This is a genomic window from Streptomyces sp. NPDC003023 (assembly GCF_042888225.1).
Lineage (GTDB): Bacteria > Actinomycetota > Actinomycetes > Streptomycetales > Streptomycetaceae > Streptomyces.
In genome coordinates this window covers 471,609-527,665 of record NZ_JBIAPL010000001.1, presented here as the reverse complement: position 1 = coordinate 527,665, position 56,057 = coordinate 471,609, and the positions used below count along the sequence as shown (strand labels likewise).

General features: G+C 71.4%; 50 protein-coding genes and 1 pseudogene (1 of these 51 only partly in view). 23 read left to right on the top strand and 28 right to left on the bottom strand.

The features are described from left to right. Positions 1 to 200 precede the first annotated feature (200 nt). Entirely contained in the window at positions 201 to 1,097 is an 897-nt protein-coding gene (locus ACFYV1_RS01990; RefSeq protein ID WP_389393389.1) for a GNAT family N-acetyltransferase, read from the top strand. A 60-nt stretch (positions 1,098 to 1,157) separates the two neighbouring features. On the opposite strand, the gene ACFYV1_RS01985 is transcribed toward ACFYV1_RS01990, so the two are convergent. Next, entirely contained in the window at positions 1,158 to 2,537 is a 1,380-nt protein-coding gene (locus ACFYV1_RS01985; protein WP_389393388.1) for a GH1 family beta-glucosidase, read from the bottom strand. Between the two features lie 154 nt (positions 2,538 to 2,691). Between ACFYV1_RS01985 and treZ the strand changes: the two genes are divergently transcribed. Further along, positions 2,692 to 4,437 (top strand): malto-oligosyltrehalose trehalohydrolase, encoded by a 1,746-nt coding sequence (gene treZ, locus ACFYV1_RS01980; protein WP_389394544.1) that lies wholly within the window; start codon positions 2,692 to 2,694, stop codon positions 4,435 to 4,437. Positions 4,438 to 4,842: 405 nt separating this feature from the next. Here treZ and ACFYV1_RS01975 read toward each other — a convergent pair whose 3' ends face one another. The 3 genes from ACFYV1_RS01975 to ACFYV1_RS01965 form a co-directional block, all read right to left on the bottom strand. Further along, on the bottom strand, positions 4,843 to 5,301 hold the full coding sequence (locus tag ACFYV1_RS01975) for a hypothetical protein (RefSeq protein WP_389393387.1): 459 nt from the start codon (positions 5,299 to 5,301) through the stop codon (positions 4,843 to 4,845). A gap of 95 nt (positions 5,302 to 5,396) precedes the next feature. After that, complete coding sequence (locus ACFYV1_RS01970) at positions 5,397 to 6,371, bottom strand: hypothetical protein (protein ID WP_389393386.1); 975 nt, start codon at positions 6,369 to 6,371, stop codon at positions 5,397 to 5,399. 76 nt (positions 6,372 to 6,447) lie between these two features. After that, the gene (locus ACFYV1_RS01965; RefSeq protein WP_389393385.1) at positions 6,448 to 7,128 is read right to left on the bottom strand and encodes a nucleoside/nucleotide kinase family protein; all 681 of its coding nucleotides are present in this window, start codon (positions 7,126 to 7,128) and stop codon (positions 6,448 to 6,450) included. 44 nt (positions 7,129 to 7,172) lie between these two features. Here ACFYV1_RS01965 and ACFYV1_RS01960 point away from each other — a divergent pair, with 44 nt between their 5' ends. Then, on the top strand, positions 7,173 to 7,562 hold the full coding sequence (locus tag ACFYV1_RS01960) for a VOC family protein (protein ID WP_389393384.1): 390 nt from the start codon (positions 7,173 to 7,175) through the stop codon (positions 7,560 to 7,562). 136 nt (positions 7,563 to 7,698) lie between these two features. Here the strand turns inward: ACFYV1_RS01960 and ACFYV1_RS01955 are convergent, their stop codons facing one another. Then, positions 7,699 to 8,913 carry a lactonase family protein gene (locus ACFYV1_RS01955; RefSeq protein ID WP_389393383.1) on the bottom strand — a complete coding sequence of 405 codons (1,215 nt, stop codon included), beginning with the start codon at positions 8,911 to 8,913 and terminating at the stop codon, positions 7,699 to 7,701. 192 nt (positions 8,914 to 9,105) lie between these two features. On the opposite strand from ACFYV1_RS01955, the gene ACFYV1_RS01950 reads away from it, so the two are divergent. Continuing rightward, on the top strand, positions 9,106 to 10,242 hold the full coding sequence (locus tag ACFYV1_RS01950) for a GDSL-type esterase/lipase family protein (RefSeq protein WP_389393382.1): 1,137 nt from the start codon (positions 9,106 to 9,108) through the stop codon (positions 10,240 to 10,242). A 45-nt stretch (positions 10,243 to 10,287) separates the two neighbouring features. Here ACFYV1_RS01950 and ACFYV1_RS01945 read toward each other — a convergent pair whose 3' ends face one another. Then, entirely contained in the window at positions 10,288 to 10,647 is a 360-nt protein-coding gene (locus tag ACFYV1_RS01945; RefSeq protein ID WP_389393381.1) for a hypothetical protein, read from the bottom strand. Positions 10,648 to 10,893: 246 nt separating this feature from the next. Next, positions 10,894 to 11,151, bottom strand: coding sequence for a hypothetical protein (locus tag ACFYV1_RS01940; RefSeq protein WP_389393380.1), 258 nt, complete (start codon positions 11,149 to 11,151; stop codon positions 10,894 to 10,896). 212 nt (positions 11,152 to 11,363) lie between these two features. Between ACFYV1_RS01940 and ACFYV1_RS01935 the strand changes: the two genes are divergently transcribed. Beyond that, complete coding sequence (locus tag ACFYV1_RS01935) at positions 11,364 to 12,746, top strand: transcriptional regulator (RefSeq protein ID WP_389393379.1); 1,383 nt, start codon at positions 11,364 to 11,366, stop codon at positions 12,744 to 12,746. A 105-nt stretch (positions 12,747 to 12,851) separates the two neighbouring features. Here ACFYV1_RS01935 and ACFYV1_RS01930 read toward each other — a convergent pair whose 3' ends face one another. The 3 genes from ACFYV1_RS01930 to ACFYV1_RS01920 form a co-directional block, all read right to left on the bottom strand. Next, positions 12,852 to 14,666: a hypothetical protein gene (locus ACFYV1_RS01930; protein ID WP_389393378.1), complete on the bottom strand. Its 1,815-nt coding sequence runs from the start codon at positions 14,664 to 14,666 to the stop codon at positions 12,852 to 12,854. Continuing rightward, positions 14,663 to 15,724: an ATP-binding protein gene (locus ACFYV1_RS01925; protein WP_389393377.1), complete on the bottom strand. Its 1,062-nt coding sequence runs from the start codon at positions 15,722 to 15,724 to the stop codon at positions 14,663 to 14,665. The genes ACFYV1_RS01930 and ACFYV1_RS01925 overlap by 4 nt, the downstream gene beginning before the upstream one ends. Positions 15,725 to 15,867: 143 nt before the next feature. Beyond that, the gene (locus ACFYV1_RS01920) at positions 15,868 to 16,320 is read right to left on the bottom strand and encodes an ATP-binding protein (protein ID WP_389393376.1); all 453 of its coding nucleotides are present in this window, start codon (positions 16,318 to 16,320) and stop codon (positions 15,868 to 15,870) included. 163 nt (positions 16,321 to 16,483) lie between these two features. Between ACFYV1_RS01920 and ACFYV1_RS01915 the strand changes: the two genes are divergently transcribed. The 3 genes from ACFYV1_RS01915 (at position 16,484) to ACFYV1_RS01905 (ending at position 19,362) form a co-directional block, all read left to right on the top strand. Further along, positions 16,484 to 17,329, top strand: a complete 846-nt coding sequence (locus ACFYV1_RS01915) for a Scr1 family TA system antitoxin-like transcriptional regulator (protein WP_389393375.1) — start codon at positions 16,484 to 16,486, stop codon at positions 17,327 to 17,329. Beyond that, complete coding sequence (locus ACFYV1_RS01910; RefSeq protein ID WP_389393374.1) at positions 17,326 to 17,580, top strand: DUF397 domain-containing protein; 255 nt, start codon at positions 17,326 to 17,328, stop codon at positions 17,578 to 17,580. The genes ACFYV1_RS01915 and ACFYV1_RS01910 overlap by 4 nt, the downstream gene beginning before the upstream one ends. Positions 17,581 to 17,868: 288 nt before the next feature. After that, complete coding sequence (locus ACFYV1_RS01905) at positions 17,869 to 19,362, top strand: IMP dehydrogenase (RefSeq protein WP_389393373.1); 1,494 nt, start codon at positions 17,869 to 17,871, stop codon at positions 19,360 to 19,362. Between the two features lie 100 nt (positions 19,363 to 19,462). On the opposite strand, the gene ACFYV1_RS01900 is transcribed toward ACFYV1_RS01905, so the two are convergent. Together ACFYV1_RS01900 and ACFYV1_RS01895 are read right to left on the bottom strand one after the other, a co-directional pair. After that, entirely contained in the window at positions 19,463 to 19,783 is a 321-nt protein-coding gene (locus ACFYV1_RS01900; protein ID WP_389393372.1) for a Yae1 family protein, read from the bottom strand. A gap of 219 nt (positions 19,784 to 20,002) precedes the next feature. Next, complete coding sequence (locus ACFYV1_RS01895) at positions 20,003 to 21,358, bottom strand: lipase family protein (RefSeq protein WP_389393371.1); 1,356 nt, start codon at positions 21,356 to 21,358, stop codon at positions 20,003 to 20,005. A gap of 175 nt (positions 21,359 to 21,533) precedes the next feature. Between ACFYV1_RS01895 and ACFYV1_RS01890 the strand changes: the two genes are divergently transcribed. Continuing rightward, entirely contained in the window at positions 21,534 to 22,706 is a 1,173-nt protein-coding gene (locus tag ACFYV1_RS01890; RefSeq protein WP_389393370.1) for an NADAR family protein, read from the top strand. 160 nt (positions 22,707 to 22,866) lie between these two features. Here the strand turns inward: ACFYV1_RS01890 and ACFYV1_RS01885 are convergent, their stop codons facing one another. Beyond that, positions 22,867 to 25,107 (bottom strand): FG-GAP repeat domain-containing protein, encoded by a 2,241-nt coding sequence (locus tag ACFYV1_RS01885; RefSeq protein ID WP_389393369.1) that lies wholly within the window; start codon positions 25,105 to 25,107, stop codon positions 22,867 to 22,869. Between the two features lie 280 nt (positions 25,108 to 25,387). Then, positions 25,388 to 25,795 carry a MerR family transcriptional regulator gene (locus tag ACFYV1_RS01880; RefSeq protein ID WP_389393368.1) on the bottom strand — a complete coding sequence of 136 codons (408 nt, stop codon included), beginning with the start codon at positions 25,793 to 25,795 and terminating at the stop codon, positions 25,388 to 25,390. Between the two features lie 49 nt (positions 25,796 to 25,844). On the opposite strand from ACFYV1_RS01880, the gene ACFYV1_RS01875 reads away from it, so the two are divergent. The 3 genes and pseudogenes from ACFYV1_RS01875 to ACFYV1_RS01865 all read left to right on the top strand — a co-directional run bounded on the left by ACFYV1_RS01875 (position 25,845) and on the right by ACFYV1_RS01865 (position 27,507). Next, positions 25,845 to 26,729 carry an NAD(P)-dependent oxidoreductase gene (locus ACFYV1_RS01875; RefSeq protein WP_389393367.1) on the top strand — a complete coding sequence of 295 codons (885 nt, stop codon included), beginning with the start codon at positions 25,845 to 25,847 and terminating at the stop codon, positions 26,727 to 26,729. Between the two features lie 117 nt (positions 26,730 to 26,846). Then, a pseudogene (locus tag ACFYV1_RS01870) lies at positions 26,847 to 26,945 on the top strand (DNA-binding response regulator); the annotation flags it as partial. 64 nt (positions 26,946 to 27,009) lie between these two features. Continuing rightward, entirely contained in the window at positions 27,010 to 27,507 is a 498-nt protein-coding gene (locus tag ACFYV1_RS01865; RefSeq protein ID WP_389393366.1) for a peptidylprolyl isomerase, read from the top strand. A gap of 64 nt (positions 27,508 to 27,571) precedes the next feature. Here ACFYV1_RS01865 and msrB read toward each other — a convergent pair whose 3' ends face one another. The 4 genes from msrB to ACFYV1_RS01845 form a co-directional block, all read right to left on the bottom strand. Then, positions 27,572 to 27,979 (bottom strand): peptide-methionine (R)-S-oxide reductase MsrB, encoded by a 408-nt coding sequence (gene msrB, locus ACFYV1_RS01860; RefSeq protein WP_389393365.1) that lies wholly within the window; start codon positions 27,977 to 27,979, stop codon positions 27,572 to 27,574. Between the two features lie 13 nt (positions 27,980 to 27,992). After that, entirely contained in the window at positions 27,993 to 29,399 is a 1,407-nt protein-coding gene (gene murC, locus ACFYV1_RS01855) for a UDP-N-acetylmuramate--L-alanine ligase (RefSeq protein ID WP_389393364.1), read from the bottom strand. 83 nt (positions 29,400 to 29,482) lie between these two features. Then, positions 29,483 to 29,953 carry an indole-3-glycerol phosphate synthase gene (locus ACFYV1_RS01850; protein ID WP_389393363.1) on the bottom strand — a complete coding sequence of 157 codons (471 nt, stop codon included), beginning with the start codon at positions 29,951 to 29,953 and terminating at the stop codon, positions 29,483 to 29,485. A gap of 127 nt (positions 29,954 to 30,080) precedes the next feature. After that, positions 30,081 to 30,890, bottom strand: coding sequence for a pyrimidine reductase family protein (locus ACFYV1_RS01845; protein ID WP_389393362.1), 810 nt, complete (start codon positions 30,888 to 30,890; stop codon positions 30,081 to 30,083). 27 nt (positions 30,891 to 30,917) lie between these two features. Between ACFYV1_RS01845 and zapE the strand changes: the two genes are divergently transcribed. Further along, on the top strand, positions 30,918 to 31,997 hold the full coding sequence (gene zapE, locus ACFYV1_RS01840) for a cell division protein ZapE (protein ID WP_389393361.1): 1,080 nt from the start codon (positions 30,918 to 30,920) through the stop codon (positions 31,995 to 31,997). Positions 31,998 to 32,008: 11 nt separating this feature from the next. Here the strand turns inward: zapE and ACFYV1_RS01835 are convergent, their stop codons facing one another. Further along, complete coding sequence (locus ACFYV1_RS01835; protein WP_389393360.1) at positions 32,009 to 33,319, bottom strand: helix-turn-helix domain-containing protein; 1,311 nt, start codon at positions 33,317 to 33,319, stop codon at positions 32,009 to 32,011. A 126-nt stretch (positions 33,320 to 33,445) separates the two neighbouring features. Between ACFYV1_RS01835 and ureA the strand changes: the two genes are divergently transcribed. From ureA to ACFYV1_RS01805, 6 genes are all read left to right on the top strand, one after another. Next, complete coding sequence (gene ureA / locus ACFYV1_RS01830; RefSeq protein ID WP_389393359.1) at positions 33,446 to 34,024, top strand: urease subunit gamma; 579 nt, start codon at positions 33,446 to 33,448, stop codon at positions 34,022 to 34,024. Beyond that, the gene (locus ACFYV1_RS01825; RefSeq protein WP_389393358.1) at positions 34,021 to 35,709 is read left to right on the top strand and encodes an urease subunit alpha; all 1,689 of its coding nucleotides are present in this window, start codon (positions 34,021 to 34,023) and stop codon (positions 35,707 to 35,709) included. The genes ureA and ACFYV1_RS01825 overlap by 4 nt, the downstream gene beginning before the upstream one ends. Before the next feature lie 128 nt (positions 35,710 to 35,837). Further along, a complete protein-coding gene (locus ACFYV1_RS01820; protein WP_389393357.1) occupies positions 35,838 to 37,538 on the top strand; it encodes an amidohydrolase in 1,701 nt (566 codons plus the stop codon). Further along, on the top strand, positions 37,535 to 38,866 hold the full coding sequence (locus ACFYV1_RS01815) for an MFS transporter (protein WP_389393356.1): 1,332 nt from the start codon (positions 37,535 to 37,537) through the stop codon (positions 38,864 to 38,866). Before ACFYV1_RS01820 ends, ACFYV1_RS01815 begins: the two co-directional genes overlap by 4 nt. Positions 38,867 to 39,169: 303 nt before the next feature. After that, positions 39,170 to 39,598: an OsmC family protein gene (locus tag ACFYV1_RS01810; protein ID WP_389393355.1), complete on the top strand. Its 429-nt coding sequence runs from the start codon at positions 39,170 to 39,172 to the stop codon at positions 39,596 to 39,598. Between the two features lie 117 nt (positions 39,599 to 39,715). Then, a complete protein-coding gene (locus ACFYV1_RS01805) occupies positions 39,716 to 41,098 on the top strand; it encodes an alkaline phosphatase PhoX (RefSeq protein ID WP_389393354.1) in 1,383 nt (460 codons plus the stop codon). Between the two features lie 132 nt (positions 41,099 to 41,230). Here the strand turns inward: ACFYV1_RS01805 and ACFYV1_RS01800 are convergent, their stop codons facing one another. Beyond that, positions 41,231 to 41,644, bottom strand: a complete 414-nt coding sequence (locus ACFYV1_RS01800) for an organic hydroperoxide resistance protein (RefSeq protein ID WP_389393353.1) — start codon at positions 41,642 to 41,644, stop codon at positions 41,231 to 41,233. 103 nt (positions 41,645 to 41,747) lie between these two features. Between ACFYV1_RS01800 and ACFYV1_RS01795 the strand changes: the two genes are divergently transcribed. Continuing rightward, a complete protein-coding gene (locus ACFYV1_RS01795) occupies positions 41,748 to 42,212 on the top strand; it encodes a MarR family winged helix-turn-helix transcriptional regulator (protein WP_389393352.1) in 465 nt (154 codons plus the stop codon). Between the two features lie 163 nt (positions 42,213 to 42,375). On the opposite strand, the gene ACFYV1_RS01790 is transcribed toward ACFYV1_RS01795, so the two are convergent. From ACFYV1_RS01790 to ACFYV1_RS01765, 6 genes are all read right to left on the bottom strand, one after another. Further along, positions 42,376 to 43,491 carry a chemotaxis protein gene (locus ACFYV1_RS01790; protein ID WP_389393351.1) on the bottom strand — a complete coding sequence of 372 codons (1,116 nt, stop codon included), beginning with the start codon at positions 43,489 to 43,491 and terminating at the stop codon, positions 42,376 to 42,378. Positions 43,492 to 43,657: 166 nt separating this feature from the next. Beyond that, a complete protein-coding gene (locus tag ACFYV1_RS01785) occupies positions 43,658 to 44,587 on the bottom strand; it encodes a carbohydrate ABC transporter permease (RefSeq protein WP_389393350.1) in 930 nt (309 codons plus the stop codon). Beyond that, the gene (locus ACFYV1_RS01780) at positions 44,584 to 45,945 is read right to left on the bottom strand and encodes an ABC transporter permease subunit (protein WP_389393349.1); all 1,362 of its coding nucleotides are present in this window, start codon (positions 45,943 to 45,945) and stop codon (positions 44,584 to 44,586) included. Before ACFYV1_RS01780 ends, ACFYV1_RS01785 begins: the two co-directional genes overlap by 4 nt. Positions 45,946 to 45,956: 11 nt before the next feature. Beyond that, positions 45,957 to 47,291 carry an ABC transporter substrate-binding protein gene (locus ACFYV1_RS01775; RefSeq protein WP_389393348.1) on the bottom strand — a complete coding sequence of 445 codons (1,335 nt, stop codon included), beginning with the start codon at positions 47,289 to 47,291 and terminating at the stop codon, positions 45,957 to 45,959. Positions 47,292 to 47,316: 25 nt separating this feature from the next. Then, complete coding sequence (locus ACFYV1_RS01770; RefSeq protein WP_389393347.1) at positions 47,317 to 48,999, bottom strand: glycoside hydrolase family 13 protein; 1,683 nt, start codon at positions 48,997 to 48,999, stop codon at positions 47,317 to 47,319. Positions 49,000 to 49,224: 225 nt separating this feature from the next. Then, positions 49,225 to 50,496, bottom strand: coding sequence for an ABC transporter substrate-binding protein (locus ACFYV1_RS01765; RefSeq protein WP_389393346.1), 1,272 nt, complete (start codon positions 50,494 to 50,496; stop codon positions 49,225 to 49,227). Between the two features lie 169 nt (positions 50,497 to 50,665). Here ACFYV1_RS01765 and ACFYV1_RS01760 point away from each other — a divergent pair, with 169 nt between their 5' ends. The 3 genes from ACFYV1_RS01760 to ACFYV1_RS01750 are packed head-to-tail and all read left to right on the top strand — an operon-like array spanning position 50,666 to position 54,323. Further along, positions 50,666 to 51,172: a PadR family transcriptional regulator gene (locus ACFYV1_RS01760; protein WP_389393345.1), complete on the top strand. Its 507-nt coding sequence runs from the start codon at positions 50,666 to 50,668 to the stop codon at positions 51,170 to 51,172. Next, the gene (locus tag ACFYV1_RS01755; protein WP_389393344.1) at positions 51,169 to 51,996 is read left to right on the top strand and encodes an ABC transporter ATP-binding protein; all 828 of its coding nucleotides are present in this window, start codon (positions 51,169 to 51,171) and stop codon (positions 51,994 to 51,996) included. Before ACFYV1_RS01760 ends, ACFYV1_RS01755 begins: the two co-directional genes overlap by 4 nt. A 2-nt stretch (positions 51,997 to 51,998) precedes the next feature. After that, positions 51,999 to 54,323 carry an FtsX-like permease family protein gene (locus ACFYV1_RS01750; protein WP_389393343.1) on the top strand — a complete coding sequence of 775 codons (2,325 nt, stop codon included), beginning with the start codon at positions 51,999 to 52,001 and terminating at the stop codon, positions 54,321 to 54,323. Positions 54,324 to 54,389: 66 nt separating this feature from the next. On the opposite strand, the gene ACFYV1_RS01745 is transcribed toward ACFYV1_RS01750, so the two are convergent. Together ACFYV1_RS01745 and ACFYV1_RS01740 are read right to left on the bottom strand one after the other, a co-directional pair. Continuing rightward, entirely contained in the window at positions 54,390 to 55,634 is a 1,245-nt protein-coding gene (locus ACFYV1_RS01745; protein WP_389393342.1) for a S1 family peptidase, read from the bottom strand. Between the two features lie 160 nt (positions 55,635 to 55,794). After that, a protein-coding gene (locus tag ACFYV1_RS01740; RefSeq protein WP_389393341.1) for a cupin domain-containing protein crosses the window boundary here: on the bottom strand, positions 55,795 to 56,057 show its 3' portion. It continues 232 nt past the right edge of the window; only the last 263 of its 495 coding nucleotides appear in the window; its start codon lies beyond the right edge, outside the window — the gene reads right to left on this strand; it ends in the stop codon at positions 55,795 to 55,797.

Here is a 56,057-nt window from a genome sequence, read left to right as displayed (position 1 = left end):
GGACGTTGCCGGCCCGGCCCGGCGGGAAAAGACGCTGGACGCGGCGGGGTCCGGCGGTCTAGCGTGCTCGCGACGCCCGTGACGACGGAAGGAGGCGAGTGCCGTGTACACCACACGTTCTTCGCGCTCCCGACCCGTCCGCCCGGCGTTCGCAGTCTGACCGGGAGCGCTTCACACATCTCTTCCCGGAGGACATCCTCATGACCGATACGGTCATCCGCGCGCTCGGCGAGAGCGACGCGCATCTCTTCGACGCCCTGCCCGATCCCCTCGGGGTGGGTCGCGCGCTGGCACGTACGACCCACCGGCCCGACTGGAAGCGGGTCGCACTGCGCGACGGCAGGGTCGTCGCCAGGGCCGCCTGGTGGGGCGGCCCCGGCGACGGGAGTCCCGTCAACATCAACTGGTTCGACGTGGCCGAGGGCGAGGAGGAGGCGGGCGCCGAACTGCTGCGCACCTCCCCGTTCCAGGTCGAGTACGAACTGATCCTGCCGGCCGGCTGGCGCGAGGACCCGGTCGCCTCGGCAGCCGGACAGGCACGTATCAGGGCCGCAGAGGCGGCCGGCATGAAGGTGCTGGTCGAGCGGTATCAGTACCGGTGGACGCCCGTGTGCGGGCTGCCCGAGCGGCCGGGACGGCTCGCGTTCCGGCCGGAGCCTGACGACGCGGTGTTCTTCGACGCGCTGCGGCGGATCCACTCCTCGACACTGGACGCGCACGCGCTGCGCGCCGTCGCCAAGGACGGTCTCGACCGGGCGGCCCAGGAGGAGCTGGACTTCTTCAACTGGTGCCCCTCACCCCGTGAATGGTGGCAGCTCGCCCACACGCCGGACGGCGAGCTGGTGGGCATCCACATCCCGGCGCACAACCCTTCGGGGCCGTGCATCGGGTTCATCGGGGTCGTACCGGAGCAGCGCGGGCGGGGTTACGGGTACGACCTGCTGGCGGAGTGCACGCACTATCTGGCGGAGCGGGGTGCGGAGTTCATCGCGGGCGCCACCGACCAGGGCAACCATCCGATGGCCGCCAACTTCACGCGGGCCGGGCACCCGGTCGTCCAGGAGCGGGTCAACTTCCTGCCCGCTGCTCCGGACTGACGACGCGCGGGGACGCAGGGCGCGGCGGGGTGCTCGTGGTAGCGGGCACCCTGCCGCCGTTCATGCCTCCCTCTCCGTTCCCGCAGCGCGTTTCTGCGCGGCGATGGTGTCGCGGTACCAGGCGTACGACGCCTTGGGGGTGCGCCGGAGCGTCTCGAAGTCGATGTGGACGAGGCCGAAGCGCTGCGACGCGCCCTCGACCCATTCGATGTTGTCGGTGAGCGACCAGGTGAAATAGCCGCGGACGTCGACGCCTTCGCTGATCGCCCGGTGCAGGGCGCGCAGATGGGCATCGAGGAAGGCGATACGGCTCCGGTCGTCGATGCCGTCGTAGGCGCAGCCGTTCTCGGTGATGACGACGGGCGGCAGCCGGTCGCCGTACCGTGCGTCGAGTGCGACGAGCAGTTCACGCAGTCCGTCGGGGACGACGGGCCAGCCGAAGGCGGTGTGTTCGTCCGAGTCGATGTCCCTGAGCCCGAACGGAAGCCCGTCGGGCACGGCGACTCCCGCGAAGCCGTCGAGCGCGTCGCCGGAGGGGGCGCGGACGAGCATCGGGTGGTAGTAGTTCACGCCGTAGAAGTCGAGCGGTTGCGCGATGACGGCCAGGTCCTCTGCGACAGGGCCGGGCATCAGGGCGGCGAAGTTCTCGTCCGGGTAGGCGCCGGTGAGGAGCGGGGCGGAGAACAGCCGGTTGGTGACGAGGTCGTACAGCTCGGCGGCGGCCCGGTCCTCCTCCCCCTCCCCGGCGGTCCACACCGGCGAGTGGGAGACGGCGACGCCCACGCTGCGGGCGCCGGCCGCGCGCAGGGCCTGGACGGCGAGGCCGTGCGCGAGCAGCTGGTGGTGGGCGGCGGGCAGTGCGTCGAAGAGGAGCTGTCTGCCCGGCGCGTGCTCGCCGAGCGCGTATCCGAGGAGGGTGACCTCGGCCGGTTCGTTGACGGTCATCCACATGGGGACGCGGTCGGACAGCCGCTCGGCGACGACGGCGGTGTACTCGGCGAACCTGAGGGCCGTGTCGCGCCGCAGCCAGCCGCCCGCCTCGTCGAGCGGCAGCGGGGTGTCCCAGTGGTAGAGAGTGGGCGCGGGGACGATGCCGTGGGCGCACAGTTCGTCGACGAGCCGGTCGTAGAAGTCGAGACCACGGGCGTTGACCGGGCCGCTGCCGCCGGGCACGACCCTCGGCCAGCTCACCGAGAAGCGGAACGCGTCCGCGCCGAGACCGGCGAGCAGGGCGACGTCCTCGCGGTAGCGCTCGTGGAAGCCGGTGCCCCGGGAGGCGTCGGCCCCGTCCTTGATCCGCCCCTGGGCGGCGAAGGCGTCCCAGCCGGACGGTCCTTTGCCCTCCGTGTCGGCCGCTCCCTCTGTCTGGAAGGCGGAGGCGGAGGCTCCCCAGAGGAAGCCGGGCGGAAAGGCGGGCAGCGGATCCGGCGGCGTCGACATGGACGGTGACCTTAATGGCCCAAGCTCACCGCCTGAAGACCCCGGACTTGCCAGGATGTGTGGGCACGACATGTGTGGACACGACGTGGGTGGACACGACATGGGTGGGCACGACATGGGTGGATAGGGCATCGACGACGAGGGGACGCCAGTGCTGCTGTTCGAGGTGTGGGCGCCGAAGGCCGAGGACCGGGTCACGCTGTGGCTGGAGGGTGCCGAGCACCCGATGGAGCGTGCGCAGGGCCGGGACGGGTGGTGGGCCGCGGAGGCGGCCGCCGCGGACGGCGCACGGTACGGGTTCTCCCTGGACGGCGGCCCGGTGCTCCCCGATCCGCGTTCGCGCCGGCAGCCGGACGGCCCCGACGGCCTCAGCGCCGTCGTCGACCAGGACGCCTACGCATGGCGGCGGGACTGGCCGGGGCGGGGCCTCGACGGTGCGGTCCTGTACGAGCTGCACATCGGCACGTACACGTCTCAGGGCACGCTCGACGCGGCGGCGGAGAGGATCGGCGAGCTGGCGGAGCTCGGCATCACGCATGTGGAGCTGATGCCGCTGTGCTCCTTCCCGGGGGTGCACGGATGGGGTTACGACGGGGTGTCCCCCTGGTCGGTGCACGAGCCGTACGGGGGCCCAGAGGCGCTGAAGCGCTTTGTCGACTCCGCGCACGGTCACGGCCTCGGTGTGGTGCTCGACGTGGTCCACAACCACCTCGGCCCCTCCGGGAATCATCTGCCCTCCTACGGCCCGTACTTCACGGACACGCACCACACGCCGTGGGGTTCGGCGGTCAATCTCGACGCTCCGGGCTCGGACGAGGTGCGCGCCTATCTGCTCGGCAGCGCGCTGGCCTGGCTGCGCGACTTCCGGCTCGACGGCCTGCGGCTGGACGCGGTGCACGCGCTGGTGGACGACCGGGCGCTGACGTTCCTCGAGGAGCTGACCGCCGCCGTGGACCTGCTCGCCGGTGACCTGGGGCGTCCGCTGTTCCTGATCGCCGAGTCGGACCAGTGCGATCCGCGGACGACGACGCCCCGCGCACAGGGCGGTCTCGGGCTGCACGCCCAGTGGAACGACGACTTCCACCACGCCCTGCACACCGCTCTGACCGGTGAGTCGCAGGGGTACTACGCGGACTTCGCCCGTGCCCCGATGGCCGCGCTGGCCAAGACGCTGACCCGTGTCTTCTTCCACGACGGCACCTATTCGTCCTTCCGCGGCCGGACCCACGGCCGGCCCCTGGACGTGACGGGCACCCCCGCCCACCGCTTCCTCGGCTACGCGCAGACGCACGACCAGATCGGCAACAGGGCGACTGGCGACCGGCTCTCCGCCACCCTCTCCCCCGGTCTGCTGGCCTGCGCGGCGCTGCTCGTGCTCACCGGCCCTTGCACGCCCATGCTCTTCATGGGCGAGGAGTGGGGTGCCGCCACACCGTGGCAGTACTTCACCGACCACACCGATCCCGAGCTCGCCGAGGCCGTACGGTCGGGCCGGCGGCGGGAGTTCGCGGCGCACGGCTGGTCCGAGGACCAGGTTCCCGACCCGCAGGACCCGGCCACGCGGGAGCGCTCGTGCCTGGACAGGTCGGAACGGGAGCGGGAACCGCACGCCGCGATCCTGTCCTGGCACCGTGAACTGATCGCACTGCGCCGGGCACTGCCCGATCTCTCGGACCCGGATCTGGCGTCGGTGAAAGTGGCCTTCGACGAGCAGGCGCGCTGGCTGGCGTTCCGGCGCGGTGACCTGCGGGTCGCGGTCAACCTCGCAGAGGAACCGGCGTCGATCCCGCTGGGCGGCGGCGGACGGGTCGCGGCGGCATGGGGCAAGGTGTCGGCGCCGGGCGAGGACGGACTGCTGCGGCTGCCGCCGCAGAGCTGCGTGGTGCTCGCCGACTCCTGACTCCGGCCTGCGAAACCGAACGCCGAATTCCGAGCTCCGAGCTCCGAGCTCCGAGCTCCGAATGGCGCCCCGGCGCGGGGCCGACCCTCTCCTCCGGGCGGGCTCTCTCCTCCGGGTCCGCGCCGTGCCGGGACGGCGCAAACGAGGCCGGCCCACTCATCCGGATCCGTGCCGCCCCAGGTCCGTGCCGGCCCGGGGCCCGTGCCGCGCGGGCTCGGCACCACGCACGACCGGCCCACTGCCCCGGGTGCGTGCCACGCCGGACGGCGCCACGCCCGGTCGAGCCCTCACATCCGGCTCTGCGCCGCGGCGGGTCGGTGCCGGGTCGGTGCCGTGCCGGGTCGGTGCCGCCCCGACCCACCGTCCGTCCCGACCCGCCGTCCGTCCCGGACCGGCGACGGACCGTCAGCGCCGTCCGGGGCCGTAGGTGTCGCGGCACATGGCGGTGATCTCCGGGTTCGTCAGACCGTCGGACTGCTCGCACAGCTCGCGCATGTTGTGACCGGTGCGCGGCTGCGGCGCACGGGGATGGGGATGAGCCCGGTGTCCGGGTTCCGGGGCGACCCGGCGGGCCGGCGGGGCGACCGCCGGGCGTTGCTTCTCGTCGCCCCTTTGCCCGGCGGCGTTCTCCTTCGCCTTCGGACGCGCCTTCGCGCCCTGGGGCTCATCGACCGGGTCGGTGGACGCCAGCGCCTCGCGGGCCGACGGCTGGGCGGCGCTCGGTTCGAGCGGCGACGGCGACCGGTCCCCCGCAGGGGCCAGACTCGGGGCGGGAGCAGGCTCCGGCGCCGGGGGAACGGAGACGCAGCCGGTCACGCCGAGCAGGAGCAGGGCAGCGGCAGCCAGGGTCCGGGAAGTGCGCATCCCCCCAGCCTGCCGCAGACAGGGCCTTTGATCCGCGCCGACGCTCCCGGCACCACCGACACGGGTGACCCGGTCAACCACACGCTCCCGGCCGGTCAGTCCGACTGGTCGCCGGGGTGCCGGTCGTCCTCGGCGACGAGCCGTTCCAGCAGTTCCTGGAACTCCTCACCGATCATGATCTGCAGACCCTCGCCGTCCTCCGTGCGGTCGCTCAGCTGGGTGAGCCTGCCGTCGTGCCACCAGTAGACGTACGGGCTGATGGCCCCGGGCGTGTCCTCGTAGCCGGTGGCCGCGAAGGCCGCCATCGCGTTGAGGGCGGAGAGCATGCCGGTGTCGTGGATGGCGTGGAAGGCGAGCTGGTGGCGGAAGGGCATCGCCACCAGGGCTCCGTCGGCGGTCAGTTCCTCGCCGGTGACCTGCCGTACGAGCGCCTCCAGCGCCAGGACCCGGCTCGCGGTGTAGAACGAGTCGCCGAGCACGACCTCGAAGCGCATGCCCTCGGAGTCCTCGACGGTCTCGTGTGCCTCGACCGGCAGGCCCCGGAGGTTGTAGAGCGCCTGGTCACGCAGGTACGGGAGGTCGCCGAGCGGTTCGAGGGCCTCGTCCGTGAGCATCATGACGCTCTCCGGGAGGTCGAGCGCGAGGATCTCGTACAGACCGGGGGCCACGGCACGGGCGTAGGCGAAGTTCCTCGGGTCGAGTCCCTCGGCGCCGACGACGCGGGGGTAGAGCTGGGCACGGATCTGTTCGGCGGGGAGGGTGTCCAGGGCGGAGGGCGCGTCCATGGTGCGCAGCACCATTCCGACGTGCTGGTGGACCAGTTCGGACCACATACGGGGCCCTCGGTCGTCGTTGTGACACACGGCGGCCAGGTTGCCGAGCCCGAACTGCCGTCCGGCGCTGTCGGAGACCATGTCGGCGTAGACGCTCACCTCGAGGCCCTGTTCGGCGAACGCCTCACGGACCATGGCGCGGAAGCGTGCGCCCTCGTCGACGGAGAAGAAGGAGAACTCGGGGTCCCGGGGCGCATCGCGTCCGTCGCGCTTCGGCCCTCGCCGGAACAACCCCACGTCAACCGCCCTCCGCTCGAACGTGTCAGTGATTCGAGCGTACCGATCCTTGTTGAACGGCGGGCAGGTCTTTTGATCAGGTCATGGGGACGACGATGTCGGCCCGGTCCCTGCCGCGTTCGATCAGCCGGGCGTTCGGCTCGTCGGAGTCGCGGACCCAGCCCTCCGCGAAGGGCCGTTCCTTCCCGTATCGCACATGCCGGTCGACGAGTCGGCGCACCCGCACCTCGTGGTCGAGTTCCACGAACCAGGCTTCGTCGAGGAGGGGGCGGATCCGGGCCCAGTGCCCCTCGTCGTGGAGCAGGTAGTTCCCCTCGGTGACGACGAGTGGGACGCCGGGCGCGACGGGGATGCTCCCGGCGACCGCCTCCTCGAGTGTCCGGTCGAAGGCGGGCGCGTAGACGGTGACGTCCGGCTCGGCGTCGCGCAGCCGGGCGAGCAGGGTGGCGTATCCGGCGGCGTCGAAGGTGTCGGGCGCGCCTTTGCGGTGGGCCAGGCCGAGGCGGGCCAATTCCTGCTGGGCGAGGTGGAAGCCGTCCATGGGGACGAGGACGGCGAGGCCGTCCAGCTCTTCCACGAGGCGCTCCGCGAGGGTGGACTTCCCGGCGCCGGGCGCTCCGGCGATGCCGAGGATCCGACGGCGGCCGGGCGCGGCGGGACGGCGGCCGGGCGCGGCGAGGCCGCCGGTCACGGCGAGGCCGCCTTCGGGCGCGGCGAGGCGGCGGGCACGGGCGAGAAGATCGTCGGGGACCGGCATGCCGAGCATTGTCGCACCCAAGTACTACGTATAACGTGCCTCTCATGCCCTTCATCGCCCTGGTCACACTCGTCGTCCGCGACTACGACGAGGCCATCGCCTTCTACACCGACGCCCTCGGGTTCGACCTGGTCGAGGACACGGACAGAGGTGACGGCAGCCGCTGGGTCGTGGTCCGTCCGCCGGGCTCCGGGCAGGGCACGGGCCTGCTCCTCGCCCGCGCGCGGGACGAACAGCAGCGTGCGAGCGTGGGCGGGCAGACCGGCGGCCGGGTCGGCTTCTTCCTCCACACCGACGACTTCGCCCGCGACCACGCCCGTATGACGTCGGCGGGCGTGCGCTTCCTGGAGACCCCGAGGCACGAGCCGTACGGCTCGGTCGCGGTCTTCGAGGACCTGTACGGCAACCGGTGGGACCTGCTGGAGCCAAAGTAGCGTCCGGCGCACGGTCGCGTCCGGCGGGTGGGGGGCGGGCAGATCCCGCCCGGTCAGCGGCTCCCGAGCGAGTCCGGCCGGGAAACGGCCTGCCGCCCAGGGAGCCGTACCGGCCGCCGTGAATCCGGTCCGGGCGTTACAACGGCAGGGCGCACACGGCGACGGGCGATATGAACGCCGGGCCTGCGGAACGGAGTTCGCCGGACGGGCGGTCGACGTGGAAGACGGTGACCGTGCCGGAGCGCTGGTTCGCCGCGAAGAGGAGCCCGCCGGAGGGCGAGAGCGCGATGTGACGGGGGAAGTCGCCGCCGACCGGGACCGTGTCCAGCAGCCGCAGCCGCGAGCCGCCGGCCTCTACGGCGTACCGGGTGAGGCTGTTGTGGCCCCGGTTGGCGAGGTACGCGTACCTGCCGTCGACCGTCACGACGAGCTGCGCGGGGTAGCTGGTGCCCGAACCGGTGCCGGTGGGCTGTGATTCGGCAGGGCGCAGCCTGCCGGTCGCGGGGTCGTACGCGCAGACCTGCACGGTGTTGTCGAGTTCGTTGGCGAGGTACGCGAAGCGGCCCGCCGGGTGGAAGGTGATGTGACGCGGCCCCGCACCGGCCCGCACGGTCGCGCGTGACACCTCTTCGAGTGTCCCGGCGTCGGTGTCGAGGCGGTAGGTGTAGACCGTGTCCGTGCCCAGGTCGACGGCGAGCACATGGCGTCCGTCCAGGCTCGTGATGATCTGGTGCGCGTGCGGGCCCTGCTGTCCCGGTCCCGGCGGCGGGCTGCCGTGGGTGACCTTGTCCGTGCGTTCACCGAGCGCGCCGGAGCTCTCCACGGGGTGCACGGCCACCGTTCCCGATCCGTAGTCGGCGCTGAGCAGCCAGCGCCCCGAGGGATGCACGGAGAGGTGGCAGGGCCCGGCCCCGCCCGTGGGACGGCTGCCGAGGACCTGGGGCGCACCGCCTCCCGCGATCCGTACGGCGGTCACCGTGCCGGTCTCGCGTTCGTTGACGGCGTACAGGGTGTCCCCGGACGGGTGCACGGCGAGGTACGAGGGGTCGGCCACGCCCTCGACGGTGCCGCCGCCGGTGATACGGCCGGTCCCCTCGTCGTACGTGGCCAGCCCGATTCCGGGCCCGCCGCCGTCGACGGAGGTGTACGTCCCCAGGAACAGGGGCCGAATCCGCCGGCGGGGGGCGGAGGATGTGGGGGCGGCGGCCATCTTGGACTGCGACCGGGAGGCGGCTTCCTCCGGCGTACCGCACCCGGGGAGCGCGGCGGCGGCTGCCACGGCCGAGAGCCCTCCGATGAAACGACGCCGGTTCAACCGGTTCAGGTGTGCTGCGCTGCGCTGCATGCCCATGCTGATGCAGCGTAGGGCAGGACGCCGCGGCTGGGGATGCCGCTGCGAACGGCCGGGTACGAGGTCCCGGTACGAGGTATCGCCAACTCGGACGACCCAGACGACTCAGGCGACTCAGGCGGCTCGGACGACCCAGACGACCCAGACGACCCGGACTACTCAGACGACTCGGACAGCGAAAGGCCGGCCCGCATGACCCCGCTCCCCCACGAGTGCGCCTTCCCCAGCGCCCACGTCCTCATCGAGGGCGCGCCCGGCCTGCGGAGCAACAAGCGCGGCCTGCGGCCCTCGCGGCTGTCCGAGGAGGCCCTGCGTCAGGTGCCCGACCCCCTCTTCGAACTGGAAGCGCAGCTCGCCGCGGGTGTGCGACTCGCTCTGCGCACCGAGGCGACCCATCTGGAACTGACTCTGCACGCGGTGCGGATGCCCGGCCCCGGCGGCCGACCGGTGCCCGCCGCGGTCGATCTGGTCGTCGACGGCGATCTGCTGCGCCGGGAGTCGCTCACCGGCGGAGACCTGGTGCTGCCCGCCACGACCGGCGGCGACGCCCGACTCGTGGACGCAGACGCGGAGACGGTGCGCTTCCCGGGTCTCCCACCGGGCGAGAAGGAGATCCGGATCTGGCTGCCGCACACGGCCGTCTGCGATCTCGTCTCGCTCCGCGCGGACCGCCCCGTCCGGCCGCCGCGGCACGCGGGACAGCCGCGCTGGATCCACTACGGCTCGTCCATCAGCCACTGCACCGAGGCCGCGGGCCCCACCGGGACATGGCCCGCCACGGCGGCCGCGGCCCGTGGTCTCCACCTCACGAACCTGGGCTTCTCCGGCAACGCGATGCTCGACCCGTGCGTGGCGCGCACGATCCGGGACCTGCCCGCCGATCTCGTCAGTCTCGAGATCGGCGTCAACGTCGTCGGCGCCGCGGCGATGCGGCTGCGGACGTTCGTGCCCGCCGTCCACGGCTTCCTCGACACGGTGCGCGACGGGCACCCCGATGTGCCGGTGGTGGTCGTCTCGCCGATCCCTTGCCCGACCCTGGAGGACTGTCCGGGTCCCCTGGCCGTGGACCCGGGCTCCGGCAGGGTCCGCGCCGTGGGTGATCCCGGGGACGTCCCGCTCGGCGCGCTCACCCTCGCCGCCGCGAGGGAACACCTCGCCCGTCTCGTCCGGGAGCGGCAGGCATCCGATCCCGCCCTCACCCTCATCGACGGACGGACACTGCTCGGACCGGACGAGACGGCGGACCTGCGCGACGGCCTGCACCCGAACGCCGCCGCGTATCTGCGGATGGGGGCCCGCTTCGCCGAATTCACCGTTCCACTCCATTGAACGGTCGCGAATTCTTCACACACCCGGACGGTGAATGAATTCTTGTCAGAGGCGGCGCAGTCGTGCGGCGATTCCGTGGCCGATCAGCAGGTAGATCACGGCGGGCAGACCGTAATTGAGGAGAACCCGGAGCCCGTCTGTGTCCATTGTGAAAATGTCCTGCGACCACCAGGCGAGGGCGTCAGCGACATCCTCCACGAACCCCACGAAGACGTTGCCCTGGTTGGCCCCGAGCAGGTAGAGGAGGATCCACAGGCCCAGGAACAGGGCGGCGATGTCGGCGACGGTGTGGACGATGAGCGCGGCTCGCCTCACGCCCGAGCCGTCCCCGCCGCGTACGCGGCCCTGCGGGCCGGCGACCTGACCGCCTGCCTGGCCGCCGTCGTACCGCTGATTTTCCGGCATGGGATCGAAATTGCTCACAAGAGCCCCAATCTGAATAGGGAGCGCCGTTCGCGCCTCATTCGGATCTGCGCCGAATAAGCAGTGCGCGTTACACGAAGGCCGTTGCTCCGTCCTTCGAATTCCGCCGGTTTCGGTCGCCGCGGAAGCAATTGGACGCGCACTCCGACCCGGACCCGTGCTCCGTCCGGGCCGGCGTACCGCTGCCGCCCACTACGTCCGCCACGCCCGCCACGCCCGCCACGCCCGCTACGGCCGGTCCGGCGGATCCTGCGGCTGTCCGCCCTCCGGTCCCTCCTCCTTGCCGAGGCCGCGCGGGAGGGCGGTGTCGTCACGACGACCCCGTGCCGGCAGCAGCTGCAGACAGACCTCCGCCACCACACCGATCACCACGGAAAGCGTCTCGCCGCAGGACGGACCGACGACGCCGAGGAACAGCAGGCACACGAGGATCACCACCCATGTCCGTCGCCCGGCCCCCGCGCCCCTGCCTGATTCGTTGCCCATTCGCGTCTCCGCTTTCTTCCAGGGCGGCTCGCGCCCCCCGCCGGACGGCTGTGAGCCCTACTGTCGGGCGCCGCGGGGGTGGTGGGCCTAGGCGCGGGGAGGAGGACGCCGCGTGCACCAGGGGGTGCGAAGAGGGCGCACTGCCGGCAAAGGCTTAGTAAAGCGCCGCACCCGCTCCTAACCTGTAGTCACCGGAGGACGCGGGGGGACTGATGAGCAATCACCGAGAACCCAACCAGCAACTGCAGCACCTGCTCACCGAATCGAGGTTCTCGCGCAAGGGTCTGGCCCGGCGCGTGAGCGAGTTGGCCGCCAGTCAGGGTCTCAGCGTCCGCTGCGACCACACCTCGGTGGCCCGTTGGCTGTCCGGCTCCGTGCCGCGGGACCCCACACCGGCCCTTCTGGCCCAGGTCTTCTCGCAGCGCGTCGGCCGGGCGGTGACCGCCGGGGACCTCGGCATGAGTGTCGTTTCCGAGGACCGGACGGTCGGTCTCCGATATCCCAGGAGCTTGGAGAGCGCTGTCGACACAGCGTTACGTTTATGGAGGTTCGATGTGGAACGCCGCGATTTTCTCTTCGACTCGGCCGCCTTCGCCACAGGAGCGATCTCGGCGGCCAGCCGCGACTGGCTGATCGGACGCCCGCGTGAGGACCTCGGTCACCGGGGCGCCGGGCACCGAGTGACCATGGCGGACGTCCGCGAAGTCCGTTCACTGGGCGACGCGTTCGAGCAGCTCAGCCACAAGCACGGCTCGCAGCGCATCCGCTTCCACATGGTCAACTACCTCAAGTACGACATCGGTCCCCTGCTCAGGAAGAGCCGCACGGACGACGTGGGGCGCGCCCTGGTGCAGACGGCCGCCGAGTTCACCGCGTCCGCCGGCTACATGGCGGTCGACTGCAACGAACTCGACCTGGCCCAGCGCTACTACATCCAGGCCCTCGGCCTGGCCGAGGCGGCCGGTCTGCGGGACTACGGTTCGCAGATCATCGCCACGCACATGGGCCATCTCGAGCTCTACGCCCAGCGCCCCGGCGAGGCGGTGGCGTTGGCGCAGGCGGCCCGGTCGGGCGGACGGCAGCGCGGCGGTCCGCTGGCCCTGGCGGTCGCCTGGGTCGTCGAGGCGCGCGGGCACGCCCGACTGGGGGACGCCCGGGCGAGTGCGCTCGCTCTCTCCCAGGCGGAGCGGCACTTCTGCCGGTCGAACGCCTCCGACGACTCGGCCCCGTACCTGAGGTACTTCAACGAGGCGTACCTGGCCGACGCGTTCGCGCACTGCTTCCGTGACCTCGACCAGCCGGACAGGGCCGCCCACTACGCGGAGGCCGCGCTCCACGACCTGCCGTCGACGCACCTGCGCAGGCGGGCGATCAACACGGGAATCCTCGCCCATGCCGCGTTGTCGGACGGCGAGCCGGAGCAGGCCGCCGAGTACGGCTGTGAAGCGGTACGGCTCACGCGTCAGCTGCACTCTCCGCGCGCGTTCCGCAGGATCGACCGGTTGCGGCGGCGATTCGTGCCCTTCGAGGGCGTTCCCGACGTGGCCGCGTTCCTCCAGGAGGCGGACGGTCTGGCGGCCGGCGCCCCGGTGTGAGCCACCGGCCTTTGTGTCCATGCACGCCCCACACCCACGCCGCACGCCCCGGACCCACGCCTGTGCCTGCGCCTACGTCTGCGTCTGCGGCCGTGCCGAGAGCCGTCAGCTCAGCCGGAACACCGGCCCGCGGGGCGTGAACGGAAGGCTCGCCCCGAGCGGGATCAGAAAGGCGTGCTCGCGCCGAATGCGCAGGACGTCGCACCAGCCGTCGGTGATGACGAGGACCGGAGCCGTCGGCGGGAAGTCGTCCGCCCGCTGCAACAGGTCGATGCCCGGCTGCAGTTCGGTGCCGCCGCGTCCGCGCACCCGTACCCGGCCCGCGATCTCGGTCGGTGGCAGATAGCCGGCGTCGTAGGCCGCCGCGTCACAGAACACGACGCGCGCGGCGGGTACGTCACGCGCCACGGCGTACGAGGCGATGGCACCCAGCGCCTTGCCGAGCAGGGCGCTGTTCATCGAGCCGGAGGTGTCGAGGACGACGCCGAAGGTGCAGCGCGGTGTCTCCTCCTGCGGGAAGTACCGGCCCGCGCGCGGGATGTCGGGCGTGGACGCCTGCCGGCGGGAGGGGCGGGCGAAGGAGCGTACGGGCTCGGGGACGGGCACGTACTCGTCGAACCAGCGGGCGAGCCTCGCGTCCCACGGCACCGGCGGGTGGGCGAGTGCCCGGATCTCCTGCACCAGGCCGGCGGGCAGCAGTCCCCGCGTCCCGTACTGGTGCAGATCGAAGCCCTGCACCAGGCCGCGTCGGTAGAAGTCGTCGAGGTCGGTGTACGGGCGGGATGCCCCGTGCACCAGGGGCTCGCCGAGGATGTCGCCCGTGCCCTTGCCCCGCAGGGTCGCCAGTCGCCGCCGGTGGCGCAGGTCCGTGGCGATGCGGTCGTACACCTCCTCGACCGACAGGTCCCTCAACTCGGGGTCGTACAAGAGCCCTTCGGGCATGTCGCCGACCCGCATCCGCACCAGCCAGTCGTTCACGACGTAGTCGGCGGCGACGTTGAAGAGGTACGGGTCGCGGGGGCCGCGGCGCTCGCCGTGGCGCAGGGCGGCGTGCAGCATCTCGTGGGCGAGGATGAACCGCCATTCCTCGTCGGTGAAGGTACGCAGCGGATTGACGTAGATCTCGCCGGCGGTGGCGCTCACGGCGGCGATCGAGATGTTCTGCGCCCGTGCCAGTTCGGCGTCGGCCACGACGGTGAGTCCGGCGGCGATCCCGCCGAGCAGCGGGTACGAGGAGACGAACCAGTTCAGCGCGCGATGCCAGGGCCGCTGCGGGACGCGTTCGCCGGTGATCCGGTCACGGCGGCCGCCCGCCACGTCCATGGCGGCGGACATGCTGCGGGTGAGGGCGTGGGCGAAGGCCGTCTCCCAGTCGGGGACGTAGCCGTTCCACCCCTTGTGCCACGTCGTCAGCACCTGGTCGGGGTGATCGCCCGCGGTGCCGCACCGCTCGTATGCGGCGGGGATGCCGTCGCGGCGCCAGCGGGCGGCGAGCTGCTCCTCGTCACCGCCGGGATACGTGGTCGGGATGTGCTCGGGAGAGTTGCCGACGGGGAAGGTGAGCAGGAAGCGGTTGACGACGGTGCAGCGGGCCGCCAGGTCGAACCGGTCGGGCTGCTCACGCCGTTTGTCCTCGGACGCCGGCACATGGCCGAACCCCAGATGCAGCAGGCAGTGGGCGAGTGCCCAGGCCCACGCGGCCGGCTCCGCCCGCTTGGTGGGGTGGACGTGGACGACCCCGTTGGAGTCGACGGCCGCCAGCCCCCCGGCGGGGGTCGCGGTGCACTTGGTCTGCCGACAGAAGTCGGCCTCGACGGCGGCGAAGGCCGGATTCCGCTTGACCAGCGCGAGCCCCGCCGCGAACGCCTCCGTGGCCGGGTCCGGCTTGCCCTTCTTCCCCTTCCTCTGCGTCGTGTTCACCGCCGGGCCTCGACCAGCCTGGGCATGTCGCGTGCGGCCTCGACCAGGAACCAGGCGGGCAGCACCGGCTGACCGTCGGGGGCGTCGGCGATGACGGTCTGCGCGACCTCGACGGAGATCTCGGCGAGCTGCACGAGCAGCGACTTGGAGCGGTGGACGGTCTGACGCAGGGAAGGCGAGACATGCTCCTTCTGCCGGGGCAGATCCCGCACCAGCCGCCCCCGGAACGCCTCCGCGAGGTAGTAGAGCAGGTCCCGGTCCTCGAGCCGGCCCGGCCAGGACGCGTCGCCCTTGAGGATCGCCTCGATGCCGTAGGTGTGGCGCACGATCTTCGCGTAGCCGCAGAACGAGACGGCGTGCGCGGGCGTGAGTGTGCCGTGCACGATCACCTTCAGTGTGTTCTCGTCGATGCCGGGCCCGAAGGAGTGCAGGGCGTCGGAGAGCATGTGCCAGGAGCGGGGCGTGGAGAACGGCTCCTCGGTCTTGGGCGGCTGCGACCACAGGTGGTCGGGACGGTCGACGAGGTAGTCCGTGACCCAGGGGTGGATGCCGTGCTCCCCCGCCCACACCAGCCAGTCGGCCGCCGACGCCTGCAGATGGACATGCGTGAGCCGGTTGACCAGGGCGGACGCGATCGGCCGTGCCAGCGCGTTGTCCGTGGCCCGGTTGCCGGCCCCGATGACGATCGACCCGGCGGGCAGTTCGTACGAACCGATCCGCCGGTCCAGGATCAACGAGTAGAACGCCTTCTGGACGTCGGGGCTCGCGGCGTTCAGTTCGTCCAGGAAGAGGCAGTACGGCTCGTCCCGGGCGATGGCCTCCGGCGGGCAGAACACCGACCGTCCGTCACGGATCTGCGGCACGCCGATCAGGTCCTCGGGCGCGAGCTGTGTCCCCAGCAGGCTGACGCACTCCAGTCCCAGCGACTGTGCGAACCTCCGTACCAGCGACGACTTCCCGATTCCGGGCGCTCCCCAGAGGAAGACGGGCCGTACGGTGGCGAGGCCCAGCAGCAGTTCGGGAATCTGGGCCGGGGTGACAGTGACGGCAGCCTGCACGCGGAGATGTTCCTTCGGAGATCAGGAGAGCGGGAGATCGGGAGGCCGGGAGATCGGGAGGCCGGGAGACCCCCAGATCGGGTCCGCCCAGTGTGAGCGGCCCGGCATCCCGGCGCAGCCGATTTTCCGGGGCGTGCCGCCCGTCATGTGGTCGTGGCACCCTCGATGTCCAGGTCCACCCGCACGGTCTTGCCCACCGGTACGCGGTCGAGCACCGTCCACCGGTCCGCCAGCGCTTCGACCAGCAGGAGCCCGCGTCCGCTCTCGGCGAGTGATGCCGGGACGGCGGCGCGTGACGGTGGCCGGCGCTCGCCGCGCGTGTCGGAGACCTCGATGCGCAGTGTCGGCGGCGTCCGCGTGAGCCGCAGCTCGAAGTCCCGCCCCGGCACCCGCCCGTGCGTCACGGCGTTGGCGGCGAGTTCGGCCACCAGGAGCGCGACGGTGTCGGAGGTGTCGGAGCCGTGTCGGATGCCCCAGGCGTGGAGCTGGTGCAGTGCCAGGTGCCGCGCGAGCCGTGCGCCCAGCGGTGTGGAGCTGAAGCGCTGAGTGAACACACGTACGGTTCCGGCCTGTTGGGGCGTGATCGGTGGTCGCATGCGGACACCGTGGCGGCCGGTGGCGACGTTTCCCCAGATCAGGGACTCGTACGCGCGATCAGCGTACGGGTACGGGGTGCGGACGGTACGAGTGGCCGGGCGTGACCCGACGCCCGTTGGACCGGTTGTACAGGGCCGCCGGGACACGCGGGAGGGGCCGCAGATGACGGAGACGGAGACAGCGGGCACATCGGGCGGGGAACCCGAGGTGTCGGAGAGCCTGAAGTCGTTCGGTGAGGTCGTCAAGGCCTTCCGTAAGCGGGCTCGGCTGACGCAGGAGGAGTTCGCGCCGCTGGTGCGGTACTCGCTCCCCACGGTGGCGTCGATCGAGCAGGGCAGGAGGTTCCCGCCGGTCGACTTCGTGGACCGTGCGGAGGAGGTGCTGGACGCGTTCGGGACGCTGAAGGGCGCGGCACGGCATCTGTCGCGCAGGCCGGGGCTGGCGAGTTGGTTCCGCCAGTGGGCGCAACTGGAGGCGGAGGCGGTCAGTCTCTACACGTACGAATGCCGCCTGATCCCGGGTCTGTTGCAGACACAGGCGTACGCGATGCGGCTGTTCAGGGACCAACTGCCGCCGGTAGGTGACGAGCAGATCGAGGCGCAGATGACGGCCAGGAAGGAGCGGCAGCGGCTGCTGACGGAGCGGCCCAACACCGCGTACAGCTTCATCGTCGAGGAGCATCTGCTGCGCAGGCGACTGGACGGGGAGCAAACGACCCGCGAGCTGGTGGACCATCTGATCGCTCTCGCCGAACGCCGCAACATCGAGCTCCAGATCATGCCGGTGGTGCGTGAGAGCCACGCGGGGCTGGACGGCCCCATGCAGTTGCTGGAGACCCCCGACAACCGGTGGCTGGCCTACGGGGAGGGGCAGAAGAGCGCACAGCTCATCACTGACCGGAAAGTGGTCAGCGTGCTCCAGATGCGGTATGCCAGGATGCGATCGCAGGCTCTCACCCTTCCGGACTCCCTGGGCCTGCTACGGCAGATGCGAGGAGTGGCGGCATGAGCGGCACCACCGAACTGGCCTGGTTCAAGAGCAGTTACAGCGGCGGCGACGGCGACTCCTGCGTCGAGGTCGCCCTGTCGTGGCACAAGTCCAGCTACAGCAGCGGCTCCGGCGACGACTGTGTCGAGGTCGCCGCCTGCCCCACCACCGTGCACGTCCGCGACTCCAAGGTCACCGACGGTCCCCGACTCGCCCTCGCACCCACCGCCTGGACGGACTTCGTCGGCCATGCGGTGGGTGACACCGTCTGACACCTCCGGGTGCCTGACTCCGCGCGGCCCAGGGCGGTGCCGTCGGCGACCGGTCAACTGCCGTTCGCGGGCGGCAGGTGCACGATTCGTGCGGCGGCCGGTCAATCGATATGGTGCCTGGTCACGGCCGCACCCCGTTCGATCCACGGGCCGGTCAGGGCTCTGCCGCGGTCTGGGCCACACCTCCACGACTGCCGTGCCGACCTCTGCCTGCCCGGCCCTGGAACATCGGGGGCGATCTTCACGGCGGGGGTATTCGGGCCCCGGCCGACAGGTCAGGAGGAACGAGTGGCACAGATCATCGCCGAGGTCTCACGGACGTTCAACGAGTTTCTGCTCTTGCCCAACCGGACCAGGACCGACTGCTCGACGGCGACGGTCGAGCTGCGCACACCCCTGGTGCGGCACGTCGTGGGCGAGCCGTCGGCGATCGAGCTGCAGTCCCCGTTCACGTCCGCGATCATGCAGGCCGTCAGCACACCGGAACTCGCGATCGCGCTCGCCCGCAACGGCGGCCTGAGCTTCCTGCACCACAACCAGTCGGTCCAGGACCAGGTCGCGGCGGTCCGCCAGGTGAAGAACTTCAAGGCCGGCTTCGTCACCAGCGACACGAACGTCCGGCCCGACGACAGCCTGGCCGTCCTCGTCGACATCATGCGCCGCACAGGTCACAGCACCGCCGCGGTCACCCACGACGGGACCGCCACCGGTCGCCTGCTCGGCCTGGTGACCTCCCGCGACTTCCACCCGCAGCGCCACGACCTGGCCGAACCGGTCGGCGGGCGGATGACCCCCGTCGCCGGGCTGCCGCACGCGGGGCCCGACATCACGCTGTCCGAGGCCAACGCCCGGCTGTGGGACGAACGGCTGGACTGCCTCCCGGTGCTGGACGGCGAGGGCCACCTGCAGTACCTGGTGTTCCGGTCCGACTACGCGGACAACAAGCGGTTCCCGAACCAGCTCGTGGACTCCGCCAAGCGTCTGCGCGTGGGCGCGGGCGTCAACACCCATGACTACCAGGAGCGAGTACCGGCCCTGGTGGAGGCGGGCGTGGACGCCCTGTGCTTCGACTCCTCCGACGGCTACAGCGACTGGCAGGCGCAGGCGCTGACCTGGGTGAAGAAGCACCATCCCGAGATCCCGGTCGGCGGCGGAAACGTGGTCGACGGCGAGGCGTTCACCTTCCTCGCCGAGGCGGGGGCGGACTTCGTCAAGGTCGGTGTCGGCGGCGGTTCCATCTGCATCACCCGCGACCAGAAGGGCATCGGCCGCGGCCAGGCCAGCGCCGTGCTGGATGTCGCGGCGGCACGGGACGCCTTCCGCGAGCGGACCGGCGAGTACGTGCCGATCTGTTCCGACGGCGGGCTGGTGCACGACTACCACGTGGCTCTGGCACTGGCGATGGGGGCGGACTTCGTCATGATGGGGCGCTACTTCGCGCGCTTCGACCAGGCGGCCGGCGCGAAACTGCCCACCCGTGACGGCTTCGTCAAGGAGTACTGGGGTGAGGGCTCCAACCGTGCCCGCAACTGGCAGCGCTACGGCCAGGGCGGTCAGGGGCTGCTCTTCGAGGAAGGCGTGGACGGCTACGTCCCGTACGCGGGCGACCTCGACGAAGGGCTCGCCCTGACCGTCGCCAAGCTGAAGACCACGATGGTCTCCTGCGGCTCCGCCACCCTGCCCGAGTTCCGGTCCACGGCCCGGCTGACCCTCGTCTCGGACCAGAGCTTCCAGGAGAGCCACGCCAACGTCACGCTCCGGGACGCCCCGACCGCCTCCTGACCGGCTGCCGAAGCCCGTCGAAGCCCCCCGTCGGGACGGCGGCGGCAAGCAGCCGCGGCCGTTCGACGGGGGACCGGCGGGGGCCGGCGGGGCCGGTACGTCAGTCGGCGATGAACAGGTCCTCGGCCTCGGTGACGGTGAGCGCCCGGTCCACCCACTGGTCCAGAACATCGATGTCGGTGCAGCCGGTGATGCGGTCGCGCGCGCTCTGCAGGGTCGGGATCCGACGCTTCTCGAGTACGCGGAGGATCATCTGCGCCCGCGCCTCGACCCGCCCGGCCTCCAGCCCCTCTTCGCACCCCTTCTCACGCCCCTCTTCGCGCCCCTTCTCACGCCCCTCTTCGCGTCCCTCTTCGACGCCCTTGAGGTACGACTCCTCAACGATGGTGCCTCGGCCGGGAAAGAAGGTTCCCCTGCTCATCAACGTCCTCCAGGTGGTTCGGGCCGGGCTGTCACCCAGGCCGATCTCCAGCAGCTCGGGCCGGAACGCTAGGGGCGCCGAAGTGTCGGTGAACGTGCTTCTGGCATATGAGCGCCCATAAGTGGGGCGCAGTCAAGCGGCGTTGACGGAGGCACTCCCGCGAGCACGGCAGTGCGGCCCCGCGTTCACGGGGCCGCACTGCCGTAGGCGGTGGGGCGGTCAGTGGGCGACGGTCGGCTTCTCCGGCGCCAGCGAGTTGCCCGCCGGGATGTTCCCGCAGCTCGTGGGTGCGCTCTCGCCCGCGAAGCGGTCGTCCAGCCAGGCCAACGCGCGCGGCGTCCAGTACGGCATGCTGCCGAAGTGGCTGAGCAGGTTGTACTGCTCGTACTTGATCGACGGGTTGCCGGTGGCGCAGTACTGCCGCGCCAGCGCCCGCACGTCGCCGGCGACCATGACGCCGTCGCCCGTGCCGATGCCCGGCGGTTTGTTGAACGTTCCCTCGAGCACGCCCGCGTTGCCCTGCCCGATGAACCCGGGGACGGTCGGGGTGGCGGCCTGGCCGAGGTTGACCTTGTTGACCGCCTCGGTGAAGGCGGGAATCGAGTTCACGTCCTCGTACTCCGGCTTCACCAACTCCTTCCACTTCATCCCCGGGTAGTGCCCCAGCGCGTCGATGATCGAGCCGTGCTCGAGCTCGTCGAAGACCTTGTGGCCCTTCTCGCTCAGGTAGGGCTTGATGTCGATGCCGTACGCGCGGGCGACGCCGATGACCGCCATCGGGATCACCCCGTTCCACACCGCGGCACCGTCGACGTACTTGAGGTTGTGCGCCGGTGCGACGAGCAGCCCTCCCTCGGCGAAGCCGACAAGGCGCTCGTTGACCTCGGGCGCGTACGCGGGGGCCAGGGCGACCGCCCAGTTGGTGGCGATGGCCCCGCCGGAGTAGCCGATCAGTCCGAACTCGGTGTCGCCGTGCAGGCCGGTCTCCTCGACGCGGGTGCTCGCGCGGATCGAGTCCAGCGTGTTCGTCCCGTACGCGGGGCCGGCCGCGAACTCGGCGGTCTGGCCCTCGGTGTCCGGGATGACGACGTCGTAGCCCTTGGCGAGCAGCGGCGCCATGACGAGGGTCTCGAAGTTGGCGATGAGGCCGCCGACGGAGACGTCCCCGGCGATGGACCGGGACGGGCCGTGCTCCGGGTCGAGCGAGTCGTAGAACGACTGGTACGACACGGCCTTGCTGCCGTCGCTGTGCTGACTGCGGACCACGGTGGTCACGTTGGCCGACGGCCGTCCCTGGGCGTCGGTGGAGCGGTAGAGCAGCTGGATCGCCTTCACCGGCGTGGGGATCCCGATGACGTGGTAGTCCAGCGTGCGCTTCTTCAGCACGTCACCCGGCTTGTACGAGGACAGCGGCTTGCTGCCGTCGTAGCGGTAGAACGGGTCGGACGCCGTGGTGTCCGTCTGCGTGCCCGCGACAGGCGCGGCCGTCGCCGTCGGGGCGGTGCCGACGGTGAGGGTGGTGAGGGTGGTGGTGACAACAGCGGTGGCAAGCAGACCGGCGGCTCTCCGGTTCATGACTCCCCCTAGTGCGTGAAGTGGGTCACGTGTCCTTACTGAGGAGTAAGTTACTGGAAGTAAACTACGGTGCCCATAGACACGACGGCAGAGTTTTGACTCTCTTACGGGACGAGGGCCGCCTGCCCGGTCGACCGGCGGTCGCGGCCTCGCACCCGGGCGGCAGAATGACGAGATGATCGGCAACCGGATCACTCATCGCACCGCGGACGGCGTCCGCATACCCGGCACCTGGCGGCACGCCTTCATCCGCAACGGCGGCCAGTACTTCCTCACCGACCTGTACATCTTCGCGGACGGCATCGTCGACTGCTGGGGCCTGGTCACCCTCGACGAGTTCGAGCAGAAGCTGCGCAGCGGCTGGGTGGCGACCTCGCTCTCCGAGGGGACACGCGCGTCCGCCCACGGGTTGGCGTCCTGGAAGTTCGCCGACCCGCACTGCCGGCTGACGCCCGAGCTGCTGCTCGCCGAAGTACGGGACACGGTCGAGCAGTTGAACGGACGGCCCGACTCGACGGCCCACTGCCTGGCCGCCGTCGACGTCTTCCTCGCCGACCGGACGGAGGAGAACCGGGCCGCCGTACGCGCGACGTACCTCGCGATCCCCGAGACACAGCGCCTCTACGCACTCGGCGACATGGACCACAAGGACTGGCCACTCCAGGCACTGATCGCCGGCCCCGGCGGCGAACTCGACGAGTGGTCCGACGAGCCGGTCACACAGGAGGACTACGACAACGCGATCGCCTACTTCGAGGAGCGCGCCCGGTCGTTCGCCGAGCGCACCCCCCGTACCCCGGCGGACGGGCCCACCACCTCGTTCGCGCCGGCCGTCCATCTCTACGAGTCGTACGTGCGGCAGCCGACGGACGACCCGGGCCCGACGGGGTTGCGCAACGACTACCCTGCGCCCGTCGTCGTCGACGATGTCACCTACCCGTCCGTCGCCCATGCGTACTGGGCCCTGTCGGTCACCGCCGAGACCACCCGCGCCGCCGTCCTGGCGACCGCCAACGCGCACGTCGCACGGCGGATCGCGGCCAAGGCCGCGCGTCGCCCCGGTTGGGAGCAGGCCCGGACGGCCGTCATGACGGGCCTGCTGCGCGCCAAGTACACCCAGCATCCCGACCTGGCCGAGATCCTGCTCGCCACCGGCGACGCGACCGTGGTCTACGACGACTCCGACTCGGGCTTCTGGGGCAACGACACGGGCCAGGGGCGCAATTGGACGGGCCGCCTGCTCGAACTGGTCCGCTCCGAACTCCAGGCCCGGCAGGCGGGCATAGGCCTGCCCGGCCAGCGCGTCGGTTCTGCGCATGCGTCGGCGATCGCCCGGGTGTCCCAGTAGAAGGGACGCGGTCCCGGCCCGGCAGGCGTCGTGCCGAAGCCGTCCACCACCCTGTCGTCCTCCGTCATGCACCGTGACGATCGCCCCGGACACCACATGAACGAGGGGCCACCCGGACCGCGCGGCCGGACAGCCCCTCGTCACGAAACAGCCCGGTCCGCTAGACGATGTTGTTGAACTTGGTGCCCTCGCCCGCGTACAGCGTGGTCGTCTGCCGGCTGAACGGGGCCGTCGTCGAGCCGGTCGAACGGTACACGTACGTGCCGTTCGGGCCGTAGGCGACCATGTCGGAGCGGCCGTCGCCGGTGACGTCACCGGCGCCCACGAGGTGGGAGAAGGCGTTCCAGCCGGCCCCGATCCTGACGCGGGACGCGACGGTGCCGTCGGCCCTGCCCTGGTAGAGCCACAGCACGCCGTAGGTGTCGCGGGCGACGAGGTCACCCGCCGTGCCGCCCGCGATGTCGCCCACGGCGGTGATCTGGTTGTAGATCTGCCAGCCGCCGCCGATCCGGGTGCGGGTCGCGAAGGGGGCGGACCAACTGCCGGTGCCCTTGTAGAGCCACAGGACGCCGTAGGTGTCGGTGGCGAGAAGGTCGGGGCGGCCGTCGCCGCTGAGGTCGCTGCCACCGGTGATCTTGTTGTAGATCTGCCAGCCGGCACCGATCTTGACGCGGGACGCGAAGGTGCCGTCCCCCTTGCCCAGGTACAGCCACAGGACGCCCGAGGTGTCGCGGGCGACGAGGTCGCCGGCCGGGGCACCGGCCAGAGCCCCCACGGCCTCGATCTGGTTGTAGATCTGCCAGCCGGCACCGATCTTGGTCCGCTGCGCGGTGGCGACCTGGTTGTCCGACGGCCAGTCGAAGAGGTCGTCCCGCCACAGCAGCCCCGAGGCGTCGCGCGCGAGGACGTCCGTCGAGCCGTTGTCGTTGAAGTCGTGCGCGTTGGCCTGGCGGGAGACCTGGAAGTTTCCCGAGGCGGTCGCCGGACCGCCCACGCCGTCGGCAGGGGTGGCGGTGATCTCCCAGTCGTAGGCGCCGTTCTGGGCGCTGATGCCGCCCATCACGCCGTCCCAGACGAAGGAGAAGCGGCTGCCGGAGACCGGCTCGGACAGGTGACGGGTGAGCGTCCTGCCGGTGGCCCGGTGCGTGAGCGTGAGGTCCACGGTGGCGTTCGGGCGGGACAGGGTCCATTCCATCGGGACCGTGGTGCCCGGCGTCTCCAGGTTCACCGCGGTGGGGACCTGCGTCCCGCTCACCTCGAGGGCCATGACCCGGCCCGTGTCCGCCACGAGCGTGGCACTCGGGAGGCCGTCGTCCCCCTCCCAGATCCGGAACAGTCCGTCGGCATCGGCCGTCGCGCCGCGCACGAGCAGGCCGCCATCCGGGGCGTGGGCCACGCTGGAGAAGTGCTCAAGGAGCTTGTACGGCGCGGCGGTCGCGTCCTTGACGCTGCGCGCGTACAGCGGGCTAGGCGTCCCGCCGTCGGCCTGGCCCGGGACCCCGTAGAGCAGCGTGTCCCTGGTGACACCGGCGATGACGGCAGCGCTCATGGAGCTGTCCATGGCGAACCTCGGGTGGACATACGTCCCGTCCACCACGAGTTCGGTGACCCCGCTCCGGTAGTGGACGTAGGCCTCGTAGTCGGCGGTGTAGGCGCCCGTCGAGGCGTGGGTCCACCGGGCGGTGCTCGTCCTGCTGCCCGACTCGATGGCCGCGTCGCCGCCGACGCTCGTGCGCGTCATCCAGAACTCGGTCCGGAAGGTCGACGAGCTGGGGAACACCCGGTTGCTGCTCAGGACGAGCATGACGTCGCTCGTGGAGGCGATGACCTTGAAGTCCATGCTGTAGGAGTTGGAAGAGCGCTTCGTCTTCCTCGGCAACCCGTCGATCGAGGTCAGCTGCCACAGCTCGTGGTAGTCGGCGGTGCCCGTCGGAACCTTCACATAGACGTTCTCGCCGACCGCGCCGACGAGCTCCGCGCCGGGCTTGAACTCGGACGCGAGGTCGAAGGACGCGGTCGCGGACCGGGCGGCGTCCTCGCGCATGTCCAGGAGGTGGACCATGCCGTTGCCGTCGCCGGTGACGATGACGTCGGAGTTGCTGTCGTGACCGACGGTGCCCGCGACCGGCAGCACCGAGCCGTCGGCGTACTTGTGCCACTCCAGGACCGGGTTGCCGACGTCGTCCTTGCGGGACGTGAGGTAACCGGTGTCGCCGGTGCTGACGATCTCGGCGTCGAGGGGCAGATTCGCCTCGGCGGCGGACTCGGCGGCGACCCCGCTCGCGGCGGCGGGGGTGGCCACGGCCCCGGGCGTGGCCAGGACGCCGGCACCGACCGTCACGGCCAGAACCGTGGCGACGGAGGCGCCGAGACGGCGTCGGGTGGTGCGTACGGAAGCCAAGAAAGTCCCTCCTGATGAGCAAAGCGGTACGCGCATGGGCGCGCACCGCTCGATCAGACTCGCGAAGGGGAGACGTGGTTGTACGTGATCTTCCTGTTCTCTCCGGGAGAACAAGGCGACCCTGTTCGCGGGGTCACGCCGGAACACACCTGATCAGCGAGGCTGGAGGCGGGTGCCCGCGAAACAGAATTCGTTGCCTTCCGGGTCGGCACAGTCGACGACCAGCTCACTGATACGGCATGCCATGTGCGTCAGTGCACGTGGACGCCCCGGAAGCCGGTCAGGCGATGACGCGCTCCAAGTCTGCTCCGTCGAAGGGGGGATAGGCATCGCCGCCGGTTCGCTCCGCCGCGTCGATGTAGTCGGCGAGAGCGTCGCGGGATTGGGCGAGCCTGTCCATCTGATCGTTCAGTCGCCGCAGCCGTGACCGCATCGCGGCCAGCAACTCGGGACATCCGGGCAGCTCCGGGGCTTCTCCGAGCGCACAGGGCAGCAGGTACGCGATGTCCTCGGAGGACAGACCGGCACCCAGCAGATGGCGGATCTGCTTCACCCGGAGCACGGCGTTCTCGTTGAACTCGCGGTAGCCGTTCGCGCCGCGGTCCGCCTCCAGCAGGCCCTGGGCCTCGTAGTAGCGCAACTGATGAGTGTTGACACCCGTCCGGCGACTCAGTTCCCCGATCCGCATCGAAACCTCACTTGACCTTCATACCGGTATCAACGTTGACGATGCTGCCATGAAGAACAGCCACGAAACACCCGTGACAGTCATCGGACTCGGACTGATGGGACAGGCACTCGCCGGCGCGTTCCTGAAGGCCGGGCATCCCACAACCGTGTGGAATCGTACGCCCTCCAAGGCCGGCCAACTGGTGGCCGACGGTGCGCTGTTGGCACCGACGGTCGGCGACGCGCTCAAGACGGGCTCCCTGACGGTCATCTGCGTCACCGACTACGCGGCCATGCACGAAACGCTCGGCGCGAACGACGTCGAACTGAACGGCACGATGCTGGTCAACCTGACCTCGGGGAGCTCCGCCCAGGCCAGGGAAGCCGCCCGATGGGCCGAGCAGCGCGGCGCCCGCTACCTGGACGGCGCCATCATGGCCGTCCCGTCTGCCATCGGCACCGCCGACGCGCTCATCCTGCACAGCGGGCCGCAGACGGACTTCGAGGAGTACGAATCGACACTCGGCGCGCTCGGCACCGCCACTCACCTCGGGACGGACCACGGGCTGGCGTCGCTGTACGACGTGGCCGGCCTGGCCATGATGTGGAGCATCCTGAACGCGTGGCTCCAGGGCACCGCCATGCTCAGGACGGCCGGTGTGGACGCCGCAACGTATGCGCCGTTCGCACGGCAGATCGCGGCCGGTGTGGCCGAATGGCTGCCTGGGTATGCAGGGCAGATCGACAGCGGTTCCTTCCCGGCCGAGGTGTCCGCCCTGGAGACCGACGCGCGGGCGATGGAACATTTGATCGAGGAGAGCGAGGCAGTGGGGGTGAACACCGAACTGCCGAAGTTCATCAAGGGGATGGCCGACCGCGCGATCGCCGCCGGACACGGCTCAGAGCAGTATCCCGTCCTGATCAAGGAGTTCGGCAAGCTCTGCAGCGACTGACCGACGCCGAAGCCGGTCCGCGGCCCGGGGCCGGCGCTCTTCACTGGTCACGGCGCCCAGACCGCACAGTCGGCATCCCCCGCCCGCCGTCCACGGGTGGGGGATGCCGACTGTGCCACCCCCGTGACCCGTCTGCTCTCCAAACTCGACGCCCGGGACCGTGTCCGGCTCGTCATCATCGCGTACGACGCAGGTCTGGTACCCGCGTCCGGATGAGTCACGGGCCGGGACCGGTGGGGCGGATGTGCGTTCGGGGGACCTCGGATGTCAGGATGAAGCAATGAGTAACAACGTCTTCTTCGACATCACCATCAACGACGAGCCCGCCGGCCGGATCGTCTTCACCCTCTTCGACGACGTGGTCCCGAAGACCGCCAAGAACTTCCGCGAGCTGGCCACCGGCGAGCACGGCTACGGATACGAGGGCTCGTCCTTCCACCGTGTCATCCCGGACTTCATGCTCCAGGGCGGCGACTTCACCGCAGGCAACGGCACGGGCGGCCGCAGCATCTACGGCGAGAAGTTCGCCGACGAGAACTTCCAGCTCAAGCACACCAAGCCGGGCCAGCTGTCGATGGCCAACGCGGGCCCGAACACCAACGGCTCGCAGTTCTTCATCACGACCATCGTCACCGACTGGCTGGACAACAAGCACGTCGTCTTCGGTGAGGTCGTCGAGGGCATGGACCTGGTGAAGAAGATCGAGGGCCTGGGCTCGCGCGCCGGCGCCACCTCGGCGAAGATCACCATCGCCAAGTCGGGCGTCGTCGAGGGCTGAACCGCCCCCGCTCACGCACAGGAGGGCCCGTCGGCGCGCGCCGACGGGCCCTCCTGCGGTCGTGTCACGTCTCGTCCGGCTCCAGCCGCAGCGAGATCGAGTTGATGCAGTACCGCTGGTCCGTGGGGGTGGGGTAGCCCTCGCCCTCGAAGACATGGCCCAGGTGGGAGCCGCACCGCGCGCAGCGCACCTCGGTGCGGACCATGCCGTGGGAGGTGTCGGAGACCAGTTCCACCGCGTCGGTGTCCCGCGGGTCGTAGAACGACGGCCAGCCGCAGCGGGACTCGAACTTGGTGTCGGAGCGGAACAGCTCCGCCCCGCACGCACGGCACGAGTACGTGCCGGTCGTCTTCGTGTCCGTGTACTCACCGACGAACGCCGGCTCCGTGCCGGCCTGGCGCAGGACCGCGTACTCGGCGGGGGTCAGCTCCGCCCGCCACTGCTCGTCCGGCTTCTCCACGTCGTACGCCATCGATGCGCCTCCTTCAGCTCGACAGGCGGGCCAGGACGGCCGGACCGAGGTCCGTGACGTCACCCGCGCCCATCGTGAGAACGAGATCACCGGGCTTCGCCATTCCCGCGATCACGTCCGGGACCGCCGTCTTGTCGTGCACGGCCGTGACCTCGGCGCCGGCGGCCTTCGCCGCGTCGACGATCAGCTCGCTGGTGATGCCCGGGATCGGGTCCTCGCGGGCCGGGTAGATGTCGAGGACGACCGAGGCGTCGGCGAGCGCGAGGGCCTGGCCCATCTCGGTGCCCAGCTCCTGGGTGCGCGAGAAGAGGTGGGGCTGGAAGACCACCAGGAGGCGGGCGTCGGCCGCCGCGCCGCGCATGGCCTCGAGGTCGGCGGTCATCTCGGTCGGGTGGTGGGCGTAGGAGTCGATGACCTGGACGCCCGCGGCCTCGCCCTTGAGCTGGAGGCGGCGCTTGACGCCCGTGTACGCGCCGATCGCCGAGGCCAGGTTGTGCGCCGGGATGCCGAGGGCGACGCCGGCGGCGAGCGCGGCGACCGCGTTGTGGGCGTAGTGGCGGCCGGGGACGGACACCGTGAACGTCAGCAGCTTCCCGTTCAGCATGACGGTGACCTCGCTGGTCAGGCCGCGCGGGGTGACCTTGTGCACACGCACGTCGGCCCCCTCCGACTCGCCGTACGTGACGACCTTCAGCGAGGAGATCTCGCGGACACGGCGGGTCAGCTCGACCGCGCCGGGCTGGTCGGCTGCGATCACCAGCGTGCCGCCGGGCACGACCTTGCCGACGAACGTCTGGAAGGACTCGTAGATCTCGTCCATCGAGGCGTAGTTGGCATGGTGGTCGAGTTCCACGTTGAGGACGATCGCGACCTCGGGGTCGTACTTCTGGAAGCTGCGGTCGCTTTCGTCGGCCTCCGCCACGAAGATGTCGCCCTCGCCGTGCCGGGCGTTCGTACCCGGCCCCTCGAGGTCGCCGCCGATCGCGTACGACGGGTCGAGGCCCAGCTCGGTGAGCGCGACCGCCAGCATCGAGGTGGTCGTGGTCTTGCCGTGCGTGCCCGCGACGGCGATCGACCGCAGTCCGCCCATCAGGGAGGCGAGCGCGTCGGAGCGGTGGACGACCGGCACGGACAGTTCGGCCGCGCGCACCAGCTCCGGGTTGTCGGCCCGGATCGCGCTGGAGACGACGACGCTGGTGGCGTCGGACGACAGGTGCTCGGCCGCGTGCCCGATGTGCACGGTGGCGCCGAGGGCGCGCAGCGCCTCGGCGGTCGCCGACTCCTTGGCATCGCTGCCCGCGACCTTCGCGCCGCGCTGGGCGAGGATCTTCGCGATGCCCGACATGCCGGCTCCGCCGATGCCGATGAAGTGCGGGCGCTCCATCGCGCCGGGAACGGCGGCAGGGACGGCGGGTGCCATGGTCTTCTCCCCAAGCTGTACGACTGCGTGCTGTACGACTACGTGACGACTACGTGCGGCTGCCCACCCTATTGCCTGCGGAGCTACTCGCTGTGCGCGAAGAGCTTCAGCACCGGCACGCCGACCTTGTGGCGGGCTCTGGAGGCCCAGTCGCGGTGGAAGAACTCCTCGACATAGTGGGGCTCTGTCAGGACGATCACCTCGTCCGCGTCCGCCTCGTCGACCACCGACTTGAGCTTGTTCAGGGGGTGGTCCTCCACGAGATGGCCGACCGCCTCGCAGCCCGCCGCCCGCAGGGCGGCCACGGAGTGCTCCAGCGCGCGCTGGGCGGGAGCCTTGGCCTCCGCCCCCTCGGGCTGTCCGCCCTCACGGACCGCTTCCTTCAGTTCGCCGACCGCCACGTCGTCGATGGCACGCAGCAGCACATCGGCCTGGTCGCCGCGCGGCTGCATGAGCACGATGAAGGAGACACCCTCCTCGCCGTGCAGAGTGGTGACGAACTCCACGTCCTCCGAGGTCAGGGGCTTCTCGATCATCAGTACGCTTGTGAACACCTCAGGAGCCCTTCTGCGGAAACTGCGGAAACCATCCTTCCCCGTGCAGGGACGGGGTGTGCGCAATCAAGTGTGCCCGCCACGGGCTAAGCGGAACGGCAAATTCCGCTAATTGGGAACGAGGTCGTCACAGGCGGCGATACCGCGTGAACAGGAATCCGGCCTCCTCCAGTACGGAATCAAGGGCGAACCGCGCCGGATCCGGCAGCCCCGGCCCGCCCGCGATGCGCTGCGCGTCCCCCACCGTCATCGTCGGGGACACCGTCAGACACAGCTCATCCAGTACCCCGGCCGTGGCGAATTGACCCAGCATCCTGGGACCGCCTTCCGTCAGCAACCGCACCAGACCCCGCTCCGCGAGCGCGCGCACGGCCCTCGCGGGGTCCACACCGGGGCCGTCACCTGCGACGACGACCTCCACACCGGCCTTCTCCGCCTCGTGGACACGCTGCGGGGACGCGGCCGCGCCGGTGAGCACCAGGGTCGGCACCAGCGGCTGCGTGAACAGCGGGAGCGAGAAATCCAGGTTCAGCGAGGCACTGACCACGGCGATCGCGGGTGCGGGCCCCTGCCCCGCGGCGGCCCGCCGCTTTGCGAAGACCTCACGGGCGCGGGCGGGCCGGTAGCCCTCCAGCCGCACCGTCTCGGCCCCCACCACGACGGCGTCGGCCAGGCCGCGCAGCGTGCCGAAGATCCGCATGTCGGCGTCGGAGGAGATCGGCTGCGAGCGGCCGTCGTGCTGGGCCGCGCCGTCGAGCGAGGAGACCATGTTGGCGCGCAGCCACGCGCCGCCGGCCGCACCGATGCCCGCACCGCCGCCCCCGCCGCCGGCCGCGCCGCTCCGCGGGTACGCGTAGGCGTCGGCGAGCTCGTCCAGCGACCACTCCCGGTCGTCGGCGGTCGCTGTCTGGTCGGTCACAGGGAACAGGCGTCGCATACGGTGCAGTCTGGCACGCGCTTACAGTTGAGTACTGTGCCGACCAGCCCGATAACCGAAGCCGCTCCCCTGTCGCTCTGCGCCCGCGAGCCGCACGTCCCCGCCGACCGCCTGGTCGCCGAGATGGTGCCGCCGCCGCGCTTCGACTCGGTCCGCTTCGACACCTACGTGCCCGATCCCCAGCAGCCCAGCCAGATCCAGGCGGTCAAGGTGCTGGCCGACTTCGCCTCCGGGCTCGGCGGTGCGCACGCGAGCGGCAGCGGCAAACGGCGCTGGTTCGCCAAGAAGCCCGCCGCCCCCGCCGGCCCTCGCGGCGTCTACCTCGACGGCGGCTACGGCGTCGGCAAGACGCACCTGCTCGCCTCGCTGTGGCACGCCACCCCGGCGGACCCGTCCCTCAAGGCGTTCGGCACCTTCGTCGAACTGACGAACCTGGTCGGCGCGCTCGGCTTCCAGCAGACGGTGCAGACCCTGAGCGGGCACCGGCTGCTGTGCATCGACGAATTCGAACTGGACGACCCGGGCGACACCGTCCTCGTCTCCTCCCTGCTCGGCAGGCTGGTCGACGCGGGCGTGGCGCTGGCCGCCACCTCCAACACCCTGCCCGGCAAGCTCGGCGAGGGCCGTTTCGCCGCCGCCGACTTCCTGCGCGAGATCCAGGGTCTGTCGGCGCACTTCCGGCCGCTGCGGATCGACGGCGAGGACTACCGTCACCGCGGGCTGCCCGAGGCCCCTCCCCCGTACACGGACGAGCAGGTCACCAAGGCCGCGTACGCCACGGAGGGCGCGTCGCTCGACGACTTCCCGCACCTGCTGGAGCACCTGGCGAAGGTGCACCCCAGCCGCTACGGGGCCCTCACCGACGAGTTGCGGGCGGTCTGCCTCACCGACGTGCAGCCGGTGCCCGACCAGTCGACCGCCCTGCGGCTGGTCGTGCTCGCGGACCGGCTGTACGACCGGGAGGTCCCGGTGCTCGCCTCCGGCCTGCCGTTCGACAGGCTGTTCAGCGACGAGATGCTGAACGGCGGCTACCGGAAGAAGTACTTCCGGGCGATCTCCCGGCTCACCGCCCTGGCGCGCGACGCGAAGGACCTGGTGGAGCAGTAGGTTCGGGGCCGTCACACGGTCCGGCCGCGGGCGCACTCCAGGGCGAACAGGACGGCGGCCGCCTCCACGGGCCTCGTGGGGTGAAGGCCCGTCAGTTCCGTGAACCGGCCCAGCCTGTTGAGCACCGTGTTGCGGTGGCAGTACAGCTCACGGGTGACCTCCGCGACCGACCCCGACCCGCAGTACGCGACCACGGTGTCCAACAGGCGCTCGCGCTCGTGCGGGGGCAGCGGGTCCAGACCGGACAGCACCGCGTCGGCCAGCATCCCCGCGACCGGGCCGAGCCGCGCCGCCGCCACGGGCATCCACGCCTCGACGAGTGTCACCGGGCCCTGTGCCCTCCCGGCGTCCATCGTCGTGGCGATCGCCTCGGTCACCCGCACCGTGTCGGGGACGCGGGCCAGTCCGTGCGCCACCGGGCCGACGGCGCACGCCACCCCGTCGAGCCAGGCCGGCAGCGGCAGGTCCGCGCCCTGCGGCAGCCTGGCCACGAGCACCAGCATGCCGTTGTGCTGCTGGAGGTGGTGGGCGGACTGGCCCGTCAGCCGTGCCGCGACGGCCCTGCGCAGCTCCTGCTGCGACTCGGGCGGCGCCACCGCCACGGCGAAGTCCGACTGCGCGTTCACCTGCAGAAGTGTGGCCGCCTGCGCGACGAGTTGCTGGTCGCGACCGTCCGAGGACAGCAGCCTGCCCATGAGCGCGGCCCGCTCGCGCTCGCGTTCACGGGCGAGGACGGCGACCTGGTCCAGGTAGGCGGCGTGCACGTGCACGGTGTGGAACTCCACGGCCTCCCACACACGTACCGCCCCCTGCGTCAGCTGCGGCAGATCCTCGGGGCGGGTCCGCTCCAGGAACGCGGTCCACAGCACACGGAAGTCCATGCGCACCGCCTGCAGAAGCCGCTCGAGCGGCACGCCCTGGTGCGCGCGGCGGCGGCCCAGCCGCTCCGGGACCCCGCGCAGGTCCTCGGGCACCGGCAGACCGCCGATCAGGCGCAGGAGCAGTTCGAAGGAGGAGCGGGCGGTGTCGCGCAGGTCGTCGGGTTCGACCACTCCCTCGTAGTCGTCGAAGGCGGAGACCTCCGGGACGTAGCGCTCGACCAGGTCGTCCAGGTCGTCCAGGCAGTCGCGCACGAGGGCGCGCAGCTCGGGGGCAACCGCCAGGCCGCCGTCCCCGGACCCGGACCCGTCCCCGGACCCGCCGCCCCCGCCACCGCCAGTGGCGGCAGGCACGGGGGCGAGGGCAGGGGCAGGGGCAGGGGTGCCGTCGTGGTCCGGGGCGGGGTCGCGGTCGGGGCCATCAGTGTCCGGCGAATTGTGCATGTGCACATTATCGGGGCTCCAGCACGAAGCGTTTCAGCATTGTTCACGTCTTCCCCGCAGGGCATTGTGCTGTGCGTGCCCCACCGCGCCGCCAAGAGGCCGCGCACGATCTCGAGGGGAATGCCCATGCACCTGACTCCACGCGAACAGGAACGGCTGACGCTGTTCTCCGCAGCCGAACTCGCCCGCCGGCGCCTCGCCCGCGGGGCGCTGCTCGGCACGACCGAGGCCGTCGCCCTGGTGTGCGACGAGGTCCTGGAGATGGCCTGGGACGGCGTGTCACTGGAGACCGTCGTCGAACTCGCCCGGGAGGTCGTCCCGCGCGACCAGTTGCTGCCCGGAGTCGCCGGGGCCGTGCCCGCGATCCAGGTCGAGGCGCTCTTCCCGCACGGTTCCACGCTGGTCCACGTCGCCGAGCCGTTCGGCCCGGCAGGGCCGACCGACCCCGGCGCCGTGCTGGCCGCCGAGGGCGAGGTGGAACTGGCTCCCGGCAGGCCGCGCAAGGAGCTGGAGATCGACAACCGGGGCGCCCGCGCCGTGTGGGTCTCCTCCCACTTCCCGCTGGAGGAGGCGAATTCCGCCCTGGAGTTCGACCGCGAGGCCGCCGCAGGGCACCGGCTCGACATCCCGGCCGGCAGCTCGGACCGGTTCGAGCCCGGCGAGAAGCGCATCGTCACCGTGGTGGCGCGAGGAGGAGACCGATGAGCCGGATGTCCCGGCGCGAGTACGCGTCGCTGTACGGCCCCACCACCGGCGACCGGATCCGGCTGGCCGACACCGACCTGTGGGTACGGGTGGAGGCCGACGACACCGAGCCCGGCGAGGAGATGCTCGGCGGCTGCGGCAAGACCGCGCGCGACGGCCTGCTGGTGGCCGGCCGGGCGCCGCGCGAGAGCGCGCTGGACATGGTGATCCTCGGCGTGGTCGTGATGGACCCGCTGCTCGGCGTCCGCAAGACCAACATCGGCATCAAGGAGGGCCGGATCGTCGGCGTCGGACGGGCCGGCAACCCGGAGAGCAACGACGGCGTCGAGCTCGTCGTCGACTCCCACACCGCGATGATCAACGGCCAGGGGCTCGTCGCCACCGCCGGGGTCGTGGACTCCCACGTCCACCTGTCCAGCCCCGAGGTGGTGCCCGCGGCGCTCTCCGCCGGTGTCACCACCATGGTCGGCATGGGCATCGGCGGCGTGTGGGACGTCGGCGCCAACCCCGCGTACAACCTGCACAGCCTCATCGAGGGCTGGCGCGACGCGCCGGTCAACGTGGCGTTCCTGGCTCGCGGCTCGTCGTCCTCGCAGGAGCTGCTGGAGCGTGCGGTCCTCGCCGGCTCCGGCGGATTCAAGATCCACGAGGACTGGGGGGCCACGCCCCGCATCGTCGACACCTGCCTGGGCGTCGCGGAGGAGGCGGACCTGCCGGTCGCCCTGCACACCGACACCCTCAACGAGTCCGGCTACCTGGCCGACACGCTCTCCGCGACCCGCGGACGCACCGTGCACGCCTACCACGTCGAGGGCGGCGGCGGTCACCCCGACCTGCTGGAGATCGTCTCCCAGCCGCATGTGCTGACCTCCTCGACCACCCCGACGCTGCCCCTGACTCCCGCGACCGTGGCCGAACTGCTCCCCATGACGATGACCGTCCACGGCGGCCACCACGGGATGGAGAGCGATGTGTCCATCGCGGCGAGCCGGGTGCGCGAGCACGCCATCGCCGCCGAGAACGCTCTGCACGACCTCGGCGCGATCAGCATCGTCAACTCCGACTCCATGGGCATGGGCCGCATCGCGGAGACCGCCCGCCGCACCTGGCAACTCGCCCACGTCCAGGCCCACCTGGCCGGGCAGAGCGGCCCGGACTTCGTCAACAACGAGCGGGTGCTCCGCTATCTGGCCAAGATCACGCTGAACCCGGCGATCGCCCACGGAATGGCCTCGGACGTCGGCTCCCTGCGGCCCGGCAGCATCGCCGACATCGTGCTGTGGCGCCCGGCGACCTTCGGGGCGCAGCCGGAGCTGGTGCTGAAGTCCGGCTTCGTGGCCTGGGGGCTGTCCGGTTCCGGCTCCGGCTCGACCCGGCTGACCCAGCCGAGGGTGATGAGGCCCTACTTCGGCGGCCTGGGCGGAGCTCCGCGCCGGCTGTCCACGGTCTTCGTCTCCCAGGCGTGCCTGGACGACCGCGCCTCCGTCACCGCCCTCCCCAAGGGGGTGCGCTACACGGCGCTGCGCGACAGCCGCGGCCTGACCCGGGGCGACATGGTCGGCAACACCGCCGTACCGAGGGTCCAGGTGCCCACCACGCCCGACGCGGTTCTCGTCGACGGCCGTCCGATCGACATCCACCACGCCGCCGACCTGCCGCTGACCCGCCTGCAGAACATGGCCTGACCCGCCCCGTACCCGGTGCCGCCCCCGGCCTCCGTACCCGGTCCTGTCCCGGACTCCGCGCCCAGGTCCCTGTCCCCGCCTCCGGGTCCGGACCGGCCGGTTCCGCCCGCCCACCCGAAAGCCGCTCGATGCTTGATCTCAAACTGCGCAACGCCCTCATCCGTACGGTGGACGACCACCACCCCCGCGCCCGCACCCTCGGCGTCCTCGCCGGGCGGATCGTCGGCCTCGACGAGACGGTCGAGAACCTGCCCGCCCGCACCGTGCTCGACTGCGGCGGCGCGGTCGTCGTCCCCGGATTCGGCGACGCCCACAACCACATGGCCTGGTTCGGCCAGTCACTGGGCGAGCTCGACCTGAGCGCGGCGACCACGCTGTCCCAGGTCTACGACGCCGTCGCCCGCCGCGCGGCCGGGCTGCCCGCCGACGCCTGGATCGTGGGCTCCGGCTACGACGACACGGTCATGGGCGGGCACCCGCACCGCGCGGAGCTGGACCGGGCCGCCGGCGGTCGGCCGGTGTGGCTGAAGCACCGCTCCGGACACATGTGCGTGGCGAACAGCGAGGTACTGCGGCGGGCCGGCGTCCTCGGCGAAAGCGCCGACGCCCCCGAGGGCGGGGTCGTGGTGCGCGACGCCGACGGTGCGCCGACCGGGCTGCTCCAGGAGCGGGCCCAGGCCCTGGTCACCGCTCTGGTCATGCCGTACCCGGTGGCCGAACTGGCCGACGCGGTCGGCCGGGCGAGCGAGGTGTACGCCGCGGAGGGCCTGACCCACGTGGTGGAGGCAGGGATCGGGCTCGGCCTCATCGGCCGCAGTCCCGTCGAGGCCGCCGCGTACCAGCTGGCCCGCGAGCGCGGAACACTGCGGACCCGGGTCGAGCTGATGGTGGCCGCCGACAACCTGCACGCCCTGCGCGCGCACCCCGACGACGGCATCACCACCGGGATCGACCTGGGCCTGCGCTCCGGCTTCGGCGACGACCGGCTGCGTCTGGGCCCCATGAAGATCTGGCTGGACGGGTCGCTGATCGGCCGTACGGCCGCGGTCTCCGAGCCGTTCTGCGGGCACGACCACGCGAGCGGCGTCTACCAGAACGACCCTGACGAGATGCGCCGGCTCGTCGTCGAGGCCCACCGGGCCGGCTGGCGGGTGGCCGCGCACGCCATCGGCGACAGCGCCGTCGACCTGGCCCTCGACGCCTTCGCCGAGGCGCAGCGCGTCGCGCCCCGCCCGGACGTGCGGCACCGCATCGAGCACTCCGCGGTGGTCCGCCCCGACCATCTGGACCGCTACGCCCGGCTGGGAGTGGTCCCGGTGCCGCAGCCCCGCTTCCTGTACGAGGTGGGCGACAGCATGGCCGAGGGCCTGGGCCCGGAGCGGACGCGGTGGATGTACCGGCACCGTTCCTTCCTCGACCGGGGGGTCAGGGTGCCGGGCAGTTCCGACCGGCCGGTCGCCCCGGGCGCCCCGCTCCTCGGCATGCAGTCCATGGTCGACCGCCTCAGCCGGGCGGGCACCGTGCTCGCCCCCGACGAGCGGGTGAGCGCCGAGCAGGCACTGCGGGCCTACACGATCGACGCGGCCTGGGCCAGTCACGACGAGGACCGTCGGGGCAGCATCAGCCCCGGCAAGCACGCGGACTTTGTCATACTTTCCGATGACCCGGTCAGTGTCGACAGTCATCGGATCGGCGCCATCGACGTACTGGCCACCTTCGTGGCCGGAGAGTGCGTCCACGGCGCCGACGCCCTCGGGGACCTCTCAGCAACTGGCGGTCCCCTCCCCCCGACCGGATCCCCCCGGGCGCACTCAAGGAGTCACGCATGAGCACTGTCGACCAGGTCACCCCAGGGGCTCCTCCCGGCCCACCGCCCGTGGTGACCGGCAAGGACGCCGGACGCGTCGCCTTCGCGTCCTTCGTCGGCACGGCGCTGGAGTGGTACGACTACTTCCTCTTCGGCACCGCCTCAGCCATCGTCTTCAACCGGCTGTACTTCACCACCCTCGACCCGACGACGGCCACCCTCGCGGCCTTCGCCACCTTCGGTGTCGGCTTCGCCGCCCGGCCGATCGGCGCACTCGCCTTCGGATGGCTGGGCGACCGCATGGGCCGGAAGCCGGCTCTGCTCATAACCGTGGTGATGATCGGCGCGGCCACCGGTCTGATCGGCCTGCTGCCGGGCTACGCCACGATCGGCGTGGCCGCGCCCCTGCTGCTGGTGCTCCTGCGCCTGGTCCAGGGCATCGCCGTCGGCGGCGAGTGGGGCGGCGCGATCACCCTGGCCGTCGAGCACGCGCCGCCGGAGAAGCGGGGCTGGTACGCCGCCCTCCCGCAGGTCGGCTCCCCGGTGGGCACCCTGCTGTCGTCCGGCGCCTTCGCCCTGGTCCTCCTGCTGCCCTCCGAGTCCTTCGACGCCTGGGGCTGGCGCCTGCCGTTCCTGCTCGCCTTCCCGCTGATGGGCATCGCCGTCTACATCCGCCGCAGGGTCGAGGAGTCGCCGCTCTTCGACGAGATGATGCAGCACAACGAGCAGGCCAAGGTGCCCGCGCTCGACGTCTTCCGCAAGGCCTGGGGCCGTCTGCTGGTCGCGATGGCATCGGCGACCCTGGGCGTCGGCGGCTTCTACATGCTGACCACGTTCATGATCAGCTACGGCACCGACACCCTGGGACTGCCGCGCTCCCTCATGGTCAACGGAACCCTGGTCGCGGCGGTCGTCGAGATCGCGGTGATCATCGTGGTGGGCCGCATGGCCGACCGTCTCGGCCCCGGCCGGGTCACCCTGTGGGGCGGCCTGGCGAGCGCCGCCTTCGCCTTCCCGCTCTTCTGGCTGGTGGAGACCGAGAACCCCGTGGTCGTCGTGCTGGCCATGGCGGCCGGCGTCGCCGTGCTCTCCGTCGCCTACGCGGTGTCCGGGGCGCTGCTGGCCGAGCTGTTCCCGGCGCGGCTGCGCTACACCGGCGTGGCACTGTCCTACAACCTCGCCGGCGCACTCACCGGCTTCCTGCCGTTCCTGGCGACCGCGCTGCTGGTGGCCGGCGGTGGGGCGTCGTGGCCGGCGGCCCTGCTGCTGATGGTCCTCTCCCTGGTCACCGCCCTCGGCGGACTCCTGGGCGAGAGGATGCGGGTGAAGGACAACGTGACCTCCGCCTGAGCCGTCCCGCGTCCGGCACCGACCCGCGGTGCCACCGGCTTCCCCGGTACGGGCGACCCTCGTGCGGCCCGCTGCCTCCTCGTGGACGCTGTTGGTTCGCAGCACTCCGCCCCGCTGGATGTCATCCAGCGGGGCGGAGTGCTGCGGGCCGCACGTCCGGCCCGTCCCGCGCCTCGCCCAACGGGCCTTCTCCCGGTTCCGGTTGCACGCGGCGGCCAGGGCGGTGTCCGGCCGGACACGAGCGGAGACGCTACGGTTCTGGGGCACCGCACTTCACGCAAGTACCAGCTGAAGGGAACCATCATGGCCACCACGCGTCAGGCCCACAACGTCTGGGAAGGCAGCCTGCTCGAGGGCAAGGGGGTCGTCACCCTCGACTCCTCCGGCATCGGCGAGTACGAGGTCACCTGGGCGGCCCGGAGCGAGCCCGCCCAGAGCGGCAGGACCAGCCCGGAGGAGCTGATCGCGGCCGCCCACTCCAGCTGCTTCAACATGGCGTTCTCGCACGCCCTCGCCGGTGCCGGGAACCCGCCGGCCCGCCTGGAGACCAAGGCCGACGTGACGTTCCAGCCGGGTGAGGGCATCACCGGCATCCACCTCACGGTCGTGGGCGATGTCCCGGGCCTCGACGAGGCAGGCTTCGTCAAGGCCGCCGAGGAGGCCAAGGTGAACTGCCCGGTCAGCCAGGCCCTGAAGGGCACGAACATCACCCTCAGCGCGTCGCTCGCCTAGCACAGTGGCATCTTGAGGCACAGTGGCCCGCACGGTTACATGTCGCGTTGCTTGCGTGATACACCGTGCGGGTCACTTCTCCTGTTCATTTCCTGTCCGCCAGCAGGGAGTTGCCTCATGTCGACAACACGACGCCAAGTCCTGGCCCGCACCGGCGCGCTCGGTGCCGGAATCGCCTTCACCGGGGCCTTCACCGAACTCTTCGCCGGCACAGCCACCGCCCGTGGACACTCCGGGTACGGCCCGCTGATCCCCGACCCCGACGGTCTGCTCGATCTGCCGAAAGGTTTCCGCTACAAGGTCCTCTCCCGCGAGGGCGAACCCATGAGCTCGGGCGAGGGACCGGTACCGAGCAACCACGACGGCATGGCCGCCTTCGCGGGCCGCCGCGGCCGGACCCATCTCGTGCGCAATCACGAGAACCGGCACACCGCGAGGATCGGCGTACCGGCCGTCGAGGGCCTGACCTACGACCCGATGGGCAAGGGCGGCTGCACCGCCCTCGAACTCGACGGCCGGGGCAACGTCCTGTCGGAGCGGGTCGCCATCGCCGGCACCGCGGTCAACTGCGCCGGCGGCCCCACGCCTTGGAACACCTGGCTGACCTGCGAGGAGACCGAGGACCGGGCCGGCACCAACGGCTACACCAAGGACCACGGCTTCATCTTCGAGGTCGACGGCGCCGACCCGCACCGCACCGGAGCCGTGCCGCTCACCGCGATGGGCCGCTTCCAGCACGAGGCGATCGCCATCGACCCCCGGAACGGCATCGTGTACGAGACGGAGGACGCCTTCGAGCGGCCCTTCGGTCTCTTCTACCGCTTCCTGCCGAACAAGCCGCTGGGCGGCACCGGTTCGCTCCGCGCGGGCGGCGAACTGGAGGCCATGCGGGTGCCCGGCGTCCCGGACCTGTCGGGAATCCAGGAGATCGGCGCGTCCTTCGACCGGATCGAATGGGTACCCGTACCGGACAGCCAGGCCGGGGAAACCCCCATCAGGCACCAGGACTTCGGGCCGAAGGGCATTACCCACGCGCAGAAGCTGGAGGGCTGCTACTGGGGCGGGAAGTCGGTGTACTTCGTCTCCAGCTACGCCCGCAGCTCCGAGGGCTCGGCGGGCGACCACTACGGCCAGGTGTGGAAGTACGAGCCGCACCGCCGGCGCCTCACCCTGGTCGTCGTCTTCGGACCCGACACGGACATCCGGATGCCCGGCGAGTCCCCGGACAACATCTGCCTGGCGCCCAGCGGCGGCCTGATGGTCTGCGAGGACGGCAGCGGCGAACAGCACGTGTACGGGCTGACCAAGCGCGGCGAGGTGTATCCGGTGGCACGGAACGCGCAGGCTCTGACATCAGCCGCTGCCGCGGCGGGCGGAACGCCCGAGGAGCCTGAGTGGGGCGAGTTCGCCGGCGTCGCGTTCTCGCCGGACGAGGAGACGATGTACGTCAACTGCTACACGCCGGGCACGACGTTCGCGGTCACGGGACCGTGGAGCTGATCTGACGGTTCCACAGGACGCGACCTGACCGGTTCGGCCGGTACGCACAGGGCCGCGGGGCGGATGCACCATCCGCCCCGCGGCCCTGCCGTTTCCGGCGCGGGGTCACTGCTCGCTTCACTGCTCGCGCGACTACTCGACGACGATCTCCACCGGCAGGTTGCCGCGGGTCGCCTTCGAGTACGGGCAGTACGCGTGGGTCTTCTCGAGCAGATCCCGGCCGGCCTCACCCTGGAGGTGGTCGGGCAGCTCGACGCGCATGATCACGGAAAGGCCGAAGCCGCCGTCGGTGTCCTTGCCGATGCTGACCTCCGCGGTCACGGAGGCGTCCTTGACGTCGAGCTTCTCCTGGCGGCCTATGGCGCCCATCGCGCTGGCGAAACAGGCGGCGTATCCGGCGGCGAAGAGCTGCTCGGGGTTGGTGCCCTGGCCGTTGCCGCCGAGAGCCGCGGGGAAGGCGAGCGGCAGGTCGATCAGGCCGTCGGAGCTGACGGCACGGCCCTCGCGGCCGTTGGCGGTGGCGACAGCGGTGTAGAGCGCGTCCATGGGTGCATCCCTCTTCGTCGGGGTCGGGAACCGATGCCCCGAATCAAAGCACACAACTTAATTGTGCACAACTCAATTGGCTGCCGCTTGGTATGGTGGGCGCATGGAGAAGAAGACACCGCGGGACGTTCCGGACGAGGACTTCCTCCGCCTCGAGCACCAGATCTGCTTCTCGCTGCACGCGGCGTCGCGGGCGTTCAACGGCGTGTACCGCACCGCCCTGAAGGACCTGGGGCTCACATATCCGCAGTACCTGGTGATGCTGGTGCTCTGGGAGCACGGCGAACTGCCCGTCAAGGAGATCGGCGAACACCTGCGGCTGGACAGCGGCACGCTCTCGCCGCTGCTGAAGCGGCTGGAGTCGACGGGCTACGTGGAGCGCCGCCGCAGCACGCAGGACGAGCGCTCGGTCACCGCGCGGCCTACGGGGGCGGGGCTCGCGCTGCGGGAGAAGGCGCTGTGCATGCCCCGCAGGGTCGCCGAGGCGACGGGGCTTCCGCTGGAGCGGATCCGTGCGCTGCGGGACGAGCTGAACGCGCTGACGGCGCGGCTCGACGCGACCATGTGACCGGCCCCCTCCCCTTCCCACAACCGGGCTCCGCCCGGACCCCGCGCCTCAAACGCCGGCGAGGCCGCAGAGCAGCCCGGCCGGCGTTTGAGGCCACCGCGCGAAGCGCGGTACACCGCCCGCCCGCTCGCCCGCTCGCCCTCGCAGCGGCCCGCCCGCCCGACTAGTACCGCAGCTCCGCCGCCACCCGTCCCTCCCCCGCCAGCGTGTCGTCCGGTACGAAGACCACCTCCGCGCCGCCGTTCAGCGCCGTCTCCACCAGTTCGTCGACGATGTCCTCCCGTACGGCGGGGTCCGCGACCGTCGAGTCGTGCACGGGCTGGAGGTGCTCGCCGTCCACCCGGACCGTGCGCTGGAAGTGCTCCTCGACGACGACGAGCGCGGCCCGGTCCTGTCGTACCGCGACCCAGACCTCGTCGAGGCCCGCCGCGTGCGTCCGGCGGCCGCGGGCCGAGTCGAGGCGGCCCGCGATGCGGCCGGCCTCGGCCCGGCGGTGTTCCTCGAGCGCCGGGCGGAGCTCCTTGAGGAGTTCGGGCCCCGGCCCGTCCGTGAGGCCGCCCTTGACCACCCGTCCCGCCGGCACCACCGGGTGCCCAGCCGTCGCCGCGTCCTGGAGCAGGCCGAGCGCGGGCGCGAGTCCGACGAGGAACAGCGGCCGGGGCTCGGCCTCGGTCACGGCGGCGAGCGCGGTGTCGACGTCCCGCATGAACTGGCGGGTCGTCTCGTCGGTGAAGGTGCTCGCCACGTCCCCCTGGCGTTCCTCACGCTGCGGATTGGGCGGCTCCTGCGGCCGCACCCGCGGGAAGCCGCCACCGGTGTGCTCGCTCAGCGCCTCGTCGGTGCCGCTCCACAGGGTGGCCCGGTCGGCCGCGATCACCAGGACCCAGTAGAGCCCGCCCTGGGCCTTCGCCGCGACGAGGTTGCGGGTGAGGTAGCTGTCGCTCAGCACGACCCGCTCCGGCACGGTGCGCGGCAGGTTCCACAGCTGGTACTCGTCCGAATCGGCGAAGATCACCAGCCCGTCGCGGTTCTGCCGCAGGTCGATGTCGTCGGCGGCCCTGTCCAGCTGTGCCTTGATGGCGTTGCGCGCCTGGCGGTTCACGGCGTCGTCGGTGTCGAGCCTGCGCCCGGCCTCGGCCAGGAGGTTCCTCAGCCGCAGCGTGTCCTGTTCGTTGTCCGGCTCGCGCCGGTGGGTGGGCATGGTGACGGAGACCGCCGGGTATGCCTTGGGCTCTCGCAGCTTGCGCAGCAGTGCGGGTGTCAGGGCGTCGGTTTCCATGTCTCCCTCTCGGCTCTCCCCCGCTGTTCGACGGATCCACCCTCCCCCCGCGTCGCGAAGGCCGCATCCGGACGCGGAAGCCCTGCTGCCGGTGTCCCCCTGTGAGGACAACGGCAGCAGGGCCAAAGGGCGGCGTGGCAGGCCACGCCCGCGGCGGTCCGTGGCGCTATTTCACCGAGCCCGCCATCACGCCCTGCACGAAGTGCCGCTGGAAGGCGAAGAAGACCACCAGCGGAACCACCAGGGAAAGGAACGCCCCTGGTGCGAGGACCCCGATGTTGCTGCCGAACTGCCGCATCTGCGACTGCAGCGCCACCGTCAGCGGCTGGGACTCGTTGTCCGCGAAGAGCAGCGCGACGAGCATGTCGTTCCAGACCCAGAGGAACTGGAAGATCGCCAGGCTCGCGAGGGCCGGACGTCCGAGCGGGAGGACGAGGCGGGAGAAGATCCGCCACTCCGAGCCGCCGTCCATCCGCGCGGCCTCCAGCATCTCCCGCGGGATCTCCGCGAAGTAGTTGCGCAGCAGGAAGATGGCGAACGGCAGCCCGTAGGCGACGTGGAAGAGGACGACGCCCGCGACCGTGCCGAAGAGTCCGACGGCGCCGAACAGCTTGGCCACCGGGAGCAGCCCGATCTGTACGGGCACGACCAGCAGGCCGACGACCACCAGGAAGATCGCGTCGCGGCCGGGGAACTCCAGCCAGGCGAAGGCGTATCCGGCGAGTGCCGCGATACCGACGACCAGTGCGGTGGCCGGGACCGAGATCAGGACCGTGTTCCAGAAGGCGCCGGCGATTCCGGAGTCCTCGAAGAGGGCGGTGTAGTTGTCCAGGGACAGCTGCGAGGGGTCGGTCAGTGCCGTCCACCAGCCGTCGGACGCGTTGTCTCGCTCCGAGCGCAGGGAGGAGAGGAACAGTCCTGCCAGCGGAGTGATCCAGACGAGGGCGACCACGATCAGCACGGCCTGGACGGCTCCGCTGCCGAGCCATTCGGTGAGCCGCCCCTTGCGGCGGGGACGGGCCGCGGAGGGGGCCGGGACGGGCCGGACGGCGGGGCTCGCGGCCGGCCGGCGCTCGACGGTGGTGTGGCCGCTCATGCTCGGCTCCTTCGGAAGCGCCGGACGTTGAAGATCATGGCCGGTACGACCAGCAGGAGCAGCAGGACGCTGAGTGCGCTGCCGAGTCCCTGATCGTTGCCGCCGCCGAAGGACACCAGCCACATCCGGGTGGCCAGCACATTGGCCTCTTCCTGCACCGGTCCCGGCGCGATGATCCAGACGAGGTCGAAGACCTTCATCACGTTGATGACCAGGGTCACGAAGACGACCGTGAGCACGGGGGTGAGCAGCGGCACGGTGATCTTGCGGAAGATCTGGCCCTCCGTCGCGCCGTCCATCCGGGCCGCCTCCAGCGCGTCGCGCGGAATGGCGGCGAGCCCGGCGCCGATGAGCACCATCGCGAAGCCGGTCCACACCCACAGATAGGCGCCGATGATGGCCGGTGTGACGAGTGCGGGACCGAGCCAGCTCACGCCCTGGTAGGGCGCCGCGAAGTTCGAGGCCGGCACGCGGACGGTGTACTCGCCGTCGGTGAGGCCCTTGAAGCGGAAGGAGCCGTCGGCGGCGGTGGTCGTGGTGGCGGCCACCTTGCCGTCGTGCACGGCCTCCACGGTCATGCCGGGCAGGCCCTTCTCCGCCGGGTCGACCTTGCCCTGGGTGCCGCCGCCGCCCGGTGCGAAGTCGAGGTAGGCGACGCCGCCGATCTCGTCCGCGCCGGGTTCCTGGACAGCGGCGGTCCGTGCCTGCGGCGGCACCGCGTCGGGTGCCACGCCGACGAAGCCGAGGTTCACCGGGTCACCGGGCCGGACGGCTCCGGACGTCGTGTAGGGGCCGCCGTCCTTGCCGGTGAGGTTCTGGTTCTCACGGGCGCGGGCCGTCGGGTAGGCGGCCGGGTCCTCGAAGGTGTCGTGCACCCCGACGACCACCGCGTTGAGCACGCCGCGGTCCGGGTTCTGCTCGTACGCGAGCCGGAAGATGATGCCCGCGGCGAGGAAGGAGACGGCCATGGGCAGGAACAGCACCAGCTTGAACGCGGTGGCCCAGCGGACCTTCTCCGTGAGGACGGCCAGCATCAGACCGAGGCCGGTCAGCAGGACCGGGGCGACGACGACCCAGATGGTGCTGTTGCGGATGGCCTTGAGGGTGGCGGGGTCCCGGAAGATCTCCGTGTAGTTCGCCGCGCCGACGAATTGCTCTCCGCTCGCGTCGAACAGGCTGCGTCCGAAGGAGAAGAGGACGGGGTAGACGACGAGCGCGCCGAGCAGCAGGACGGCCGGCAGGACGAAGAGGACCGCGAGGCGGCGTTTTCTGCGCTGGGCCCGGCGCCGCGGATCGGGCGCGGCGCCGGCCTTGGGAGCGCGGGCCCGGTGGGACCGCTCCTTGAGGGTGTCGGCCATGGCGGTCGGCCTCAGTTCCCGTAGGCCTTGGCGGCCGCGGCCTCGAGCTTCGCCGCGGTGGCCTTCGGGTCGGACGGGTCGCGCAGGAAGTCCTGGAGGAGCTTCCACTCGCCGGAGCCCTTGGTGCCGCCGAACGCGGCGGGCGCCTGGTCGGACATGTCGAAGCGGACCGAGTTGCCGGCCGCGACGAGCGACTGTGCCGTGGTGCGGGTGGTGTCGTCGCCGTACGCGTCGGGCTTCACGTCCTTGTTCGGGGACAGGAACCCGCCGGCGCCGGCCCAGATCTCGGCCGCCTCCGGGGTGGCGAGGAACTCGAGGAGCTTCATGCCGGCTTCGCCGTTCTTGCCGTCCTTGAGGACCACGGCCGCGTCTCCGCCGCTGACCACCGGGGCCTTGCCGCCGTCCACGGCGGGGAACGGGAAGAAGTCGGCGTCCTCTCCGAGCTTCTTGCCGAACTCGTCCTTGGCGATGCCGCCGACGAAGTCTCCTTCGTAGACCATGCCCGCCTTGGGCTCGGGTCCGAAGACGGCCTCGACGGAGGCAGGGAAGTCGGTCTGCAGCGCGGTCTTGGCGCCGCCCGCGACGAGTTGGTCGTCCTTGAACAGTTCACCCAGGGTGGTCAGGGCCGTCACGACGCTCTCGTCGGTCCACTTGAGTTCGTGCTTGGCGAGCTGGTCGTACTTCTCGGGTCCGGCCTGGGAGAGGTAGATGTTCTCGAACCAGTCGGTGAGGGTCCAGCCGTCCTCTCCGGCGACCGCGAAGGCGGGCCGGCCGGAGTCGGCGAGCGTACGGCCCGCCTCGAGGAGGTCGTCGTAGCTCTTGGGCGTGGTGACGCCGGCCTGGGTGAACGCCTCCGGGCTGTACCAGACGGTCGACTTGTGGGCGGCCTTGAAGTAGAGGCCGTAGTACTTGCCGTCGACGGTGCCGTAGTCCTTCCACACCGGGGCGAGGTTGGCGCCGGCGGTCTTGGCGGTCGTGTCGGACAGCGGCCTCAGCCAGCCCTCCTCGGCGAACTGCTGGAGCACGCCGACCTGGGGCACCATCACGACGTCGGGCGCGTTGCCGCCCTCGATCTTGCTGCCGACGAACGTGGAGACGTTGTCGCCGGAGGGGACGAAGACGGTCTTGGCGCCGGTCTTCTCGCTGAAGGCGTCGAGCACCTTCTTGAAGTTCTTCTGCTCGCTGCCGGTCCACACGCCGGCGACGGTCACGGTCTTGCCGCTGAGTTCGCCGCCGCTCGCGGGGCCCGTGGTGCCGCCGCAGGCACCGGCGCCGAGAGTGAGGCCGAGCACGGCCGAGGCCGCGGCCGTGGTGCGCAGGGTGGTGTTTCTGCTGGTTCGTCGCATCGGGAGGGTCCTTCCGAAGTGAGGTTCAAGAGGCGGGGTTGTCGCCGGTCCACCAGGCGGCGGTCGCTCCGGGGAGCACACCGTCGGAGCAGGGACCGCTGGAGAGCAGAGGCGTTCCGGACACGGGCGCGGGCACCGGCTCGGTGCCGAAGTTGACGGCGCAGATCAGCCCGTCGCCGCGGGCCATCGCGAGGACCTGCGGCGGCGCGTCGAGCCAGCGAAGGGTTCCCTCCCCCAACTGCGGAAGGCTGCGCCGCAGTTGGAGTCCTTCGCGGTACAGGTGCCAGAAGGAGCGGGTGTCGGCCAGGGCCCGGTCCGTGGCGTGCTCCGCGAACCACTCGGGTTGCGGAAGCCACGGCCGGGCCCCGGCCGCGCCCTGGCTGAAGCCGAACGGGGAAGCGTGGCCGGACCAGGGCAGCGGGACGCGGCAGCCGTCGCGGATGTGCTTGCGGCTGCCGGTGCGGTGGAAGATCGGGTCGGTGAGCACCTCGTCCGGCAGGTCGAGGACCTCGGGGAGGCCGAGTTCCTCTCCCTGGTAGACGTAGGCGGCGCCGGGCAGGGCGAGCATGAGGAGGGCCGCGGCCCTGGCGCGGGCGGCGCCGAGCCCGCTGGCCTCGACACCGGGCTCGCCCGCGTAGCGGGTGACGGTGCGCACCTGGTCGTGGTTGTTGAGGACCCAGGTGACGGTGGAGCCGGTGCCGGCGATGTCGCGTACCGCCTCGTCGATCGTCGACCGGAAGGCGTTCGCGTCCCAGGGGGCGGAGAGGAGGTCGAAGAAGAACGCCTGGTGCAGTTCGTCGGCGCGTACGTACTCGGCGTGCTCGCGGGCGGTCGGTACGGAGACCTCGCCGACGAGCAGCCGGTCGTGGCCGTCGGCGGCGGTGTACTCCTCGCACACCGAGCGCCAGCGGCGCCACACGTCGTGCACCTCGGGCTGGTTCCAGGCCAGCGGGTTGACGGAGTCGCGGGCACGCTCGTCGGCTTCGGGGTCGTCGGAGTCGGGCATCTGCGGGTGCTTGAAGAGCCCTGCGGCGACGTCGATGCGGAAGCCGTCTACTCCCCGGTCCAGCCAGAAGCGCAGCACCTGCTCGAAGTCGTCGCCGACGGCCGGGTCGCGCCAGTTGAGGTCGGGCTGCTCCGGGGTGAAGAGGTGGAGGTACCACTGACCGGGGGTGCCGTCGGGCTCGGTGACGCGGCTCCAGGCCGGGCCGCCGAACATGGCGCGCCAGTTGTTGGGCGGCTCGTCGCCGCCGGGTCCGCGGCCGGGCGCGAAGTGGAAGCGGGAGCGGGCGGCGGCGCCGGGGCCGGCGGCGAGTGCCTCGCGGAACCACGGGTGCTCGCTGGAGCAGTGGTTGGGGACGATGTCGAGCAGCAGCTTGAGTCCGAGGCGGCGGGCGTCCGCCATCAGCCGGTCGAATTCGGCGAGGTCTCCGTACACGGGGTCGACGCCGGTGTAGTCGGCGACGTCGTAGCCGTGGTCGTGCTGCGGGGACGGGTAGAAGGGGCTGAGCCAGATGCCGTCGACGCCGAGCTTCTTGAGGTAGGGCAGTCCGGCCCGTACGCCGGCCAGGTCGCCGATGCCGTCCCCGGTGCTGTCGAGGAAGCTGCGGACGTAGACCTGGTAGATCACCGCGTCGCGCCACCAGCGGTCAGGGGTGGCGGCGGGGCGGGAGGGGTGGCCGGTGCCGGCCACAAGCGTGCTGAGCATCTCGCGTCGACCTGTTTCTGCTGAATGCGAGAGCGCCCCGGATCGGGTGCGCTGTTATGCATGCATGTTAAGTAGCCGTGACTGGAAGGTGTCAACGATGCGTCCGGAAACGGTTGAAAGCTGGGGTGGTTTGCGCCGGTAAGTGCTGATCGAAAAGGAGAGGACCCTACTTAACATGTAAGTAGAGTCCTTGATTCGAGATACCGGAAGGGCGGGAGGCGCGGGTCAGCCCCTGCGGGAGATCGCCTCGAGCTCGCACGCGAGCCTCGCCACCGCCGCCTCGGGCGTCTGCCGCTGGGCCATGACGTCCTGCGCCACCGCCTGCACGGCGAGGCTCACCTGGTCGTACCGCGCACTCTTGGGCCGCGGGACCGCCGACAGCACACTCTGCCGCAGCGTCGGCAGATAGGGGTGGGCCCTGACCAGCTCCGGGTCCTCGTACAGGGCGGCGCGAACCGGCGGCAGCGAGCCCTCCGTCAGCACCTGCCGCTGGACCCGTTCGCTGGTGAGGTAGGCGATCAGGTCGGCGGCGGAGGCCGGGTTGCGGGAGTGAGCGCTGACGGCGAGGTTCGAGCCGCCCAGCACACTGGTGCCCGGCCCGTCGGGCCCGGGCAGCGGCACCACGCCGAACTTCCCCGCGACCTTCGAGTCCTCGGCGCTCGCGTCGGTGTAGACGTAGGGCCAGTTGCGGAGGAAGAGCAGCCTGCCGTCCTGGAAGGCCTGCCGCGACTCCTCCTCCTTGTAGCCGAGGGCCTCGCGCGGGATCCAGCCCTCCTTCACCCCGTCCGCCAGGAAAGTCAGCGCCTCCCGGGCGGCGGCGGAGTCCACGGTGACCCGGTCCCCGTCGTCACGCAGGATCGACCCGCCCGCCGAGTGCACGGCCTCCGCGACGTTGACCGTCAACCCCTCGTAGGGCAGGAACTGGCCGGCGTAACCGTCCAGGCCGTGCCCGGGGGCGAGCGTACGGGCCTGACGGGCCAGTTCGGCCCAGGTACGCGGCGGTTTCTCGCCCGCCCGGTCGAGGACGTCCTTGCGGTAGTAGAGCAGTCCGGCGTTGGTGACGTACGGAACCGCGTACAGCCGCCCGTCGAAGGTGGCGGTGTCGACGACCGGCCGCAGGAAGCTCTCGAGCGGGAAGCGGTCGCGTCGCAGCGGGGAGATCCAGCCCGCGGCGGCGAACTCCGACGTCCACGCCACATCGATGTTCAGCACGTCGAAGCGGTCACTGCCCGAGCGCAGTTCACTGATCATCTGCGCCCGCGTCTCGTCCGCGGAGTCCGGCAGTTCGACCAGGGTCACCCGCTCGCCGGGGTGGGCGCTGTTCCAGTCGTCGAGGAGTGGCGAGAGATAGTCGGTCAGATCGCCCGCCGTCACGAGCGTCATCGGGCCGCGCCCCCCGGGGTCCGCGGGCCCGGCGCCGACGCCGGAGCCCGCGTAGCCGACGAGCAGCACCGCCGCGACCAGGAGTCCTCTACCCGCGGCACGCATCCACCGCATAGATTCCTCCCAGTGCACGATCCGGCTGCGCCGCCGACCATCGTGGCCTATATATACCCGTTAGGCATGGGCGATACTAGACGTCCAGGCAGACGGGACGAGTGCCACCGGGCACAGGAGCACCGCCTGCCCAACAGGAAACCAGCTCAGCGGGAGAGAGGGGGAGCGCGTGCGGCTGCCGCTCCTGGCACTCCTCACCCGTGGCCCCGCGCATGGTTACGAGCTGAAGCAGGACCTTGAACAGCTCCTCGGTGCCGCGTACCCTCAGCCGAACGTCGGCCAGGTCTACGTCACCCTGGGCCGGCTGGAGAAGAGCGGTCTGATCGACGGCGAGGACGTCGAGCAGTCGGGCCGGCCCAACAAGCGCACGTACCGGCTGACCGACGCCGGGCGTGAGGCGGTGCAGGCCTGGTTCGAGGAGACCACGGACGAGCCGAGGGTGCGGGACGAGTTCTTCATGAAGCTCGCCCTCGCGCCCGAGTCGGGACTCGCGGACCCGATCGCCCTGATCAACAAACAGCGGCGGCAGTACCTCAACACCATGCGGGACCTGTCCAAGCTGGCCGCCTCCGAGGACCGCGACAACAAGGTCTCCCAGCTGCTGATCGAGGGCGCCATGCTGCATCTGCAGGCCGACCTGGACTGGCTGGAGCGCTGTCAGGAGGAGCTGGAATGAGCGACGACACCGCGGCTTCGGACCACGCCGCGGCACCGGGCCCCCCGGCCCGCTCCGCCGACGGACCGGACACGGGACACGGCAACGCGCCCATCGTGCGCGCCGAGGGCCTGACCAAGACGCACCACGGCGAAGGCACGCCCGTGCACGCCGTACGCGGTGTGGCCCTGACGGTCCGGCCCGGCGAGTTCGTCGCCGTCACCGGGCCCTCCGGCGCCGGGAAATCGACGCTGCTGCACCTGGTCGGCGGTCTCCAGCGGCCCGACAGCGGAAAGCTGTGGATCGACGGGCAGCGCGTCGACGAGTACCGCGAGGCCAAGTGGGCGGTACTGCGCCGGCGCAGCATCGGCATCGTCTTCCAGTTCTTCAATCTGGTCTCCAACCTCACCGTCGCCGACAACGTGGAACTCCCGGCACTGCTCGCGGGCGCCTCCCCGCGGGCCGCCCGCGACTCCCGCGCCGAACTCCTCGCCGAGCTCGGGCTCGAGGGCCGCGAGAAGGCGATGCCCGGCGAACTCTCCGGAGGAGAGCAGCAGCGGGTCGCGCTCGCCCGCGCCCTGGTCAACCACCCCGCCCTGCTCCTCGCCGACGAACCGGCAGGCAGCCTCGACAGCAAGGGGACGCGGGAGGTGCTGCGGCTGCTCTCGCGGTTCCACCAGCGCGGGCAGACCATTCTGATGGTCACCCATGACGCCCGGATGGCCAGTGCCGCCGACCGCGTCATCAGCTTCTTCGACGGACGCGTCGCCGACGACGCGGAGCTCGGCGGCGGACGCCGCGGGCCGCGCGGCGGGGTGTCCGGCGTTCTCGAACTGAAGGAGTGACCGTGCGGGCCACCCTGCGCTGGGCGCACGCCGACTTCCGCGCACACCGCGGCGAGGCCCTCTTCGTCGTCCTGGCCAGCGCCGGGATCATCGCCTCCCTGCTGCTGGCCGGCGCTCTGTTCAGCTACGCCGCCAACCCCTGGCAGCGGGTCTTCAACCAGTCCCAGGGCGCACACATCTGGTTGCAGACCCGGGCGGGGGCCGACCCGGCCGCACTGTCCGGACTCGACGGTGTCGCCGCGCTCTCCGGCCCCTACCGGACCGCCGCCACCACCGTCGAGTCACGGGGCACCAGGGCCGCGGTCGATCTGCGCGCGGCGGGCATCCGGCCGCCGGACGTGGCACGGCCGCTGATCACCTCCGGCAGCTGGCTCACGCAGGTGGACACCGACCGCGCCGCCGGCACCGTCGTCCTGGAGAGCTCCGTCGCCAGGTCGCTGTGGGCGGAGCCCGGCGACACGGTGCGCGTCACCGGGCGGGACGGCGAGACACGCACCCTGCGCGTGAACGGCGTGGCGGAGGCGGCGGAGCCGCACTACCGGCCCGGCGGCGGACCGGGCATCGGCTGGGTCCTGCCGGACACCCTCGACACCGTCGCGCCGGGCGACACCGGGCAGAGCGTGGGGCTGCGGCTGGAGGACTCCGGCGACACCGACTTCATGGTCCAGCGGGCCGTGACCCTGCTGGGCGCCGACCGCGTCGCCCAGGTCACCAAGTGGCAGCAGGCACGGGCGGACGCCGGGGGCGACGACCGGCTGCTCGGTCAGCTCTTCGCCGTGTTCGGGCTCGGCGCGCTGCTGGCCGCCGCGCTCGCCGCGTCCGGGGCGATCGGCGCACGGGTCCGCGGACAACTGCGGGACATCGCCGTGCTCAAGGCCGTCGGGTTCACACCGGGACAGGTGGTCCGCGGCTTCCTGGTGCAGCACCTGGCGTTCGCGCTGCTCGGCGTCGCTCTGGGGACGGCGGCCATCGCCCTCCTCGGGAAGCGGATACCGGGCCGGATCGGGGATGCCGCCGCCCTGTGGCAGGACCTGCCCGGACACGCGGCGCTGATGATCGGTGTGCCGTGCGGCGCGATTCTGCTGATCGCGGCGGCGACCGGGCTCGCCGCCTGGCGCGCCGGCCGGGTCCCGCCGGTGCCGGTGGCCCGCGCGGCCCAGCCGACCGCCGCGCCGATGACCGCGCTCGGGCGGCGGGCGCTCGGGCTGCGGGTGACGCCGGCGCTCGTGCTCGGCTGGCGCTCCGCCTTCCCGCGCCGGGGCCGTACCGCTGCCGCGGTGGGGCGCCTCGCGCTGCCGCTGGTGCTGATCACCGTGGCCCTCGTCGCCTGGTCCACGCTGGACCAGTTCCGCAGCAGGCCCACGCAGATGGGGCTGCCCTCCGCACTGACCGTACGGGCTCAGCAGCCGGGCGGGCCGACCGAGGCGCAACTGCTGCGGACCCTGGCCGAGGTCCCGGAGGTCACCGCCGTCCATCCGGGCGTCGAGATGGCGGCCCTCGTCCCCGGCCAGACCGGAACCATCACGCTGCGCGGGCTCGGCACCGCACAGGACCCGTACCCGTCCGCGGTGGCAGAGGGCCGGGCCGCCCGTGGCGCCGACGAGGCGGTCGCCGGGCAGGGACTGCTCGACCTGCTGGGCGTACGCGTCGGCGACTGGGTGCGCATGACGGTCGAGGGCCGGCCCCAGATCCTGCACATCGTGGGCCGCAGCATCGAACCCGAGTCGGGCGGGCGGATCATCACCACGACCGTCGACGCGCTCGGGGAACGCGACCCGGGGCTCCGGCCCGGATTCCACGCCCTGGTGCTGGCAGAGGGCTCGGACCCGCGGGCGGTGCGGGCGGCGCTCGACGAGGCGGCGGACGGTGGGCTGGAGATCCGTGAGACGCCCAACCCGGCGGACCGGCTGGAACCCGCGCGTGGCGTGATCGCGGCCCTGATCGCCGTACTGGCCCTGATCGGTCTGACCGAGCTGCTGACACTGATCGGCACGGGGGTACGCGACCGGGGACGGGACCTGCTCGCGCTGAAGGCGATCGGGCTGACACCCCGGCAGATCGGCTCGGTCATCGTGATCGCCGCCGGACTGACGGCGCTGGTGTCGGCCGTGGCGGGAACCGCGCTCGGTGCGCTGTCGGGCATGTGGCTGGTGGACGCCCAGGGCAGTTCGAGCGGGATGGGAGCGGGCATCGCCCATCTGCCGCCGTGGCCGGTTCTGGTGGCGGTCGTGGCCGGCGCGGTGGCGGGGGCGGTGGCGGCGGCTTCGCTGCCGGCTGCGCGCACGGCGCGGCGGCGGCCGGCGGACTCGCTGAGCGAGACGCTCTGACGAGCGGTCCGGGGAGCGTGCGGAGCTCCGCACGCTCCCCGGACCTGTGGGGGGAAAGACCGCGGCTCAGTTGCCGCCGAAGCCTCCCTGCTCCTGGTCCTGACCGTTCTGGTCCTGACCGTTCTGACCTTGGCCCTGGTCCTGGTCCTGACCGTCCTGGCCCTGTCCCTGGTCACCCGCGCCGCCGCCGTCGCCCGCGCCGATCTGCGCGCCGACCGCCGCCAGCGCCGTCGTCACCGGCTGGAAGAACGTCTCGCCGCCCGAGGTGCAGTCGCCGCTGCCGCCCGAGGTCAGGCCGATCGCGGTGCCGTCGCGGGTGAACATGGCTCCGCCGCTGTCACCCGGCTCCGCGCACACGTTCGTCTGGATGAGGCCGGTGACCGTGCCCTCCGGGTAGTTCACCGTCGCGTCCAGACCGGTGACCTGACCACTGTTCAGGCCAGTGGTGCTGCCCATGCGGAAGACCTCCTGGCCGACCGCCGCGTCATCGGCCCGCGCGATGTCCAGGTTCTGACCGTTGCCGAGATCGACCGAACTCGGGGCCTGTGTCGCGGGGTCGTCGTACGTGACGAGGGCGAAGTCGCCGTCGCCCGGGAAGGTCGCCTGCTGGACCGTGCCGACCGGGGCGCCGTTGGGGTCCTCCGACCACTGGTCGTCGGCGACACCGCAGTGTCCGGCCGTGAGGAAGCCGGGCCGGCCGTCCCCGGTGGTGACGTTGAAGCCGAGGGAACACCGCGATCCACCGCCGAAGATGGCGTCGCCGCCCTCCAGAAAGGGCTTGTACTCGCCGGAGGACTTCCGGATACGGGCCGTTCCCGCGCCCAGCGCCTCGACGGTGGACTCCAGCCGGTTCCAGTCGTCGCCGGTGACCGTGCGGTCCGCCGTGACCAGGACTCTGTTGGTCCTCGGGTCGACGGCCCAGGCCGTACCGGGGATCGTGGCCTCGCGGGCGAGGGTGTTCGCCGCCGACCTCAGCTCACCCATGCTGTTCCCGACGGACCGCGCCACGGCGCCGGCTTCCTCGACCCGGCCGGCCACGTCGTCGCCCGCGCCGCTGATGTTGACGACGACCTGCTGTTTCCGTGCGTCGTAATACGCACCCGCATACGCGTCACCGAGCTCGGGGCCCAGCTTCGACACGAGGTCCTGGGCGGCCGCCGCACTCAGCGTTCTCGCCTCGCCCTTCGGCGTGGAACCGGAGCCGGACTGTGATGCGTTGGCGTGGGGCAGCAGCACGGCAGCCGCCGCGATGCCCACCGCCCCGGCTCCTGCAAGCACGGCATTCCGCCTGTGTATTCGCCTGTGACTCAACTCGCCGCCTCCTGCGGGGATACGGAATCCGGCTGCCGACGGCAGACCGGGGGACGCGTCCGACCGTTGATACGGATGGGGCGGGAGTTGTACTCATCGCAGTCGCGAAATCGGCGGCCCGATCGTCCGTCAGTCCGTCAGGAGATCCGGCGGGGACGGCTCATGAGGGCAGCCGGGCGCCGCACCGGCTGCAGTGACGCGCCGAGGCATCCTCCGCGGGGCGGTCGCACTCCGGGCAGACACGGCTCAGCATGCAGGCCGGGTCGCCTCCTTCGGCGGCTTCCGGAACCACCCTCGCCCTGCCGATGGTCATGCCGGGGCGGCGGCGGTGCGCGGTGAGGTACGCGAGGCCGTCGGGCCCGGCGGACACGGCGCGCTCGACGCCGTGCGGCAGCCAGGCCACACTGCCGGGCTCCAGGCTCT

Bases quoted from the DNA above. Each gene is read 5' to 3' on its own strand.
- ACFYV1_RS01990 (WP_389393389.1), top strand. From the start codon at position 201: ATGACCGATACGGTCATCCGCGCGCTCGGCGAGAGCGACGCGCATCTC.
- ACFYV1_RS01985 (WP_389393388.1), bottom strand. From the start codon at position 2,537: ATGTCGACGCCGCCGGATCCGCTGCCCGCCTTTCCGCCCGGCTTCCTC.
- ACFYV1_RS01975 (WP_389393387.1), bottom strand. From the start codon at position 5,301: ATGCGCACTTCCCGGACCCTGGCTGCCGCTGCCCTGCTCCTGCTCGGC.
- ACFYV1_RS01965 (WP_389393385.1), bottom strand. From the start codon at position 7,128: ATGCCGGTCCCCGACGATCTTCTCGCCCGTGCCCGCCGCCTCGCCGCG.
- ACFYV1_RS01960 (WP_389393384.1), top strand. From the start codon at position 7,173: ATGCCCTTCATCGCCCTGGTCACACTCGTCGTCCGCGACTACGACGAG.
- ACFYV1_RS01955 (WP_389393383.1), bottom strand. From the start codon at position 8,913: ATGGGCATGCAGCGCAGCGCAGCACACCTGAACCGGTTGAACCGGCGT.
- ACFYV1_RS01950 (WP_389393382.1), top strand. From the start codon at position 9,106: ATGACCCCGCTCCCCCACGAGTGCGCCTTCCCCAGCGCCCACGTCCTC.
- ACFYV1_RS01945 (WP_389393381.1), bottom strand. From the start codon at position 10,647: ATGCCGGAAAATCAGCGGTACGACGGCGGCCAGGCAGGCGGTCAGGTC.
- ACFYV1_RS01940 (WP_389393380.1), bottom strand. From the start codon at position 11,151: ATGGGCAACGAATCAGGCAGGGGCGCGGGGGCCGGGCGACGGACATGG.
- ACFYV1_RS01935 (WP_389393379.1), top strand. From the start codon at position 11,364: ATGAGCAATCACCGAGAACCCAACCAGCAACTGCAGCACCTGCTCACC.
- ACFYV1_RS01920 (WP_389393376.1), bottom strand. From the start codon at position 16,320: ATGCGACCACCGATCACGCCCCAACAGGCCGGAACCGTACGTGTGTTC.
- ACFYV1_RS01915 (WP_389393375.1), top strand. From the start codon at position 16,484: ATGACGGAGACGGAGACAGCGGGCACATCGGGCGGGGAACCCGAGGTG.
- ACFYV1_RS01910 (WP_389393374.1), top strand. From the start codon at position 17,326: ATGAGCGGCACCACCGAACTGGCCTGGTTCAAGAGCAGTTACAGCGGC.
- ACFYV1_RS01900 (WP_389393372.1), bottom strand. From the start codon at position 19,783: ATGAGCAGGGGAACCTTCTTTCCCGGCCGAGGCACCATCGTTGAGGAG.
- ACFYV1_RS01895 (WP_389393371.1), bottom strand. From the start codon at position 21,358: ATGAACCGGAGAGCCGCCGGTCTGCTTGCCACCGCTGTTGTCACCACC.
- ACFYV1_RS01890 (WP_389393370.1), top strand. From the start codon at position 21,534: ATGATCGGCAACCGGATCACTCATCGCACCGCGGACGGCGTCCGCATA.
- ACFYV1_RS01880 (WP_389393368.1), bottom strand. From the start codon at position 25,795: ATGCGGATCGGGGAACTGAGTCGCCGGACGGGTGTCAACACTCATCAG.
- ACFYV1_RS01875 (WP_389393367.1), top strand. From the start codon at position 25,845: ATGAAGAACAGCCACGAAACACCCGTGACAGTCATCGGACTCGGACTG.
- ACFYV1_RS01865 (WP_389393366.1), top strand. From the start codon at position 27,010: ATGAGTAACAACGTCTTCTTCGACATCACCATCAACGACGAGCCCGCC.
- msrB (WP_389393365.1), bottom strand. From the start codon at position 27,979: ATGGCGTACGACGTGGAGAAGCCGGACGAGCAGTGGCGGGCGGAGCTG.
- murC (WP_389393364.1), bottom strand. From the start codon at position 29,399: ATGGCACCCGCCGTCCCTGCCGCCGTTCCCGGCGCGATGGAGCGCCCG.
- ACFYV1_RS01845 (WP_389393362.1), bottom strand. From the start codon at position 30,890: ATGCGACGCCTGTTCCCTGTGACCGACCAGACAGCGACCGCCGACGAC.
- ACFYV1_RS01835 (WP_389393360.1), bottom strand. From the start codon at position 33,319: ATGCACAATTCGCCGGACACTGATGGCCCCGACCGCGACCCCGCCCCG.
- ureA (WP_389393359.1), top strand. From the start codon at position 33,446: ATGCACCTGACTCCACGCGAACAGGAACGGCTGACGCTGTTCTCCGCA.
- ACFYV1_RS01825 (WP_389393358.1), top strand. From the start codon at position 34,021: ATGAGCCGGATGTCCCGGCGCGAGTACGCGTCGCTGTACGGCCCCACC.
- ACFYV1_RS01820 (WP_389393357.1), top strand. From the start codon at position 35,838: ATGCTTGATCTCAAACTGCGCAACGCCCTCATCCGTACGGTGGACGAC.
- ACFYV1_RS01815 (WP_389393356.1), top strand. From the start codon at position 37,535: ATGAGCACTGTCGACCAGGTCACCCCAGGGGCTCCTCCCGGCCCACCG.
- ACFYV1_RS01810 (WP_389393355.1), top strand. From the start codon at position 39,170: ATGGCCACCACGCGTCAGGCCCACAACGTCTGGGAAGGCAGCCTGCTC.
- ACFYV1_RS01805 (WP_389393354.1), top strand. From the start codon at position 39,716: ATGTCGACAACACGACGCCAAGTCCTGGCCCGCACCGGCGCGCTCGGT.
- ACFYV1_RS01800 (WP_389393353.1), bottom strand. From the start codon at position 41,644: ATGGACGCGCTCTACACCGCTGTCGCCACCGCCAACGGCCGCGAGGGC.
- ACFYV1_RS01795 (WP_389393352.1), top strand. From the start codon at position 41,748: ATGGAGAAGAAGACACCGCGGGACGTTCCGGACGAGGACTTCCTCCGC.
- ACFYV1_RS01790 (WP_389393351.1), bottom strand. From the start codon at position 43,491: ATGGAAACCGACGCCCTGACACCCGCACTGCTGCGCAAGCTGCGAGAG.
- ACFYV1_RS01785 (WP_389393350.1), bottom strand. From the start codon at position 44,587: ATGAGCGGCCACACCACCGTCGAGCGCCGGCCGGCCGCGAGCCCCGCC.
- ACFYV1_RS01780 (WP_389393349.1), bottom strand. From the start codon at position 45,945: ATGGCCGACACCCTCAAGGAGCGGTCCCACCGGGCCCGCGCTCCCAAG.
- ACFYV1_RS01775 (WP_389393348.1), bottom strand. From the start codon at position 47,291: ATGCGACGAACCAGCAGAAACACCACCCTGCGCACCACGGCCGCGGCC.
- ACFYV1_RS01770 (WP_389393347.1), bottom strand. From the start codon at position 48,999: ATGCTCAGCACGCTTGTGGCCGGCACCGGCCACCCCTCCCGCCCCGCC.
- ACFYV1_RS01765 (WP_389393346.1), bottom strand. From the start codon at position 50,496: ATGCGGTGGATGCGTGCCGCGGGTAGAGGACTCCTGGTCGCGGCGGTG.
- ACFYV1_RS01755 (WP_389393344.1), top strand. From the start codon at position 51,169: ATGAGCGACGACACCGCGGCTTCGGACCACGCCGCGGCACCGGGCCCC.